The following is a 57,671-nucleotide window of genomic DNA, read 5'->3' as shown; positions in this document are numbered from 1 at the left end:
ACGCGGTGATGTCGCGGCGTGTTCAGCACATATTCGAGTGGACCGAGATGCGGCGCGAGCTCGGTATGGATGAAGAACTGGTAGAGCAGATTGACGCCGAGCATGCCGATGATGGCGAGCGGATGGAAGCCGAGCAGCGCCAGCGGCAGATAGAACAGGACATGACCGGAGACCTCGCTCGTCCAGCCGAGACGAATGGCGGCGGTCAGGTTCAGATGCGTCGAAGAGTGGTGCACGGCATGCGTGGCCCACAGCCAGCGAACCCGATGCGAGGCGCGATGGTGCCAGTAGTAGACGAACTCGCTGGCGAGAAACAATGCGAGCAGGGCGAGCGGCCGGCTCGCGTCGAAATCGAAGATCCTGTGGCGATAGGCGATGGTGAAGGGAAAGGCCGCGACGAGCGCGACCATTGCGCGGATCAGATGCTGTCCGATCGCGATGGCGAACGAGGCTGCGGTCTCGCGCAGGTCGTGAGTCTCGCGGCCTGCTAGCCGGCCGAGCCCATATTCCAGCGTCATGAAGCCGAGCGCCGTCAGCAGCACGATCATGCGCGTCGACGGCGGTAGGGAAGAGAAGATGGGCATGGCGCGCATCCGGCCTCATCGAATGGAGGCGGCGCGCCGGTCCGCCCCGGAGAGGCAGGCGGACCGGCGACATCGATGCTTCAGGGAGGCCGCGAGCAGCAACGCTACGGCGTCCGTTCAGCGCGTGACGGTGCGGCTGTAACTGTAGGAGTTGCCGCGCGGTCCCGTGCCCTGGCCCTGCCGGGTGCAGCTGCCGTCACTGCAGCTCGCGGAGCCGGAGCGCGACCAGCTGCGGCCGGCGGGACCTGTGCCGCCACCCTGCCAGGCGCAGGCGCCGCCGGAGCAGCTGCCGGAGCCGCCAAATGAGGTGGTGCCGCGCGGTCCGGCGACCGAGCCGCTGCGGGTCCAGGCATTCGCGTCGACCGCGGCTGCCGCCGAAAGGACTGCCACGAGCAAAAAGGTCGCGATGGATGTCTTCACGTCAGTCTCCCAATTCGTTCGCGCCGGCGATCGCGTCGCCTGCAGAGGGATACTGTGCGTTGGATGTCGCGGGCGGATGCACCGCCGGTGTCGTTTGGTCGCGGTGATTGGCCGGATTGTAACGGCTTGTCACGCGATCGCCGTCCGATACCGCAACATCGAGCGGCGCGGCGGGCTCTGGTCCAGCCGCACCCTCGACGTTCCGGCGCCTGTTCAGGCCGCTACCGGCCCGTCGGTGTGCTTCACCACCTGGTCTTCGTCGCCGTGTTGACGTTGATCACCGCCGTGGCCGTGTTGGACGTGGTTGTCGCCGTGTTGTTGATCAGGGTCAGCAGCTTGTAGTAATCGACGACCTTGGCGTTGGCGACGTACATCACGTCCTTGCTGCGCATCTGGAAGCCCGAGGCCAGCAGCATGCCGGAGGGGTCGCGCAGGTTGACGTGGTAGATGGTCGGAATGCGGTCGTAGATGAAACGGCTGGTATCGATGCCGAGCTTCTGCAGCAGCGGGCGTTCCTCGTAGCGATAGAGGAAGACCTCGGCTGGATCCGATTGCTGATCGTTCAGGCCGCCCGCCTTGCCGATCGCCTGGGCCAGCGTCAGCGTCTCTGTATCGAACGAAATCTCGGAATTGAAGCCGAAGACGTTCTGATTGAGGGCGCCGAGGGCCGTGAAGGTGGGGGATTCCCGCGTGATGTAGACGACGTCGTTCGGGCGGATGAAGATGTTCTCGCGCGGATCCTGCACCACGCGGCTGAGCAGCACGCGCACACGTTTGCCGTCCCGCTGCAGGGTCACGTAGCTTTCGATGGCCTCGTGCTTCGGGCCGCCCGCACGTGCAATCACCGCCAGCAGGCGTTCGCCCACGCTGTTGAGGGCCAGCACGCCCGGCGTATTGACGTCGCCGAGCACGCTGACCACGCTGGAATGCTGCTGGTTCAGGCTGACGACGACCTGCGGCTCGAGGGCGCGCTTCTGGAGCCGGAAGACGATGTCCTGCTCGATCTGCGGCAGAGTCCGGCCGGCGGCGGCGATCTCGCCCGCATAGGGAACGCGGATATTGCCTTGCTGGTCTACCGCCTGCGCCGGCAGATCCACGAAGTTGCCCGGGCGGGCGCCGGCGGCCGTGGGCGGCGTGAACAGTCCGCCTGGGGCGGCTTCGAAAATGGAAACGTTCAGCACGTCGCCGATGCCGGCGACCTGCACCGGCTTCGGCCGCTTGTCCGGAAACACGCCCTGGAACGTGACCATGTTGGGCTGCGACAGGAAGCCGATCGTCTCGGGGCTGATGTCGACCAGCGCATAGGGAAGCGCCGTGTTCGACCGCACGCTGGCCGTGGCGTTGTCGTTCACTGCGTCGCTGGTCGGTCCTGTTCCGGGGAGCAAGGAACAAGCTGGCAGAAGCGCCAAGATCACCAGAGTTAGGAGCGCGCGCGAGCCACGGCAAAGGCTATGAAAGCCGCTCGGGTCCGCTGCGCTGTTGCGCACAGGAGACCCCCCGCCGCCGGTCGACCCGCGCGGATTGATCAAGGCCTTCAAACCCATCCCCGAATACAGCAAAAATACGTTTCCCCACGCTGCTCCCTCCACCAAGAAGGGAGAACGTCCCACATATTTCAACCTACCCGGCGGCCATACTGGACGAAAGCGCACCGCCGTGCGGGGTGGTCCGCTTTTACCCGGCCGTGCCAATTAGGTCACAGTCTTACCTTACCATATTACCGCAACGAGCTGTCAACTCCGCCGGAGGTCCATGGTGGACGGATGATCCGTTCGACCTAACAGGAGCCCAGCAATTTTAAGCACAAAGCCGTTGCGCAACGGTTAGCCTGAGTCGCTTCGCTCAGGCAGGGGGCGACGACATCGCAGGCCGCGCAACGAGTCGGTGAGCCAAGGCCGTCGGACGGGGCGCCGGGACCGCAAGCGGGCGGCCGGCTGTCCAAGGCCGCCGATCAAGTCTATGCTGCTGCGCCAGCCCTTGAGGCTCTTTGCAACGGAGCACGCAATTGTCGAACGTGATCAGGATCGCCGCAGCTGCTTTCGCGATCGCCTTCACGGGCCTATCCGATCCCGCGTCCGCGCGCGGCCTCTATCCGCTGACGGAGTGCGGGCCGGATCTCAGCAGACTCTGCCGGCTGCACGGGGCATTCGAGGCCACTCCGTTTCATTACAATCTCGCGATTCATCCCGGGTGCATTCGGCGTGTCGCCGTCCAGACGCCCCGGGGCGTGCTGTACCGCCGCGCGCTGGTGTGCGGAGCGCCGGAACGGCCCATGGTGTGGTAACCCCGGCCCCTTCCTCGGCGTCTCCGAAGGGCGCCGGACGCTCCGCTCGGCCGCTTCATGGTCAAGCTTGGCGCAAGATGGCGGCCGCGATGGCTGATGCGGGCCGTGCTCGTTTCGACGGCTGGCGCCCGCCCCAGCCGTGTTCGGGAGTGTCGATCATCGCGCGGACGATTAAATGGGCAGTTCCGCACCGTGTTTTTTACGTGATCTGAAATTAAATTAATCGTGTCCAGACGATTCCGCGCGGTCGGAGACATAAAACGGTAGACTGAACAAACTAAAGCTTCAATTGTACCGGACCAAAGGTGCTTAATAAGTCCTTTCTGGCAATGCGGTAGCATTTTACTGCAAACCGTAGCGAGTGCCAGAAGTATTTAATGTCTTGCTGTCAGATGGTAAATTAACTTGTCGCGAGTGGTTAATTTAATTTCTAAAATCGAATCCGTGCATCGTCGCGATGACGGTTTGCCGGAACTCGAGAAAAATCCCTCAAAACTCGCCAATGAGTGGGGTCCGTCCTTGTGTGACGAGCTTGGTACCGCGTTGATCGAGGATATTGAGACGGATGGCGGCGGTGGCGCTCTGAATGCTGTCCTGAAATCGCTGAATAAGATGCGCCTTGCGAAATCACGTTTCGGCCGGCCATCGTCGGGCCGTTCGCCGCAATCCGCGCTGCGGTCTCAGATCGAGCTTTGTGATGCCCTGCTCGAGGAGATCCAATCCATCAGCAGCAGCCTGGGCAAGCGCGCGAAGAAGTCCGCGGCTCCCAGGCGTCGCCCGATGGCCACGCGGCGCCGCCGCGGGACGGCTCATTTGATCGCGCCCCAGCCGGCGGTGCCGGGTCGGACCAGGCAGCAGAAATAATCGCATCGGAAATTGATCGGCGCGGCGGCCGGCCGTCATGGTCGCGCCGGTTGCCGGCGCGAGGCGACGGCCGCTCAGCATCGACCCCGACGGCGCATCAGATCGCCCAGTGCTGCTGTCGCTGGCAGCGACGGCCGGACGTCATCCGGGCGTTCTTCAGCCGTCGTATCGCGCAAAGACGGCGCCCCGAGACGGTGCCGGCCGGAACCCATGTCACCGGTGGGCGGAGGATCGGGCCGCCGGGTGATCGCAGCCGTCCTCCACGCCACAGCCGATCGCGCGGCAGTCAGTTTCCGCTGCCGGTGGTGTGCCTGTCTCACGCCGCGCGACCCCGGATGCCGTCGGCGCGACGTGTTTGAGTCTGATTCGCATGAGCGCGCCTGAAGGATCCCGTGTTTGGCGAAGGCGCTTGATTCGCCGAATCGATGTCGGCGGCTTTGCGGCATGTTCACGATGCGGGCTCAATTAAACCAGCTCGCGACATTTTGTGCGCATGCAAAAATATCTCGATCCGGGTTATCGGGGTGCTCGCCCAAATAGGTTGTAAGCCCTCGCGGCAGCTTTGAAAAACATGGCGCGGTGAAAATGTTCAGCGACCGAATTCGGCACCGTTTGATCATCAAACCTACGTCACTTTGACGCGATCTTGCCTCAATAAGCAGCGAATCCGTTGCAAATCGTGTTGATTCGGCGACTTCTTCCAGCGTGCAGACGAATGTTGCCACAATCTGGGGGCGGTGCGACATAATTTCGGAAAAGGGGGTTGCGGGTTGATAATTGTTTGAGTTACAACCATTAGGTCTAGCCGGATTGGTATAAACTCAAATATTCAGTTTTTCCGAGCGTGAGCCACTTGCGGAACGAAATACCGAATTATATGACGTTAATTCGGCAGGATAGAGATCACAGACAAAGGTCGCTGCATGTCCACCAAGAAGATCGATTTCGAGGCGATGTCTTTCGATGACCTCTGGTCTCTCCATGAGCAGATCAGTCAGATCCTCGCTGTGAGGATCACGTCGGAGAAGCGCGAACTCGAACGTCGTCTGGCGGTTCTCAACCGCAGCCGCGGTGCCATCGAAGGCGCCGGCAGCGAGGGTGGGCAGTCCTACACCACCAGCGGCAAGGCGCGGCGGAAATATCCCCGGGTCCTGCCGAAGTATCGCAACCCACAGACCTCCGAGACCTGGTCCGGCCGAGGCAAGCAGCCGCGTTGGCTGGTGGCGGCGATCAAGACCGGGCATCGGATCGAGGAATTTGCGATCAATGGGGCTGGCGCTTCGAAAAGTCGCCGTCAGCGCGCCTGATCGGGGTAGCTTCAATCAAGCTCGCCGAGCCGATAGTTGAGCGACGCTGCGCGTCGATACTGGGCCTGATTCGCCCTCTCAGCATCCACGAACGACATGTGAGCGGTTTGACGCCGCAACGTCGCGATCCGCCGATCAAGACCTGACCGAAGTGGGCCCGTCCGATCTGCCCCGCACGGCTCCGCCGATTGGCTCGCGATCATCATCTGTTGCGAATGCGCCTAATAGGCATTGTTGCCGCGGATCAGCTCGATCGGCGTCCTCAGCAGGATCGCGACGTCGAGCGACAGGCTCCAATTGTCGATGTACCAGAGGTCGAATTCGACGCGCTGTTCGATCGACGCACGCGTGGGCGTGGGGCCGCGGCAGCCATGCACCTGCGCCCAGCCGGTCAGTCCGGGCTTGACACGGCGACGGAACGCGTAGTTGCGCACGAGCTTGTCGAATTCGTTGTCGTGCGCCAATGCGTGGGGGCGGGGGCCGACCAGGGACATGCTGCCGTCCAGGACGTTGAGCAACTGCGGCAGCTCATCGATGCTGGTCCGGCGCAGCCAGGTCCCGAGCCGGGTGAACCGGCTGTCGCCGATCTGGGCCTGGACGATCGAAGGCCCGTCCTCGAGAACGGACATCGTGCGAAACTTGTAGATCTGAAAAGATCGGCCGTTGAATCCGCAGCGTTGCTGCCGGAACAGCACCGGCCCGGCCGAGTCGAGCTTGATGGCGATCGCCACCAGCAGGAGCAGCGGCGACATCAATGCCAGCGCGATGCCCGCCAGCATGACGTCCATGAGCCGCTTGGTGGCGTGTTCGAGCGGGCTCAGCAGGCCGCGCTGCAGCTCGATGCAGACCGCATTGCCGAGTTCGCGGCACGGCCGCTTGAAGATGTCCGAAGCCGTTCCGACCGGCACGAAACTCACTGGAAACGGCAGGACTCTCAGCTCCGCGCCGAGCGTTCGCAGATCGGACCAGGGTTCGGGATTGGCGCCAACGACGATCTCTTCGATATCGGAGCCGCGCACATAATCGATCACGCTCGAAACGATCCGCTGCCGCTGATCCGGATCCGCGTCGGGCTCAGGAAGCAGGAAGTGTCGCTGGACGCGAAAGCCGGTGTCGGTGAGCACCTGGGTCAGCCCGGCGTTGTCCTTGCTTGCTTCATCGGTGATCAGAACGATGTTTCGGCCGGAAAATCGTCTCTCCGCCAGCCCCTTTGCCAGCAGATATGCGGTGGTGCGGCGATGCAGGATCAGCGCCGCGAGCCCGAACATCGCGAATACGATGCTGGTGCCGCGCGAGAATTCGCTCCCGATCTTGAGCGCGAACAGCGCGCCGGCCAGCACGAGGAACGCCGTGACCCAGGTCAGGCAGGCCGCGCGGATCTGGCGCGGCAGGATCAGGAGCTCGGCCGGCCGGTACATCCCGCGGATCTTCATCAGCGAGACGAACAGCGCCGACACGAGGATCGCCAATCCGAGCGATTTACTGACGTCGTTGGCTCCCGCCGGATCCTGCAGATGATACAGAAACCCGGACAGGACGCTCGACATGGTAATCGTTGCAATGTCCGCCGCGATCGCGAAGGGCTCCACCGAGTCGTAGTGGACGGGCCATTTCCGCCCTTGGAATTGTCGTTCCAAGAGGACGGCCGGCATGCCATTTCGATCGAGAGTCTTGGGCTGATCCACGTAATGCATGGGATGTCGGTGTTCGAAACTCGGTTAAATAGCGATTAGCCGTCATTATATGTTTTGGCATTTAATTTAAACAATTAAAAACTGCCATTGGGATTTATTCGCGCCGTCGGACATCTCCCGATACCGCGGCGAGGCCGGTGACGCCGGAATGCCGGTTCTGGAGGACGGAAACGAGGCCGCTCGCCCCCTCCAAGTCGGTCCTGGCAATGCCCGCGTGACGATTTAATGTTCGTGAAACGGATATTTCAATGCGGGCGGCCAAGAATGGCATTTAAAAAGAGATATAATTGGATTATTAATCCGGTGCCGGGCGCCCGCGACGCGGGTGACGCGTCCGCAGCCGACCGAATGCAGGGGGAGGTTTTCCTCGTGCAGCCGGGAGGGCGAAGCGAGGGCGCGGCGAGCTGTCTTCGAGGCCGGCCGGCGAGATTGGAAGATTATGATGCTCATTTCAAAGATTGAGAACCCGAAGGACGTCGCGCCATGAAGGTCGTATTGTTCTGTGGAGGGCTCGGGACGCGGATCCGGGAATATTCCGAGAGCATTCCGAAGCCGATGATTCCGATCGGCCACCAGCCGATCCTCTGGCACGTCATGCAGTATTACAGCCAGTACGGGCACCGGGATTTCGTTCTGTGCCTGGGCTACAAGGCCAATGTGGTGAAGGACTATTTCCTGAACTACAATCAGGCGTCCACCACCGACTGCACGATCTCGCAGTTCGGCAAGAAGGTCGAGCTGCTGGGCGATCGCCCCCCGGATTGGCGGGTTTCGTTGGTCGACACCGGCATCTGGCGCAACATCGGCCAGCGACTGCGGGCGGTCCGGCACATGGTCGAGGGCGAGGAGATCTTTCTCGCCAACTACAGCGACGGCCTGACGGACGCGCCGCTGCCGGAGATGATCGATCGTTTCAAGCGCAGCGGGAAGATCGGCTGCTTCATCGCCATCCACCCGCCGATCAGCTTTCACCTCGCCGAATTCGACGCCGACGGCACCGTGGGCCGCATGGCAGCGAGCAACGATTCCAACATCTGGATCAACGGCGGCTACTTCATCTTCCGCAAGGAGATATTCGACTATATCGACGAGGGTGATGAGCTCGTCGTGCAGCCGTTCAAGCGGCTGATCGACCGCGGCGAGCTGATGGCCTATCGCTACGAAGGGTTCTGGCGCGCCATGGACACGCTCCGTGACCGCCAGGTGCTCGAGGAGATGATCGAGCGCGGCGACACGCCCTGGCAGCTCGGCGCCAACCTTCCGGCGGTGGTGAACGGATGAGGGCCCTGCAGCTCGCCGGTCGCGGCGACCGGCTGTCGGTCCTGTGTCTCGGCGCGCACTCCGACGACATCGAGATCGGGGCCGGAGGCACGCTGCTGTCCTGGCTCGACCAGGGCGTCCGCCTGGATGTTCATTGGTGCGTGCTCAGCGGCAATGGCGAGCGCGGCGTCGAGGCGCGGGCGTCTGCCGACGACTTCCTTGCCGAAGCCGCCGGCCGCAATCTCGAGATCATGCAGTTCCGCGACGGCTTCTTCCCCGAGCAGGGGGAGGAGATCAAGGCCTGGTTCGAGCAGCTCAAGGGCCGGATCAACCCGGACGTCATTCTCGCTCACCGCCGCGACGACGCCCATCAGGATCATCGGCAGGTCAACCGCCTGGTCTGGAACACGTTCCGCGATCATCTCGTGCTGGAGTACGAGATTCCGAAATGGGACGGCGATCTCGGACGGCCAAATGTCTACATGCCCGTCTCCGAGCGGATCATGAAGCGGAAGGTCGCGCTGCTGATGGCGCATTTCGGCAGCCAGCGCTCCAAGCAATGGTTCGACCCGGAAACGTTCATGGGACTGGCGCGACTGCGGGGCATGGAATGCCGCGCCGCCGAGCGCTATGCCGAGGCATTCGTCGTGCGCAAGCTGTCCTTGGGGTGAACGGCGGCCGAATCCGTTCGCCGTGAGGTCCTCGCGGCGGACGCATCAATGTCCGATCGGCAATGTCCGATCTGCGAGGAGATGATCGGCGCTTGGCCGCGATGCGTGGCTGCGGCCGGCAGTCAGCCGGCCGCCCGTCGGGGACGTTCGACGATCTCCTCTGCCGGCGGACGCTCGATTGCGGTGGCCGGCACCTTCTCCAGCCAGACCTCGCGCCACCACGCATAGATGCCGCGCGGGCAGAATAATCGGTTCTCGCTGTAGCGCGACTGGCAATAGACGCCGTCGAGAATGACGGCCGGTGTCTTCATCCGCCGGATGTAGCCGGTGCGCTCGTCGATGAACTTCTCGACGCGCGTTCGCACCCGGAACACCTTTCCGCAATAGGGCACCATCTCGGCGTCGAAGCCCATGCCGCGGTTGTTGGTCTGCTTGTCGATGGTGGCCAGGATGTCCTTGTGCGGGCGGACGCGGACGAGATCGCCGGGCTGCAGCCCGAGATCGGCGATCGGCGCGTCCTTGTCCGTCAGGAGATCTCCGCGCTTGCGCGGAAACGGGACGCCGTCCCACAGCGACTGGATGCGGTCGTAGATCCAGCGCGCGGGCCGGCCGAGCCGCGGACGGCGCGCCATGGTGGCGCCGACATAGGCGAAGTAGAGAAAGCCCTTCAACATCTTCGCGAGCGAGACATTGCCGGACGCGACATCCTCAGCGTATTGCCGGGCGTCCCACCATTTGAGCGGCTGGGTGTAGGTCGGCAGCTCGGTTGCCTGGCAGGCGTAGCGCGGGCCTTTTCCCGGCTGCTGATCCGGCGACTTCGTCGCGTCCCACACCGCGCGCACCGTGCATCCGCCGGACGGCTGAGGCGCAGCCGCGCGGTCCGGGCCGGCCGGCGCGGGTTTGGTCGCATCCACCGGGGAGAGCCACGCCTCCTTCCAGAAGATCAGGCAGGCCGCCTGGCAGCCGCCATAAGCCTCGCCGTCACAGCGGTGCTCCAGATGCACCGCGTTGGGAAGGCGCCGGCCGAGCCATTCTCCGGTGTTGTATCCGGTGACCGTGTCGCAGGTCTTGTGGGCGCGCTTGTAGACCTGGAAGCGTTGACCGCACCATTTGAACATCTGCGGCATGAACGGCAGCCCTTCCAGGCGCCCGTTTGCGTCGAGAGTGGCCAGGATCTCTTCCTTGCTGCGCACTTCGACCCAGTCGCCGGCGGATAGTGTCATGCTCTGTCTTTCAATGCTTAAATCAATGCGTCATCGAGGCGGGCGGGGCATCCCGCGCGGGACGCCTCATTTGCCAGTGATCGAATTAAAGCTGCCGAGATCTGCGGTCAACATTTGTCCCTTTTGTGGCGTTATTTAATTTGAGCCAATTAATTAAATCAAGAGGGCGCCTGATGTCCCGCCGGCCGGATGGTCGCGACATCAGGCGGATCGGGGTAAATACACGGGTTTTCACGGAGTTTTATGTGCCGCGCCGGAGAAAACGGCTGCCGACGTCGCTTGCTGACGGATTCACTGGACGCTGGCTAGAAAATTAAATTATAATCTATTGGAGGGTGATTTAAATTCTCGTTTTGGTTGGTGACATAGAGGGTGCGATTTTGAAGGTACTGATCACCGGAAACATGGGCTATGTGGGTCCGGTCGTCGCGCGGCATCTGCGGGCGCAGCGCCCGGATGCGACGCTACACGGCTTCGACAACGCCTATTTCGCGCACTGCCTGACCGGAGCGCCGGTTGTTCCGGAGCGATGTCTCGACGAGCAGATCCATGGCGACGTCCGCGACATGTCGCTTGACCTCCGTGGCTATGACGCCGTGGTCCAGCTGGCGGCGATCTCCAACGATCCGATGGGCAATCGCTTCCAGGAGGTGACGCTCGACGTCAACCAGAACGCCACCGTATCGCTCGCCAGGAGGGCTGCGGCGGCTGGTGTGAAGAATTTCGTGTTCGCGTCGAGCTGCAGCGTCTACGGCATCGCCGACGGACCGCCGCGCAAGGAGAGCGATCCGCTCAATCCCATCACGGCCTACGCCAAGTCGAAGATCGGATCGGAGCAGGAGCTCGCCGCCATCGACACCGGCATGACCATCACCTGTCTGCGCTTTGCGACGGCCTGCGGCATGTCGGATCGGCTGCGGCTCGACCTCGTCCTCAACGATTTCGTGGCCTGCGCGCTCACCCGTCGCCAGATCAGCGTGCTCTCCGACGGCACCCCCTGGCGCCCTCTGATCGACGTCGCCGACATGGCGCGGGCGATCGACTGGGCGATTGACCGGCCGGCGGCGACGGGCGGCCGCTTCCTCACCATCAATGCCGGCTCCGACGACCGCAACTACCAGGTCAAGGATCTCGCCAATGCGGTGGCTGCGCGAGTGCCCGGGACCAGCGTATCGATCAACACCTCCGCGCCCGTGGACAGCCGCTCCTACAAGGTCGATTTCGGCCTGTACCGCTCCCTCGCACCCGATCATCAACCGCAGGTCACCCTGGACCAGTCGATCCAGAACCTGGTCGAGGGTCTCAAGAGAATGCAGTTCAAGGATGCCGAGTTTCGCTCGTCCGATCTGATCCGTCTCAAGGTTCTGCAGGACCACATGGAGACGGCCAGGATCAACGACAGGCTGCAATGGACGTGATCGCGCCGGGCAGACGTTCGCCTCGGCCGGCAAAGACAGTGACGGAGACACCATGGAACTGACCCTTCCCACCGCCGTCGGCGTCGCGCCCAAGTGCCGGCACTGCGGCGACGACCTGACCCTCAAGCTGATCGACCTCGGCGCCTCGCCGGTCGCGAACGACTACATCGATCCCGCCAACTACATGCGCGCGGAGCCGTTCTATCCGCTGGAGACCTTCGTCTGCCGCGAGTGCCGTCTGGCGCAGACACGCGACCTCCTGGCCGCGTCCGAGATCTTCCGCGCCGACTATGCCTATTTCTCCTCGCACTCCACCTCATGGCTCCAGCACGCGCAGCGCTACGTCGAAGCCATGGCCGATCGCTTCAAGCTCGGTCCGGCCTCGCGGCATGTCGAGATCGCGTCGAATGACGGGTATCTGCTGCAATACTCCCTCCAGAAGGGGATCGACTGCCTTGGCGTCGAACCCTGCGAAAGCGTTGCGCTGGCTGCACGTACCAAGGGCATCGAGACCCGCATCGAGTTCTTTGGCCGCAACTATGCGACCCGCCTCCGGGAGGAGGGCTGGTCGGCCGATCTCCTCACGGCCAACAACGTGCTCGCGCACGTTCCTGATATCAATGACTTCGTCGGTGGCGTCAAAATTCTGCTGGCGCCGGAGGGCGTCGCGACCTTCGAGGTCCAGCACCTGCTGACCCTGATGCAGCGGCATCAGTTCGACACCATCTATCACGAGCATTTCTCCTATCTGTCGCTGATCGCGGGCCTGCGCATCTTCGCACGGGCGGGCTTGCGCGTTTTCGACGTCGAGCTCCCGGAAACGCATGGCGGCTCGATCAGGTTCTTCGTCTGTCACGAGGGCGCCGCTCATGCGGAGAGCCCGAACGTCGCCGACGTCCTGGCACGAGAGCGGGCCTATGGGTTGCATGACGACGCGATCTACATGGCCTGGAACGAGCAGGTCAAAGAGACGAAGCGGGCTCTGCTCGAGCTGCTGACGGCACTGAAGCGCGACAACAAGAAGATCGTCGGCTACGGTGCCCCGGCGAAGGGCGTGACGCTGCTCAATTATTGCGGGATCCGCACCGATTTCCTCGACTTCACGGTCGATCGCGCCCCGTCCAAGCAGGGCCGCTACATGCCGGGCGTTCGCATTCCGATCCTGCCGCCGGAAGCGATCTTCGAAGCCAAGCCCGACTACGTCCTGATCCTGCCGTGGAACATCAAGAGCGAGATCAAGGCGCAGATGGCGGCCATCCGCGACTGGGGCGGCCGGTTCATCGTGCCGGTCCCCAAGGCGACCATCGAGGAGTAGAGCAGGGCATTGCCGCACGATTGCGCGAAGAGTTTTGAGCCATGAGGTTTGTCCAGCTGGGACGGTCGGATGCGCGGCTGATCGAGCTTACCGTTCGCTCCGACGAGCGCGGCAGCTTCACGCGGACTTGGTGCGCGAAGACCTTTGCGGAGCAGGGCGTCGCGTTTATCCCGGTGCAGGGCAACAGCTCGGTGACCCGTCTCCGCGGCACCGTCCGCGGCATGCATTTCCAGCGCGCGCCGAAGCCCGACGCCAAGATCGTCCGCTGCAGCGCCGGCTTGATCCATGACGTCATCGTCGACATCAGACCGGATTCTGCGACGCGCGGCGAGGTCTATGCCTGTGAGCTCGGTCCCTCGACGGCGCGGATGCTCTACGTCCCCGCGGGCTTTGCCCATGGCTTCCAGACGCTGACCGACGACGTGACGGTCGAGTATCTGATGGGTGAGGACTATGTCGAGGAGCTCTCGGACGGTTTCCGGCACGACGATCCGATGATCGGCATCCGATGGCCGCAGCCGGTGACGGTGTTGTCGGCCAAGGATGCCGCCTGGCCCTCGCTTGCTGAGCGGGAGCTGTGGTGAAGCAGCATGACGGCAGCTCGGTGTCTTGGGGGAGGAATCTGGCGGCCCCGGAGCGGCCCGATCGCCTCGAAGGTTCTGACTATTTGTCGAGGAGGATCACGGAATGACGAACATTTTCGTTGATGCCATCATGTCCGATGACGAGCGGCGCCAGAAACTGTACGAGGGTGCGCTGTTCCTGTACTCGCCGACGCCCTCGCTCGATGCGCTGGTCGCGTTTGCCAGGGAGCTGATCGAGGAGGCGTTTCATCCTTACGATCCGCGGACGGCGCAGTTCGAGCTTCCTGTCGAGCGCTACGTCGAGATTCTCGTCAGGCTGAAGCCATTCTTCATTCATCACGCCCGGTCGAAGGAGCTGGTGCAGGGAGCGCTCCGCGAGCTTGGCTGCGATCCCGAGCTGACCTATTTCGACGTGCCGCGGCTGCGGTCGGCAACGAGCGACGACTACCTCACCACCGGGATCGCATTCGCATTCCACCCTCATCGCGACACCTGGTACTCGGCGCCGCCGTGCCAGCTCAATTGGTGGCTGCCGGTGTATGACATCGCGCCAGACAATGGCCTTGCATTTCACCCGCGCTATTTCGACGAAGCGATCAAGAACGGCTCCAGGAACTATAACTATTACGAGTGGAACCGGACCTCGCGCGCATCGGCGGCGCAGCACATCAAGACCGATACACGGGTGCAGCCGAAGCCGGAGCAGGAGATTGCACTGGATCCACAGATCCGGGTGATCGCGCCGAGCGGCGGCGTCACGATCTTCTCCGGAGCTCATCTGCATTCGTCGGTGCCGAATACCTCGGGCGTGACGCGGTTCAGCATCGATTTCCGCACCGTGCATTTTGCCGACGTCAGCGGCAGGCACGGCGCCGTCAACGTCGACTCGGAGTCCACGGGCACGAACCTGCGCGACTTCCTGCGGGTGACCGACCTCGCGCGGCTGCCTGAGGAGGTCGTCGCGCCGTATGATCAGGACGGGGCGCCCCGCGATCATCTGATCTATCGGCCGACGATCGTGCCGCTGGCGACCGGCGGTCTCGCAGCCGATGCCGCGCAGGCATCGGCCTGACGGATGATGCAAGGTTCGCAGGTCATGCTGGACATCCTCACATCATCGATTGGGCCGCGGGCGCCGGCGATCGATCTCCATGATCTGATTACGGAGCTGTTTCCAATCAACCGTAGCCTCACGGGAGCTGGGGTCCGTCAGACGCTCGAGATCGTCTCACGCTATGTCGACCTCGTGATTCACGAAGTGCCGTCCGGAACGCCCGTCCTCGACTGGCATGTGCCGGCGGAGTGGAACATTCGTCGCGCGACGATCTCGACCCTGGCGGGCCGCCCTCTCGTCGACTTCGCCGACAATAATCTGCATGTGATGGGCTACAGCAAGCCGGTCCAGGCGGTGCTCAGCCGCGCTGAGCTTGCGAAGCACGTTCATACCTTGCCGGAGCAGCCTGATCTGATTCCGTACCGGACCGGCTATTATGCCGACGATTGGGGGTTTTGCCTGCCGGATCGTCTCTGGCGGGAGATGACGGACGACAGCTACCACGTCGAGATCGATAGCGAGCTCTCGCAGGGATCGTTGACCTACGGCGAATTCTTCGTCCCCGGACAGACGGACAAGGAAGTCCTGATCACCTGCCACGTCTGCCATCCGAGCCTCGCCAACGACAATCTCTCAGGGATTGCCGTTATGACGGCGCTGGCGATGCGGCAAGCGCAACGGCCCCGCCGGCTCGGGTACCGATTTCTATTCCTGCCGGCAACGATCGGCGCGCTTGCATGGCTCGATCGCAACGAGCGGGATCTCGACCGTGTCGAACACGGCCTCGTCCTCACCTGTCTCGGCGACCCCAGTGGATTTCACTACAAGCAAAGCCGGCGGGGCGCGACCATCGATCGCGTCGTCGCGCATGTCCTGAAGCAATCAGGGCATCCTCACGAGATTCTGCCATTCAGTCCCTATGGATATGACGAGCGGCAGTTCTGCTCACCGGGATTCGATCTCCCGGTCGGGTGCCTGATGCGCGGCGTGCACGGCACATTCCCCGAATATCACACCTCGGCCGACAATCTGAATTTCGTCAAGCCGGACTGTCTCGACCAATCCTACGCCGTCATCGAGGAGGTGCTGGATCTGCTCGATCGTGACTGCATCTACGAGCGCGTCGATGGGCGAGGGGAGCCGCAACTGGGACGGCGTGGTCTGTATCGCGCGATTGCCGGTCAGCGCGAGGCAGGTGGCGCGACGCAGATGGACCTCCTCTGGGTCCTCAATCTGGCGGATGGCAGGCACAGCCTGCTCGACATGGCGATCCGGGCCGACGTTCCGTTCGCGCGAATCGAGGCCGCCGCACGGATCGCGCTGGACGCCGGCCTCGTTATCGTAACGTCATCGCCTTCTCCGTCAGCACCGGAGCATGTGAGCCGACAAGACCAGAGTGAGGCGTCATGAGTTCGCAACCGGGCAAGCCCCGCATCGCCGTCTTTTCACTCCGAAACATCTTCGGTAAGGCGCTCAATCGCGGCCCCCACGTCGAGTTCGAGGACATCATCTGCGAGGTCGATTCCGCCGAGCTGTTCGCGCCCGAGCTCGATCCGTCGCGCAGACGGGCGAGCTTCGCCACCCGTCTGGGCTACCACGCTCCGGTGCTGTTGAATCCTGGGATCGCGCGGATCCAGCCGCGGCAGCAATACGACGTTCTGTTCGCGATCTGTGGATTCCCGCAGGATCTGATCATGTTCGATGCGATCGAGGATCTGAGAGGGACGTGCAGGACCTCGGTGTGCCTGCTGGACGAGCTCTGGGTGAAGGAGATCGCCAAGCATCGGCATTTCCTGAAGATCCTCGCCAAGTTCGACGTCGTGATGCCGTTCCAGATCAGTACGGTGCAGCCGCTCAGCGAGGAGATCGGCCAGGCTTGCGTGCATCTTCCGCTCGCCATCGACGCGATCCGCTTTTGTCCCTATCCCGATCCCCCCGAAAGGGTCATCGACGTCTTCAGCATGGGGCGCCGCTCCCGTGTCACGCACCAAACGCTGCTCGCGATGGCGCGGGACAGCGGCCTGTTCTATCTCCACGACACGATCGGCGGCAGCCAGGCCATCGACCTCCGGGAGCACCGGGCCCAGATGGCAAACCTCGCCAAGAGGAGCAGGTATTTTCTGGTCAATCCCGGCAAGTTCGACGAGCCGCAGGAGACCGGGCGGCAGGTCGAGTTCGGCTACCGGTATTTCGAGGGCGCGGCATCGGGAGCCATCATGCTCGGTGAGCGTCCCGACAACGAACTCTTTCCGCGGTTGTTCGACTGGCCCGAGGCGATGGTCGACGTGCCGCACACGTCGCCCGACATCGACCGCGTCATCAGGGAGCTGGACGGTGACCCGGTCCGGCAGGACCGGATGCGGCGAAGCGGCATGGCCCAGACCTTGATGCGGCACGACTGGGTATATCGGTGGGAGACGATCCTGGAGGCCACGGGTCTGCAACCGATGCCGGGCGTCGCTGCACGCAAGGATCGGCTGAAGAGGCTGGCCGAGATGGCGGCCGGTCCGGGGGTGGCGCGCGAGCATGAATTAGATCGCGAGCCGGCATTGTTGGCGCAGTGATGTTTCAATCCTTCTCTCCGCCACAAAGTGGCGTCATCGCGCCCCGGCGGCCCATGTTTCGGCTGCAGACGATTTTATACCGGCTGCATTTCGACGATTGGATGTTTCATTGCCCTGTACGGATCTGTTTGGCCGTGACTGGGAATAGGAAAGTTGGTTGCAATGTTTGAAAGCGATTGAACGGAGATGTCGGAAGCCGTCGCCGCCTATTTCGAGGAACATCGGGAGTCGAACGATCTCGGACGCCGCGCGTTGCGCGGAGGTCTGATTTCCATCGTCATCCAATACGGCAATGCCGTGCTCCAGATCGGAGCGGCCATCGTCCTGGCCCGGCTGCTCGCGCCGGAGGATTTCGGGCTCGTCGCCATCATCACCGTGCTGACGAGCTTCGCGCCGCTCCTGATCGACTTCGGCCTGCTCGACGCCACCGCCCAGCGCAGCAGGATCACACCGGCCCAGGTCAGCGGCCTGTTCTGGGTCAGCACCGGCATCGGCGCGGCGGTGGCGATCGTCGTCGCTGCATCCAGTCCGCTGATTGCCTGGGTCTACGGTGATCCGCGACTGGAGCCGATTGCGCTCTGCGTCGCGATCACCTTCGTGCTGTCCGGGCTGACCAATCAGCACATGGCGCTGCTCCGGCGCACGTTGCAATTTGGCCGCATCGGTCGGATCCAGCTGTTCGGCACGCTGGCGGGGACGGTTGCCGCCGTCGCCATGGCGTTCGAGGGCTACGGCTATTGGGCGCTGGTCATTCGCCCCGTCGTGACATCGATCTGCGTCGTGGTCGCCGCGTGGTCGGCCTGCCGTTGGCGGCCCAGCGCGCCGGTGTTCGACGCCGAGGTGCGATCGATGGTGCGTTTTGGCCTCCACGTGGTCGGATTCACCGTGGCCTATACGTTGTCACGGGCGGTGGACCGGATCGCGCTCGGTCTGCTCTACCGGCCCGATCAGGTCGGGTACTACCAGAATGCGATGAACCTGTACGACAACTCGATCTATGCGGCGCTCAATCAGACGCATGCGGTGGGAAGCTCGGCGCTCAGCAAGCTGCAGTCGAATCCGGCTGCGCTGCGGCAGAAGTACGAGGCGGCGCTGTCGATCCTGGCGTTCTTCCTGATGCCGGCGGCGGCGATCCTCTCCGTCACGGCGGAGGACCTGACCGTCGTCCTGCTCGGGCAGAAATGGCAGGCTGCGGGAGCGCTGCTCAGCATCATCGCGCTGCGCGGCATTTCGCACGTCGTCGAGGGCTCGCAGGGCTGGCTGCATCTGTCGCTCGGACGGGCGGACCGGTGGCAGACCTGGGGCATCATCTCGCTCGTCGCGCAGGTCGTTGCGGTACTGGTGGGGCTGCCCTTTGGGCCGGTCGGCGTGGCCTGGGGCGTCGTGGTCGGATACTCGCTGATCGCTGTGCCGTCGGTCATGTATGCTGGACGTCCGATCGGCATCGGTGCGGAGGTCGTGATCCGGGCCGTCGGACCGCAGACCATCGGCGCCGTCGCGACCGCAGCTGCCGGCTGGTGGCTGCAAGCGATGCTTCTCGGGGCCTATCCCGTGCTCGTGCGCATGATCCTGTCCGGCTGCTTCTGCGGCTGTCTCTATCTCGCGATCGTCGTCGGCGTGTTCCGGGTCCGCGAGCCGCTCAGGATCGCAGGTACGATCGTCCGGGATTTCGCCGGCAAGCGCTGAGTGGGAGCGAAAGGAGCCTCGGACAGCACCGCACGTCGCGATTAACTATCGCAATCATTGAATACCCCATATAGAACATCCCGTGATTTAAATGCTTTAAATGGTCATGGCCAGCGACAACCACCCGGACTTGGATGTGATGGAGGCGGCTCCTGCGCCGTCGGCGCAGCGCGAACCCGAATGGTCCACAGCCGGTTTCGCCGACCGACGGCGGCTCAGCATCCTCAGCGTCTCGCACATGCCGGCGAGCCCACCGCGGTTCGGGGCACAGGCGCGCATGCACGGGCTGATGACCCAGCTCGCGCGCCGCCACGACCTCACGGCGGTGATGCTGGTCGATGACGCCTTCGACATCGACGAGTGTCGGCGGGCCATGCAGGCCTATTGCCGCGACGTGGTGCTGGTGCCGAACCCCTACGGCCGTGACGGTCTGGCGAAGCGGCTGCTGCAGCTGCGCTCGCTGGTCTCGTTGCGCAGTTTCGATCGGCTGCGCGTGGCCCTGCCGGAGCTGCAGCGGGCGCTGGATCGGGTGCTGCGGACGACACCGTTCGACATCGTCAATCTCGAATTTCCCTATCTCGGCCACTGCATGTTCCGTCAGGCGCCGGCCGGCGCGCCGCGGCCGCGGCTGATCGTGGACTCGCATGAGATCGCCTATGATCTGGCGCGGCAGTTCGCCGCCACGGGCGCGAGTCTGGGCCGCCGGCTCTACGCCGGTGCGAACTGGCGCAAGCTGCGCCGCGAGGAGATCGCGGCCTATCGCGAAGCCGATGGCGTTTATCTCTGCAGCGCGGACGACGAGAAGCGTCTGCATGACGACATTCCGAACGCCCGCACGGCGGTCATTCCCAACGCCGCCGATATCGACTTCTATCAGCCGCGCAGCACCGACCCCGCGCCCGACGGCCGGACGCTGGTCTATTTCGGACTGCTGTCGACGGTGCCGAACATCGATGCGGTCACGCATTTCGTGCGGGACATCTGGCCTCGTATCGCCGCGCGGCATCCCGATGCGCGCTGCAAGATCATCGGCGGCCGGCCGCCGCCGGCATTGACGGCGCTGGCCGGGCCGCGGATCGAACTGACCGGCTTCGTACCGGACCTGCGGCCGCACCTCGCCGCGGCAGCGGCCGTGATCGTCCCGCTGCGGCTCGGTGGCGGCACGCGGCTGAAGATCGTCGAGGCCATGGCGATGGGCAAGGCGATCGTCTCGACCAGCCTGGGAGCCGAGGGCATCGAGGCCATGCCCGGGCGCGACATCCTCATCGCAGACGAGCCCGACGCCTTTGCGGGCGCGGTCGATCGGTTGCTGGCCGAGCCCGATCTCGCGGCGCGGATCGGCGGCGCGGCGCGGCAGGTGGCGGTCGAGAAGTATGCCTGGAGCTCGGCGGCTCAGGCGCTTGAAGATTTCTACTGCGAGATCCTGGAGACAAGATCGTGATGAAGGCCGCGCTCATCGGGGCAGGGCAGATCGCCCGCCAGCATCTGGCCTGTCTCAACAGTTTGCCGGGCGTTCAACTGGCCGGCATCTGTGATCTGTCGCCGGCGACGGCGGAGGCCGCAGCCGAGCGTTACGCCATCCCGTCCTGGTTCACCGATCATCGTGCGATGCTGCAGACCGTCCGGCCCGATGTGGTGCATGTGACGACGCCGCCGACCTCGCATTTCCGGCTGGCGATGGATGCGCTCGAGGCCGGCGCGCATGTGATCGTGGAGAAGCCCGCGACCTCGACCTTCGACGAGCTGCAGACCCTGACGTTGCGCGCCAAGCAGACCGGCCGCCATGTCGTCGAGGACTACAACTACGTCTTCAACCGGGCACCGCAGGAGATACTCCGTCGCATCGAGACCGGCGAGTTCGGCGCCGTCACCCATGTCGACGTGCAGATCTGCCTCGACATCCTCGGTCCCGACGGTTTTGCCGATCCGAACTCGCCGCATCCGGCGCTCAGCCTTGCGGGCGGTGCGATCGCCGACTTCCTGCCGCATCTCGCCTCGCTGTCACATGCATTCGTCGGCCCGCATCGCAACGCGCATACCGTCTGGAGCAAGCGCAAGCCGTCGCCGCTGCCGTTCGACGAGTTTCGCAGCGTCGTCGAGGCCGAGCGTGGCACGGCGACGCTCGGCTTCAGCGCGAGCGCTCAGCCCGACGCGTTCTGGCTGCGGGTCTATGGCGAGCGGATGCAGGCGACCGCCAATCTGTTCGAGACGCGGCTGACGTTCGACGGCCCCCGCAACGTGCCGAAGCCGCTGCGCCCATTCTTCAGCGGACTGGACGAGGGCCGCGACATCCGCCGCGCGGCGCTGTCGACCCTGCTGCGCAAGTTCAAGGGCCCAGGCGCCTATGAGGGGCTGTGGGAGTGCCTGGCACGCACCTATCAGGCGCTAGGCTCGGGAACGGCCTTGCCGATCACGATGGAGGACGTCCTGGCCGTCAATCGGATGGTCGAAGCGATGAAGCCGGCGGAGCAGGCGGACATGAGGAAGCTGGCGATATGAAAGCCCTGGTCACTGGCGCCAACGGGTTTCTCGGCCGGCATGTCGTCGATGCGCTGCTGGCCCGCGGCATTGAGGTTCGCGCCATGGTGCGTCCGGCGACCCGCGTTGACGCGCTTGGCTGGCCGTCGTCGATCGACATCGTCAGGGCCGACCTGCGCACCTCGCGCGACCTTGTTCGCGCGTTCGAGAATGTGGATGTGCTGATCCATCTGGCGGCCGTGGTCGCCGGCGGCGAGGACGCGCAATTCGCCGGCACGGTAGGCGGCACCGAGCGGCTGCTCGAGGCGATGGCGGGGAGCGCCTGCCGCCGGCTCGTGCTGTGCAGCAGCTTCTCGGTCTACGACTACACGGCGACGCGCGATATCCTCGACGAAAGCGCACCGCTCCAGCAGACACCTGATGTCTACACCCGCGGCGGCTACACCGTCGCCAAATGGTGGCAGGAGCGGGTGACACGCCGTTACGTCGAGAAGCACGGCTGGGACCTCACCGTCCTACGTCCCGGCTTCATCTGGGGACGCGGTCACGGCTATCTTGCGGCGCTCGGCCAGCAGATCGGGCGCCACCACGTCGTGATCGGGCCGCTGACCCGCATCCCCATGACCCATGTCGAGAACTGCGCCGATGTCTTCGCGCTGGCGGCCACGGATTCGCGGGCGATCGGCCAGACGCTGAACGTCGTCGACGGTCCCGGCGAGCGGGTCTGGACTTATCTGTCGGACTACATGCGCGGCACCGGCGAGCGCGGCCTCCGGTTGCCCATCCCGCATTGGCTCGCCAGCAGCATCATACGGCTGGCGTTTGCGACCGTGTTCAGGCGGGCGACCAAAGTGCCGGCGATCCTGACGCCCAAGAAATTCGACGCGATGCTCAAGCCGCTGCGCTTCGACAATCGCAAGCTGAGGGACACGCTCGGCTGGACGCCGCCGCTCGACTACGAACAGTGTCTGGCGCGGACCTACGGTCCGTTGCCGGCTTCGGCGGCAGCGCCGGCGTCCTGGTCGTCTGGAACGGCTGCTTCCATTTGAGGGCCGCGTCCGCCATTTTGACGTCGCGCGTCTCAAGCGGATTGTTCTGATGTGTGGCATCGCTGGGATCATCGGACGGGTGGACGACGACAACCGCGCAGCGCTGCAGCGGATGAACGACGCCATGCTCCATCGCGGTCCGGATGCCGGGGGAATTTGGGCCTCGGCCGCGGACGAGCGTGGCTGGGGCGCGCTGCTGGCGCACCGCCGGCTCGCGATCCTCGATCTGTCGCCCGCCGGTGTGCAGCCCATGATCGATCCGGTCACCGGGCACGTCATCGTCTTCAACGGCGAGATCTATAATTTTGCCGATCTGCGGCAGCGTCTGGTCAACGACGGCCAGCAGTTCAGCTCGACGGGCGATACCGCGGTGATGCTGCGCGCGCTCGGCCTGCATGGGCCAAAGGCGGTGGCCTGGTTGCGCGGCATGTTTGCGTTCGCCTGCTGGGACCCGAAGGAGCGCCGGCTGCTGCTGGCGCGCGATCCCCTCGGCATCAAGCCGCTGTATGTCGCCCGCGCGTCGAAGCCCGATGCGGGCTGGTCGGTGGCCTTCGCATCCGAGCTGCGCGCTCTCCTGGCGTCCGGTCTTCTGGGCAGGCCCCAGCTCGATCCGCAGGCCGTCGCCAGCGGCGTCTGGAACGGCTTCGTGGTCGGCCCCGGCACGGCGGTCAAGGGGGTCGAGCTGCTGTCTCCCGGCCATCTCACCGCGTTCGACGGTGTCGGCAACACCATCCGCGACGAGGATTTCTGGTCGATCCCCGAGCGCGCCCCGGACCCGACGATGGATGAGGATCAGCTTGCCGCGATCGTGGAGGAGGGGCTGAGGCTGCATCTCGCCAGCGACGTGCCGCTTGCGGTGTTTCTCTCGGGCGGCGTCGATTCCTCGGTCATGGCCAATCTGGCGCAGCGTGCGGCCAAGAGCCGGATCCACACCTTCACGCTGGCGTTCGAGGAGCAGGAGCTGAACGAGGGGCCGATCGCGCGGCAGATCGCCGCCGCGATCGGGACCGAGCATCACGAGGTGGTGCTGACCGAGCAGCACTTCGTCGACAACCTCGAAGCGGCGCTCGACAGCCTGGACCAGCCGACCTTCGACGGCCTGAACTCCTACTACATGTCGCATGCCATCCGCGGCGCAGGCTTCACGGTGGCGCTGTCGGGGACCGGCGGTGACGAGCTGTTCGGCGGCTACACGTCGTTTCGCGACCTGCCGGTCCTGCAGCGATGGTCGGAGCGCACGGCCTGGGTGCCGGCCGGCCTGAAGGTTGCTGCGGCGAAGCTGGCTGCCAATATGCTGTCACCCTCGGGCGGGACGGTCGCGCCGCAGACGCGCTGGGCCAAGCTCCCGGAGATGGTTCGACGCGGCGATGATCTTCTGGCGCTCTACCAGATGGCCTATGCGCTGTTCCTGCCCGGCTTTCAGCGCGAGCTGCTCGCGCCGGACCTCGTCGATACGCTGAGCGATGGGCTTCCGGCCGCGATGAGAGCGAAGATCACCGCGGAGACCCGCGCACGCACCCCGCTGTCGGCGATCAGCGTCATGGAGCAGCGCCTGTTTCTGGGCGAGCGCCTGCTGCGCGACAATGACGTGGCGAGCATGGCGGCCTCGCTGGAGCAGCGGGTGCCGCTGGTCGATCAGGTGCTGTTCGAAAGCGTCGACCGGCTGCCCGATGCGACGCGCTATCAGCCGCTGCGAAGCAAGGCGATGCTCAGGCGGATCGGCCTGCGTGGCCTCGATCCGTCGCTGTTCGACCGGCCGAAGAGCGGGTTCGTGCTGCCGCTCGATCGCTGGATCCGGCGCGGCCTGCAGGATGCAATGGACCGGACCCTGCGGGATCCGCAGGCCGTTGCGCCGGTGGGGCTGGACCCCACGGCCGTGGAGCGCCTCTGGCGCGCCTTCCTCGATGGCGCGCCGGGGATCTATTGGTCGCGCGTATGGTCGATCTATGTGTTCGTGCGCTGGTGCCACCGTCACCGCGTCTTCCGCTGACGTCCGACATCAGAAGAGCCGGCGCCAGATGCGCGTGCTCAGGCCTCCGGCATGACGCTTCCGCCGCACACCGGCACGCGAACGCCGGTCACGAAGCCTGCGAGGTCCGAAGCCAGAAACGCGATCATGTTGGCGACGTCCTGATCGTAGCCGCGCCGTCCGAGCGGCACGGACCGCTCGTAGAGCGGCTGCACCTCGTCACGGTCACGACGGTCCTTGTCGGAGATGACCCAGCCCGGGGCGACCTGATTGACCGTGATGCCATGCGGTCCGAGCTCCCGAGCCAGGGACCGCAGCATGCCGTCCGTGGCGCATTTGGCTGCCGTGTAGGGCGCTCGGTTGGGCAGAGCCAGGCTCGTCATCTCCGTGCCGAGAGAGATCAGGCGTCCCCATTTTCGCTCGATCATGGGGCCGGAAAACACCCGCGCGGTGGCCCAGGCCTGCAGGACCGAGGAGCGAAACACCTTGTCGAACTGGTCGGGTGTCTGCTCGACGACGGGACGTTCGTCGAACCATGTCACTGCATTGTTCACGACGATGTCGACGGGGCCGAGCGTGCTCTCGGCGATGCGGCGCATCGCCTGGACATCTTCAAGCACGGCAACGTCACCCGACATCGTACACGCGTGCTGCGGCTGAAGCTCGTTCAGCTCATCGCAGAGTCGTTCGGCAGCAGCGCGTGCCGTCAGATAGTGGATGGCGACCTTGGCACCACAGGCTGCCAGCGTCCGGGCGATCGGACGGCCGAGTTCTCCGGCTGCTCCCGTGACCAGCGCGACCTTGCCCGACAGATCGATCTGGAGCGGTGACCTCAACGGTCTCAGCGCCGGATCGTCCGGCAGGGGACCGAGCGTATTTCGTCGAATTCGTCGTGCAACTGCGCTCGCGATCCGCATCCACCCGTCCCCCGAAAGTATTCGTTGGCTCGGGTCGAGTATTAAATGTGCGATTAAATAAATTGAATTGCACAATTTGCCGCATTTGTTCGGGTGGGTGCACCGATCGGTTCATAAGGGTGCCGTGCACGCGCTTTTGGTGCCGGCTGCAGCAGCCGGTGAGCGTTGACGAGGGCCGAGCGCTCAGGATGCGCGTGTCGTCGGACTCTCGACGAGACGGTCGCCAAGCGGCCAGTCTGCGCCAGACGTATCCTGCGCTCGGCCTACGGCAGGCACCGGCCTGAACTTGTGCCGGAGCTGCCTGAAATACGGCTCGATGAAGCGCTCGATGGCCGCCGCGTAGAGGACCGAGATCAGGAGCGCGAGCGGAAACAGGATGTAGGGTTTGGCGGCGATGGCGGGCAAGTTCTTGTCGATCGTTCGGATCACGACGTTGTGGATCAGATAGATCGCGTAGGAATAGGTGCCGAGCGTCATCACCCAGGCGTGATTGAGATGACGAAACAGCGGCGCGTCGGCGAAGCGGACCGCGAAGTAGAACAGCGGCATCAGCGCCAGTCCCTGAAGGCTGTAGCGGGCGGTCTCCCGGAACACCGGATCACGGTAGATCAGGGAGACCAGCAGCGCCGCCGCGGCGCCGGCGAGCAGTGCCCATTGAGCCACCGACATCCGTCCTGAGGAAGAGCGCTGCCGCACCGGGGTCATGACCAGCGCCAGGATGCAGCCATAGGCGATCGAGTCGATGCGGGTGTCCGAGGCGTAATAGGTGCGGTCGGAGAAGAATTCCGGGGCATGCACCAGATGGATGCGCCAGGCGAGGACGCCGAGGCAGACGAGCCCGAGCAGCGCGCCGATGGTGCGCGGCCGCAGCACCGATCCGAGCAGCAGGGTCATCAGCAAGGGATAGACGATGTAGAAGTGCTCTTCGACCGCCAGGGACCACAGAATGCCGGTGCCGTCAGGAACCGTATTGCCTGGATCGAAGAACAGGCCGTAGTAGTTGGCGAAATACAGGACCTGGGCCGCCAGCCCCTTGGCGGTCATTCCGCCGTCCAGCAGGCCGGCGGCGGTGAGACCGTAGGCGATCGCCAAGGACAGCAGCAAAGGCGGCATCAGCCGGAACACGCGCCGCGCATAGAAGCTGGGAACGTCGAGCGCGCCGGTGCGCTCATGCTCGGCGAGCATGAGCGTGGAGATCAGGAAGCCGCTCAGGAAGAAGAAGATGGTCACGCCGAAGCCGCCGGGTACCATGGCCTGAAGTCCGGAATGGCCCAGGACCACGATCAGCACCGACAGCGCGCGGATGCCGTCGAGTGATGGAATGAGCAGGGATGCGCTGCCATGAGCGTTCATCCCGTGTGACGCTATCGGCGCGGTCCCACCGCCGTCGACAGACGTCATCGGCGGCACGGCGGAAGCATCACGAAGGCGGCTGAACTCGAGAATGTTGGCCATGCTGTCCAAATGGAGTCGGAGAAACACCTAGCTTCGCAATTCTCGCGTCAGTACCGCGGCGATCTGTCCGCCGAGCGTCATCGCGTATCGGCTGCGGCGTGGCTGGCCCGCCAGAGCTGAGCCCGCTCCGCATCGATCCGGGCCGTCGCGGCGCGCTTGCCCAGGCGCAGGCAGGCGTGCTGATAGGCGCGGAGGAAGCGCCGGAACTCGAGATCGTCGTAGCGCGGCAGGCCCGCCAGCCAGCTCCGGAAATAGCCCCACAGCATCGCTGTGCTGCCGATCAAGGCCGGATAGGCCGGCAGGTGATAGACCGCCACCGCGAACTGGTACAGCGGCGACGTTCCCATGAAGTACTGGCCGAAGCCCTTCCGCAGGCGTCCAGTCCAAATGCCCTTGTGACTGGCGCCCTGCGGCCGCAGATGGATGAAGCGCAGTGCTTCGGTGTCGATGCTCTCGGCGATCCAGCCGAGCATGCGGCAGCGGTGGCAGTCGATACCGTCCCACATGACCTGGCGCACGAAGCCGCCGATCTCTTGGAAGCAGGCGACGCGGTAGAACTTGGTCATCCCGACCGACATCTCGTCGCCGCAGACCTCAGGCTCCAGGGCGCCGGTCTGCGGGTGGACGAACCACGGCTTGCCTGAGGTGGTCCCGACCCGCGGATCGCTCTCCATTCGTTCCATCAGCAGCTCGAAGTAGCGCCCGGGCAGATCGAGGTCCATGTCGAGCTTGCAGAGATAGTCGAAATCCTCCAGCCGCACGCTATCCAGGCCGGAATAGAACGCCTCGATCACGCCAGGACCGACCTTGCGTCCGCCGCGATCGGCGCGGCGGATCACGCGCAGATAGGGCAGGCGCTGGGCGTACTCCTCGAGAATGGCGGGGGTGTCGTCGGTCGATCCGTCGTCCACCACGATCCATAGCGCCGGCGGCACCGATTGCGCAGCGACGCTGTCGAGAGTCCGGCGGAGGTACTGGCCCTCATCCCGGCAGGGCGAGACGAGCAGGTAGCGGCGCGATGGCGTCACGTATCAAATCCCTTGCGGAAGACGGAAGGACCGATGCAAACCTGCCGCGAGCAGGGGAGTCACCGGTCGCCTTTCAATAAATTAAATCGTGATTTAATATTATGTCATGGCGCGTGTCAAAGTCATGGTGTTTTTAGTCGGCGCGCCATTTCAATGTGTGGTCGGTCCTGCGAGAAGGTCCCATGGATAGCGTCCGCCTCGTGATCCCCGGTTGCACTCAGGCTCAGTCCCGGTCGTCTGCACGGGTGTCGCGCCGGATCGATGCCGTGGGCATCCGGGCGCTTTGCACGGCAGCGCTTGCCCTGCTGATCCTCAGCGGAGCTGCCGAGGCCGCCGAGCCGGCCGCGTCCACCCGGCCGGCATTGGCCGGCAGTCTCCTGCCGGCGGAGCGCCTGGCCGCCTGGAATCCGGGGTTGATGTCAGCCGGCGGTATTCCGAGCCGCACCATCATTTATCGCACGCTGTCTCCGAGCGGGAGAGATGACAGCGGCGCGATCCAGGCCGCCTTGAACGCTGCGCCCGCCGGCCGGGTCGTGATGCTCAACCCCGGTACGTTCATCGTCAACGAGCCGCTCTTGATCAGTCGCCCGGTCACGCTGCGCGGCGCGGGCGCAGGTGCGACCAGGCTGGTGAAAACCAACGGCGCACGCGCACGAACGTCGGCCGTGATTGCCGGCACGAAGGGAATCCTCACGCCGGTCGACCCGAGCTCGTACAGTTATGATCCCAAGCCTGTCATCATCGTCGGACCTTCGCGCTGGAACAATGGCCCCGACAGCAGCGCGTCGCAGAACCTGCTGGCCGACGGCGAACAGGGAACGTCGACCGTCACCCTCGCCAGCGCCGCGAATATGAAGCCGGGCGATTTCGTCCTGCTCGACGAAGTCTCAGGCGCATCGTGGCAGGCGACGCCTGCCGGTTTTCCGGCGGGAGCGAAGGTCTGGCAAGGCGATCGCGTCGCCTGGAACATGCACGATCCGGTTCAGCCGGGCGATGACAATGCCGGCGCGAATGCGGGAGGCCCCTATGACCAGGCCCCCGGCGTCTTGCCGAAGCCGATGTCGTGGTTCGCCCGCGCCGACCGGGCGACCGCCGAGATCAAGGAGATCGCCTCGGTGACCGGGAGCACGGTGACATTCACCTCGCCGCTCACGATCAGCTATCGCAGGGATCACCAGGCGCAGCTCACGCCCTACAGCACCGACCCGAACAGCGGTCGCCACGCCGCCAATCATCGCGACATCCACGTTGCCAATGTGGGCGTCGAGGATCTGAGCATCGTAGGTGGAGCGGACGGCGCGTTGCGGTTCGAAGCCGCCGCTTACTCCTGGGCCAGATCCGTCGAGGTGACGCAGTGGCTCGGCGAGGGCGTGGCGATCAATAATTCGTTCCGGGTCGAGCTCCGCGATTCCTACATTCATACCGGCTCGTGGCCGCAGCCGGGCGGCGCCGGATACGCGATCAGCCTGGCGGCGGGCTCCTCGGAGGTCCTGATCGAGAACAACATCCTCGTCGACGTCTGCAAGAACATGGTGTTCCGGTCGTCCGGCGCCGGCAGCGTCGTCGGCTATAACTATGTCGACGACTCGTTCGATTTCGACAACCCCGGCTGGGTCGAGGTCGGCATCAACGCATCGCACATGGCCGGCGCCCATCACGTCCTGTTCGAAGGCAATCTGTCCCACAATGCCGACAGCGACTACACCCATGGCAACGCGATCTATCTGACCTTTTTCCGCAACCATCTCACGGGGCAACGCCAGCGCTTCGTCGATCGTTCAGGCATTCGAGCCGTGGGTCTCGCATATGGCTCGTGGTGGGATTCGTTCGCCGGCAACGTGCTGGGTCGGCCGGGACGCATGAGCGGTTGGACCTACGACGATCCTTCGATGCAGGCCGGCACGGCGGTTTGGGGGCAGGGCGGTGTCGGCAACGTCTGGATGCTTGGCTACGATCCGGAGCGATGGACCATGGCGCCAGACCCGAAGACGCTGACCACAGTGATCCGCGGTGGCAATTTCGACTATCTCACCAGCAAGGTGGTCTGGACCGACGGCCTCGCGGCGCAGCCGCTCCCGGCGTCGCTGTATCTGAGCGCCAAGCCGGGCTTTTTCGGCAATCATCCGTGGCCCTGGGTGGATCCGACCGGCGATACGAAGCTGCATACGTTGCCGGCCAAAGCGAGATTCGATGCGGGCACGCCGTTCGCGGCGACGCCGGGAACAACGCAATAGAGCTGGCGTGAGGCTCCAACGGGTTTCCGTCAGGTGCGGACACCGAGTCGCGGCCGCCATGCCGGTCGTGTGCGGCTCCAACGAGCCGGTCGCCTGCTCACGGGCTGAGGAGAGGCGGGCATGCTCTGTTGCGACCTCCGCCAGTATCGCGCGGCCTCGACCGTGACGAGCACGAACACGACCCAGGACACGTCGAAAGCGCGCAGCCACAAGGTCTCGAGAAAATCATACAACATGACGAACAAGGCGACGGACAGCAGGATCCACGCTCGCTTGTAGTCGTAGCGCGCCACGCGGCCGATGACGTGAACGGTGGCCGCCAGAAAGACGAGGAGAAAGGCAAGACCCACATAGCCCAGCTCGAGCATCGCATCATAATAGCCGTTGTGGGAGTTCGGCATGGCCTTCACCCAGCCAGGTGCCTCGGTGATGCTCGGTGCGTCTGCCCCGACCAGCCAGAAGCTCTGATAGCCCCATCCCAGGAGCGGCCTCTTCGCGATCTCCATCTCCGAAAAGGCCCATATGGTCGTCCGGCCGGTGAAGCTGGAATCGCCCGTCAGCAGATAGGCGATGCGGCCGGTCGTGAAGCCCGCGAGCTCGCCGAACATGAAGTAGCCAAGGATCATCGCGGTGAGAATCAGAATCGGCGCAAGCCGCAGCGTTCTCGCGATCACGAGCGTCAGGATGGCCAGGACGGGAGCGACCAGAGCGAGACCGAGCGCGGTCTTCGAGCTCGAGAAGAAGATCAGGACGATGGCAGCGACGGCAACGACGATCCCGAGCGCGCGTCGGGTTCCGGGATAGAGCAACTCGTGAACCGAGAGCAGGAACGCAATGGCGGCAAACTCGCCCAGCAGGTTCTTTCCTGAGAAATAGCCCTGGTAGCCGATGTCGACCAGCGTGTTGCCGTATAGCGCGTAGGTCGCATAGCCGCCGGGAAGCAACAGTATGTTGAGGATCACGCCGACCGCGAAGCAGAGGAACACCCCGCGCATGATGTTGGCGTTCGGGTTCGACAACAAGGCGGGCAGCACGACGGCGGTCAGAACCATCGCTTCCTGGAGGAAGCGGACGAAGGCGAACTCGGGTTTGAATGCCCATCCGATGCTGGCGCCTGCCAATCCGAAGTAAGCGCAGAGAGCGATGATGTTGGGCGGAAGGGCAAGCCGGTCGCCGCGGGCCAGGCGTTGCATCGCAACGACGATGGCGACGGCTGCGAGGACCGGCCAGAAGACCCGATTCTCAATCCGGCTCTCGAGCAGGCCCTGGAGCCCGGCCGACGGTGGGAAGCTGAAATAGATCAGCGGCTGAATGAGGGACGAGTAGGCGAAGGCCAGCACCGGTATCAGCGCGCAGACGTCGAACGTCCCCGCAGAGGCCCGCGGCCCGGCCGACATCGACGTCGTCGCTGAAATTCTCGGCATCACAATCTGGCTCAGACATTCGAACGGGGCGGCCGGGCCGGCAGCCGCCAGGAATATTGTCGAGCGATATTATCCAGAGATGCAATTAAATAAAAGCGCCTCGTTGTGTGCCTGGGGGACATTGCTGCGACTGCGCCGCAAATCTGCTCTGGTATTCACAAATAAATCGTATTAAATGCGCCGTGTGATTTAAAATTAAATAGTGATATTTTGGTCACCCGCCTCCGTCAGGGAGGTGCGGCCGGGGTCCGCAACCCGGCATCTTCGTGCGGCGGGGCAGATTGAGGGAGAGCGGCTGATGCTGACCACGCATGAATTGCAGGAGCCGGGATCCGCCCTGTATCGCGTAGGGCGCTCCGGGACGGGTCGCGGTCGGCCGGAGGCCGATGCCGCAGCCATGTCCGACCCCGCAGTTCCCGACGACCTCGCGCGCGACGTCTATTGCGTCCTCGGGATACCGGTCGATGCCATCGGCATGCGCGGCGTGCTGCGCCGCATCCGCGACGCTGCCCGACGCAGAACGCGGCTTCTCATCTCGACTCCCAATCTCAACTTCCTGGTCGCCAGCCAGTCGAACAGGAGCTTCAGGGAGTCGCTGATCCTGAGCGATCTCTGTACGGTGGACGGCATGCCGGTGGTCTGGATCGCCCGGCTGCTTGGGATTCCGATCAAGAGCCGGACGGCCGGCGCGGACATCTTCGACGCGCTGAAGTCGGAGGCCGGAGCAGCGAACGCGCTGAAGCTCTTTCTTTTCGGCGGCCCGGAGGGAGCCGCCGAACGGGCCGCCCGGACGCTGAACGGCCAGTCGGCGGGATTGCAGTGCGTCGGTTGGTCGAACCCCGGCTACTTGTCGGCCGAGGAGTTGAGCCGGGATCACATCATCGACGAGATCAATGCCAGTGGGGCCGACTTCCTGGTTGCCTCTCTGAGCAGCGTGAAGGGACAATCATGGTTGCAGCGCAATCATGAGCGTCTCGAGATTCCGGTCCGCGCCCACCTCGGTGCCGCGCTCAACTTCCAGGCCGGGACGGTGAAGCGTGCACCTGCAATCCTGCGTCGATCAGGCTTCGAGTGGCTGTGGCGCATCAAGGAGGAGCCCTATCTCTGGCGTCGCTACTGGAACGATGGGACGGCGATGCTCGGCCTCATGCTCACCCACGTGCTGCCGTTCGTGGTCTGGACCTGGTGGATGCGGCGCACGCATGAGCGGGGTGAGGCGCTGACCATCACGCAGGACTATGGAGCGCGAGCGGTCACGCTCAGCCTGTCGGGGCCCGCCGATGCGCGCCACGTGGACAGAGCCATCCCGGTTTTCCGTGCCGCTGCTGCGTCCCGCAAGCCGGTCACGCTCGATTTCTCGAACGTCTGCGCCATCGATGCGCGCTTCCTTGGATTGCTGCTGATGCTGAGGAAGCAACTGGAAGCCCATGGCTGCATAGCGACGTTCGTGGGCGTTTCGCCGCTGATGGCCCGCATCTTCCGCTTCGGCGGACTGGACCGGCAATGACAGGGGGAGGCTCGTCACCGATCGCATCACAGCTCCCGCAATCGGTGGTTCGATGATCGCCGCCGCGGCGCTCGCCGGCGTTGCGAAGGATTGCCTGAGCCGTGAGTCCGACCAGCGCCCCTCGGCTGATCGCCGCCCATGGAGTGACTCGTGTTCGGAGATTGAGCGTTGAGCGCTGCAGGTCCAAAAGGACGCGAGCTTCTGATCGACTTCTATCGAAGCTGCGCGATGCTGTTCGTATTCTATCATCACACAGCCAACGTCTTTCCGGACTCCGTCGATCTGTTCACGAAATTCAACCCCTTCGCCGAACTGTTCGTCGTGATCTCGGGGTTCATGGTCGGGTACGTCTATCTGCACAAGGAGAGACACGGAGAGCTCGTTGTCCGCGGGGTGAAGGTGCTCGCCGCCTATTTCGTCATCTCGGTGCCGGTCGCGATGGGCATGGCTGTCCTGGGGAAGAAGCGAGAACCGGTGGGGCAGGCGATTTTCGACGTTCTGACGTTCCAGTCCGAGCCGACCTGCATCACGATCCTCAAATTCTACGGGTTGATGTTCCTGCTGCTTCCGTTGATTCTGCTGGTGTTCAAGCGCCGCAGGCTCCTGGTGCTGGCGTTGTCGGCTGCGATCTTCGTGGCCTGCACCTGGTTCAGCAATACGACCACGGCAACCGAGTTCGAGAATCCAGCCGTCATTCTGTTGCTGTTCTCGCTCCAGGCGCAGATGTTCTTCATGATTGGCATCTGGCTCGGAGATCTCCATCGGTCCAACCGCTTGATCGGACCCGCGTTCTACACGGCGCTGGCGGGGATCTTCATCTTCGGGCTGCTGCTCGACTACGGACTCGGCTTTCCCAGCAATGGCGAAAAATACCCCTATCGGTTCGACAAGCTCCTCAACCTGCTTTGGACATTGCCGCTGCTGTTGGCGCTGTTGTGGGCGGTGTTCGCGCGCACCCGGCGATCGCCGGCGGTCGCGCTCATCCTCAACGTCGGCCAGAACTCGCTGATCGCGTTCCTGGGGTCGGAGGTGGTGCGGCAAGCGGTCAAACTCGCGCTCCTCCTGGGGGGCGTTCACCCGCAGGTCTACGGCCAGACAATGATGGGCCTGTTCGATGTGGTCCTGGTGACCGCGGTGCTTTGGCTCTACCGGGCACGCTGGCAGAACCGCCAGACAGTGCTGCACCCGCTCAGCGGGCCGTAGCGGCGTCTTTCGCCTGGAAGTGTTGCTCCAGTGCGCTTGCTCGAATCCTCCCGGGCGGCTTAGCTCATCGCTAACCATTGGCCGCTAGCCTCTCGAGACGCCCGAGGAGGCATGAACTGATGTGGGTGATAGCGCTTCATTTTGCAGCCGGGGTCGTTGCCGGGACGATGTTCACGGTTCGCACGCTGCTGGCGCTCGCCGCGATCGTCTTCATGGAGTCTATCGCGGCTTCGATCATCAGCGGGCTGTCGGCCGCGCTGTATGCCGGTGCCGGTCTGATTGCAGTCCAGGTGGGCTATCTCTCAGGCGTCTATGTCCGCAGCGCTCTGGAGCGTGCCGGCATCGCCCATCCCTCCATTCGCCCCGAGCACCAGCGCTGACGGCCGATCTCTTCTCTGTCAGCGGCTCATTCGATGGCGCGCGCTGACAGACCTACTCGGCCATCACGCTCCCGTAACGAGCGTAATATTTGTGGTTGTAGTAGTCGCCGAAGTGATTGGCGTAGCGCTTCAGCGCCTTCATGTTCGTCTTGTTGAGCACGACGCCGAACAGGGCATCGTAGACGTTGGGAGCCGTGTTCAGCGCGTGCTCGACCACCTCGGCCGGCGTGCGTCCCCATTCCACGACGAGGACGAAGCTGTCGAGCAGCGCGGAGACGGCGCGCGCGTCGACAACGGGCGCGAGCGGCGGAAGATCGACGATGACGTAGTCATAGGCTGCCCGCAGTTGCTCGAACAGCTTGCGCATCTGCTCGTTGCCGAGGATATCGCTGGTGTCGCGCTGTGCGGCGCCCGTTCCCGGCAGAAAATCCAGGCGCGTCACCGGGTCGGTCCAGACTGCGTCTGCGAGCTGGCATCCTCCCAGGACGATGTCGGCGATCCCGGTGCCGGCATCGGGGGCCAGCATGGCGGAAAGCGACGGATTCCTGAGGTCGCAATCGACCACGATCACCCGCTTGCCTGAATTTGCGATGAGCTGAGCCAGCGACGCGGCGATGATCGACTTGCCTTCGTTGGGCAGGGCGGACGTCAGTCCGAAGACCTTCCGTGACGTCCGGCTCGGATCCTGGTCGATGGCGACTTTCAACGAGCGGATGGATTCGGCAAAGCGCGAGGTGGGCATGGCGGATGCGGCCCAACAGGTCCCGGGGCCTCTCGAGACCATGCGCTGGCTGCTGTCGGGTTCGGCCTTGTCGGGGTCGGCCTTGGCAACGGCGTTGACCGTCGCCTTCTTGGTGAACCTGTCGACTTCGCCTCGTTTGAGCAGAGGGACGACTGAGAGGCAGGGCAGGCGCAGGCGATCCTCGACCTGGTCGGTCGTCCGAAAGCTGCGGTCCTTGACTTCTGCGAGCAGGCCCAGGCCGCCGCCGAGCGCCAGGCCGCCGAACAGGCCGATCGCCATCAGCACGATGGACTTCGGCTTGATCTTCTTCTTCGGCGGCGTGGCCGTTGAGATCACCCGCGCCTTCGCAATCGGGAAGGAGCCCTGCTGGACTGAGCCCATGTAGCGCTGAAGGAAGGTGTCGTAGAGGGAACGATAGCTCTTGGCGCTGGTCTCCAGCTCGCGGAGGCTGAGCTCGGCCGCCCTGGTATCCTGCGACCGGACAACGGCCTGCGCCAGCTGCTTCTCGATCTCCTGCTGCTGCTGCTTGGACTCCTCGTAATCGTGCTTGGCGACGTCGGCAAGGCGCCGCACCTCGTCGACGATGGCCTGGCGGATGCTCTTCATCGTCGCGCGGATATTGACGACCGCGATATGATCCTTGCCATATTTGGCGGAATACTCGTACTCGCGCTTGGCGCTATCGAGATATTGCTGACGCAAGCTGTTGATGATGAGCGTGCTGTTCGAATTGCTCAAGGAGAGACCGTCGGGCGGATTGACGTTGCCGCTGAGCTCTGCCGGGGAGAAGTCGGAGACCGCGGCTACGCGGTCGATCGTCATATCGGCATTGCTCGTCGCGAGCATGTCGTCGAACCGATTGAGCCGGGTCATCAGCGAGGCGGTACGCGTGCGCACCGCCACCAGACGGTTGGTGAGCTCGGTGACCTGTTGCTGGTCCATGAACCTGCCGTCGGCCGAGACGATGTTGTACCGGCTTTTCAGCTCGTTCACGGAGCGTTCGGCGGCGGTCGCGTCGTTGCCGAGATCCTGCAGGCGGTCGTGAAGCCAGGCGGTGATTGTGCGGTGCTCGTTCGCCTCCGCCTTCAACTGCTGATCGAAATACTCCTTGACGATGGCGTTGGCGATCATCGCCGCCCGATTGGGGTCGCTGGCGCTGAAATCGACCTCGACGACCGTGCTCGTGCCAATTCTGAAGGCGTTCATCCTGCGCTGGAATTCGTCGAGGAGATCGTCCATCGAGGGCCCGTTCGGCTGCGGCGCCGAACTCACGAGGCGGCGAACCGCATCAACCGCACCATGCAGCGGGCTGGCTTTGCCGTTGAAGTCGGGATCGTCCGCCAGGTTGAGCTTGTCGATGACCGCTGTCGCGATCGACTTCGATTTAAGGATCTCGATCTGCGATTCCATATCGAGCGGCGGCTCGTCCTGAACCGGCGGTTGCGGCTGCACAACTGCGGCTTTCGAGGTGCCGAGCATGATCTTGACGTCCGCCGAATAGGTGGGCGGTAGGATTTTCAGCAGGGCGAAGCTGGCCACGAGCGAAAGCACGGTGGTGATCGCGATCACCAGATAGTGCCGGCGCAGGAATCCCAGCGCCATGTCGAACGGTCCGGGTCCGCTACGTTCCCAACCTTGCTCCTGTGGAGAGGGGGAGGCAACCGTGCTCGCGTTAGGATTGTGCAGCATTTTTGTGAGGCTTTTCAGTTGCGCTTCGGACGTCGGAGCCGCCCGGTTGCCTGCGAGAACGAGGATCTTGTTTTATAACCATTAAATGATATTGGAGTGCCGCGCGATTTAATTTATATTAAATCTGATTTTGCTCAGCAAGTGGCTCTGCAAAATTAAATGTCGCCTGCGTGGAGGGCGTGCCTTGCGCCTGCGGCGGCCTTCTCGGCCGGCCGGATGGCGGCGTCCTGGTCGTCCGCATCCCGGTATTTGGCTGCCGCGTAACGGCTTGTAACAGTCGCTCCCGGCCCATTGCCAAGCCGCGGGTTTTGGGCATCAGTCCTGGCGATGAGCATGCCTGCGGCCACGCTTTTGATGGTGGAGGACGACCCGGAGATCAGCCGGCTCGTCAGCGATTTCATGCGCCGGGAAGGGTTCGAGATCGAGGTCGCCGCCACGGCGCCGGCGATGGATGCCGTGCTGCGAAGGCTGCGGCCTGATCTCATCATTCTCGACCTGATGCTGCCGGGAGAGGACGGGCTTTCGATCTGCCGCCGGCTGCGGCAGAGCGACGACATTCCCATCCTGATGCTGTCGGCCAAGAGCGACGAGATCGATCGCGTGGTCGGGCTGGAGCTCGGCGCCGATGATTACATGGTCAAGCCTTTCGGACCGCGCGAGCTTCTGGCCCGCGTTCGCGCGCTGCTGCGGCGCTCCCAGGCGAGCCCACCGCGTGACGCGAGCCGGCGTTTCGGTTTCGACCGGTTCGTGGTCGATGTCGATGCCCGCAGCATCGAGATCGTGGATGCCCAGGCCGCGCCGATCCAGCTGACCTCGGCGGAATTCGACCTGCTCGCCTGCTTCGTGCAGCGGCCACGGCGGGTGTTGAGCCGCGACCAGATCCTGGACTGGACGCGCGGCCGCTCCGCCGACCCATTCGACCGCACCGTCGACATGCTGATCTCGCGGCTGCGGCGCAAGCTCGATGCCGCAAGCCCGGGAACGAACCTGATCACCACCGTCCGCAACGGCGGATACCTGTTCACGGCGACGGTGAGGCCGGTGGCGTGATGATGCGGCTAACGCTTGCGATGCGTATCGGCCTCATCGTCATCATCGGCCTGCTGGCGATCTGGATCGTCACCTTGGCGCGGTTCTACCGCTCCCGTACCGCCGAGCTCGAAGGCGCGGCGCCGCCGCCGACGCGGCTGGCCGCGCTCGCCGAGCTGATCGAACGAACGCCCGGGACGGAGCGGGGCCGGGTCGTCGATGCCGTGTCCTCCGACCGCTTCGAGGTCCGGCTGGTCGGGGCCGACGCGGCGGTCCGGCCTCCGCGGACAGAGCCCGCGCCGGTCCGCTCCGGATTGCGCGACGCCTATGCCCGCGCGCTGGGTGCGCGCCCGCTGACCATCACCTCCGTGCCCGAGCCGGAGGGTCGGTGGTTGCCCCGGCTCGCGCGGGCGCCGCAGAATGCCCTGGAGTTTCGCATTGGCCTGAACGGCGGCGATGTTCTCGTCGTGGACTCGCGCTCGTCGCTGGTGCTGACCCAACAGGGGCTGCCGATCGGCTTCGGCGCAGGCCTGTTCGGAACGGTGGTCGCGCTGCTCGCGCTCCTGATCATGCAGCGTGAGACGCGGCCGCTGGTGCGCCTTGCGGCCGCCGTCGACCGGGTCGACCCCGGCGGGGCGGCGGTACCGCTGCCCGACGTCCGCCGCAATGCGCCAGAGGTTCGCGCCGTGGTCACGGCGTTCGGGCGGCTGCAGGACCGGCTCGCCGATCTGATGCAGGCGCGCATGGCGCTGGTCGGCGGCATTGCTCACGACGTTCGCACCTTTGCCACGCGGCTGCGGCTGCGTGCCGACCTGATTCCGGATGACGCCGAGCGGCAGCGCGCCGTGGTCGATATCTCCGACATGATCCGTCTACTCGACGACGCGCTGCTCGCGAGCAGGGCGGGTGCCGGCGAGCTGCCGCAAGAGCTTATCGCCTTCGACGAGCTGGTGCGCGCCGAGGTTGAGGATCGCCGCGCGCATCGGGCGCGGGTGCGCTTCGACAATGCAGGCGACGGGCGCGAGCTGCTGATGCTGGGCGACCGCGTCGCGCTGCGCCGTATCGTCGCCAACATCATCGACAACGCGCTCAAATATGGCGAGGCGGCGCACGTCTCGCTGCAACGCCAGCCGGAGCACGCCGTGCTGACGGTCGATGACGAGGGGCCTGGGATTCCCCGGGACCAGCGCAAGGCCATGCTGGAGCCGTTCACGCGCCTGGACACGTCGCGCAATCGCGGCACCGGTGGAGCCGGGCTCGGGCTGGCGGTGGTGCGGACGCTGGTGGAGGCCCATCGCGGCAGCATCGAGATCACCGACGCGCCGCGCGGCGCCCGCATCGTCGTGCGGCTGCCGCTGTTTCTCGACGGACCCGGCGACGTGCATTCCGATCCGGCGTGATCGACGGCGGCGTGATCGGGGCGCTGTCTTTGAGTGGTGGCAATCCGCCATTCTTCTCGTAAAAGTTGAGGATCACGACGTAGCCGGCGGGAAGGATGCCATGGCCTCCGTCGTCGCCTCACGTGAGGTCGACGATGCGCCTTGCGCCGCTTGATGATCGCGTGGAGATTGTGATAGGTATTCGATGCATCCTCATTGCATCGCCACGCGGATTGAACTGGGCGCGGCGCCGATTTTGTAAACCCATAGTACCGAATGTCATTCAACCGCACGGTCCGCGCGGACCGCGGAGCCGTGCGCCGATGGACGATGTCGTACCGGCTCGCCCGGGCACGAACGTCCGAGGTCAGGGCAGGATCATCGACATGGCAGCAAGAAAAACCCGCGTGGCGATATTGGGCGGCGGCATCGGCGCGTTGAGCGCAGCCTTTGCCTTGAGCGAGATCGATCCGCGCGGCGAGCGCTACGAGATCACCCTGTATCAGCTCGGTTGGCGCCTCGGGGGCAAGACCGCCAGCGGACGCAATGCCAAGCTGGGCCAGCGCATCGAGGAGCACGGACTGCATATCTGGGCCGGCTTCTACGAGAATGCCTTCACCATCCTGCGTGCAGCGCTGAAGGCGCTCGATGCGCCGCCGAGCGATCCGATCAGGACGATCGATGATGCGTTCAAGCGGCAGAACGAGATCTTCTACGCCGAGGACATTGATGGCCAATGGTTGCCCTGGCCGTTCTGGTTCCAGCCGGATGTCGATGAATCGGTCTATCCTGGCCGGGACAGCCTGTGGGCACCCGCCGACAACATCGTGCCGCCGCTCTCGACCCTGCTGCTGCGGACCATCGCCAGCATCATCTTCAACCTGAACTACTACCTCGACGACTGGCCGGGCGACCAGAATGCCGAGCTGGCGAAGGCGATCGCCGCCATGCCCGCCGAGCGGCAGGCCCGGCTGGCGGCCGTTGCGCCTGATGGCAAGGGCCATCCGCTGCTGCTGCTGGCCCACCGCGTCGGCGAGAAGCTGCACAGTGACGTCGAAGCGATCCGCCGAGATGCCCAGGGCGACATGGCGGCGCTGCTCCATGCGTTCCGCGGCATCGTCAAGGAGCACCAGACGATCGACGGCCTCGAGGAAGGCCTGCGCCGGCTGTTGATCCTCGCCAATCTCGGCATCTGCATGCTGCTCGGCATCATCGAGAACGACTGCCTGACGGACGGGCTGGAGGTTCTCGACCGGTACGAATTCCGTAGCTTTCTGGCGCAGCAGGATGCAGAGGCCGCCAACAACGCCATCGTGACCGCCCTCTATGAATACATCTTCGCCTTTCGCAACGGCTCCCGCGAGCCGTCGCAGCAGCAGGTGTCGGCCTGCTCGGCCGTTCAGGGACTGCTGCGGCTGTTCTTCACCTACAAGGGCGCGTTCTTCTATAAATCCGTCGTTGGCATGGGGGATACGATCTGCACGCCGATCTACCAGGTGCTGGCGCGGCGCGGCGTGAGCTTCAAGTTCTTTCACAAGGTCACGAGTCTCGAGCCGACCGAGGACGGCAGCAACATCGCGACCATCCACATCGACAAGCAGGTCGAGTTCGTCGATGGCAAATATGATCCCCTGGTCCTGGTGAAGGATTACTGGTGCTGGCCGTCCGAGCCCAAATGGAAGGAGATCGAGAACGGCGAGTACTACGCGCTGAAAGGCTACAATTTCGAGAACGCCTATGGTCCTCCCAACCCGCCGCAGCCGCCCCCGGCGGCGCGGCTCAGCCTGCAGCTCGGCGAGGATTTCGACAAGGTGGTCCTCGGCATCTCGGTCGGCGCGCTCAATGAGATCTGCCAGTCTCTGGTGCAGCAGAAGCCGGCCTGGGCCGACATGGTCGACAATCTCCCAACCGTGCGCACCATGGCGCTGCAGCTCTGGCTCGACTGCGCGGTCGCAGATCTCGGCGGTCCCTACGTGGCGCCTGGGCCGTCGCTCGAGACGATGGGGCCGATCGTCACCACCTGCAAGCCGCCGCTCGACACCTATTCCGACATGTCGCAATTGCTGCCGGCCGAGGACTGGCCGGCGCCGGGGCCGCGCTCGGTCGCCTATTATTGCGCCATCATGAGCGACGAGAGCGCGCCGAACAATGAAGAGCTGGCTGCTGATTATGTGAAGAGCGCATCCAACGACTGGATGACCTCGTGGCTCGACACGCTGTGGACCAACATCGGCAGCGGCAGCACGTTCCGCTGGGATCTCCTGCACGCGCCGAGCGATATCAGCGGATCGGCGCGGCTCGACTTTCAGTTCTGGCGCGCCAACATCAATCCGAGCGAGCGCTATGTGCTGAGCCTGCCGGGCACGCTGCGGCATCGGATGGAGCCCGGCAAGTCCGGCTACGACAATCTCTTCCTCGCCGGCGACTGGACCCGCGTGCCCGAGATCAACGCCGGGTGCGTGGAGGTCGCGGCGATGTCTGGCCTTGCCGCCGCCTCGGCGCTGTCGGGCGTCTACATTCCGATCGTCTCGACCAGTCCCGAACCCTACATCACCAACGCCTACGTCAACTACGCCGGATGGATCACGCTTCCGCCGGCTCCCTACCTCTGCAACGACTCGACCCTCTACGGCTTCGCCGTGCCGGCCGACCTCGGCGCCTGCCAGCGATTTCTCGATCGCTCCTTCAACCGCGTCGCCGGCCGCGACCAGTTCCGCGTGATGCTGGACATGGCCTTCGTCAACGTCATCCAGGTGCGCAAGAGCCAGGCCGCCACGCCGCCGTTCGCGGAGCAGGGGACGATGTCCGAGACCGATATCGGGCTGTGGCTCTTGGTGGGCAGCTACGAGCGGGGCGCTTTGCTGCCGAAATCGATCGGTTTCGTGCCGGCCTATCTGTTCGTGGACAATGCCTGGTCGGTGGTTGCGGGGCAGGAGCTCTGGGGCTTTCCCAAATATCACGCGACCATCGCCCAGCCGACCAGCGCACCATCGAACGATCCGTTCGACGTCTCGGGGCTGGCGATTGCCAGCTACGGGCCGGAGGCCCACGCCTCCCAGCAGCGCATCATCCGAATCGAAGGCACGGCGGGATCGCTCCCGACGGCAGCGGCCTCTCCGGCGGATGCGTTCCGGCAGCTCTGTGCGGGGGCCGACCAAGAGCGAATGAAGCAGCTCACGAGCGGGCCGGGCATGGCGTCGTTCCTGGGCGGCGTCTGGGGCCTGCCGATCCCCGTGTTCTATCTCAAGCAGGCGCGGTCGGCGGACAGCCTCACCGCGGCGAGCTACAAGACGCTGTTGAACGGCGCGCTCGACCTGACGGGGCTGCGCAGTTGGCAATTGCAGTCGGGCAGCTGGTCGATCGAGATGAGCGCTCTCGACAGCCTGCCGTTCATACGCGACCTCGGGCTCGGCACGCCCGTCGACGGCAAGCTCGTGCTGACCGCGACCACGCGCATCTGGGCCGAGATCGATTTCACCGTCGCCGTGGCCAGCCCCATGGCCTGAGCAGGTCGTCACGCCGATTGTCGCCTCGGCGCGTCATCGTCGATGGCGGCGAGCCGCGCCGCTGCCCGGCGCAGGAACGCCGACGCGCCTTGCGCCTCGGCGACCGCGACGGCCTCGCGTAGCGCGGCCGTCACCTGCCCCGGTGCGGTGTCGGGGAGGGCGGCCAGGATCTCGGCGCGCCGCCGATGCAGCGGCGACAGGAAATAGCCGTCGCCATAGCGCCGCGCGGCGTCGATCGCCGCGTCGATCGTCTGCATCGCCTCGGCCGTCTTGCCGACGATCAGTTGCAGGCCGGCGACCTCGCCGAGATAGAAGCAGGAGAAATGCATCATGCCGAGCGTCTGGAACGCCGGCAGTGCCTCGCACGCAGCCGCGAGCGCCTCGTCTGGATTCTTGCCGAGATGGCCGCGGGCGTGCGCCTCCAGGCTGCCCGCCACCAGCTGATAGAGCGGATAGCCATGGTCGCGGCAGATGCTCAGGGCCTCCTCGGTCGCGAGGAGGACATCCTCATAGTCGCCGCGTGCGAGCTGATAGAAGGCTAGCCACGACAGCGCCCAGGCGAGGTCGAACGGACGTCCGAGCCGGCGCGCATGCGCGATGAGATCGCTGGCGATCGCGGCCGCGCCGGCATCGTCTCCCATCGCATGCAGCACCTGCAGCAGCGAGGCCTGGCCGGCGACCAGCGGATCCTGCGAGGACAGTTGCGGCAGCCGCGCGCCGTCCGACACCTGATAGAGCTGCACCGCGGCGGCCAGGAGCCGGCGCGCGGCGGGGAGGTCGCCTCTGGCGAAGAGAATGTAGCCCAAGGCAATGCCGCTCTCGATCCGGTGCTCGGGGAGGCCGGTCTGCTCGCCGATTCCCAGGCACAGATGCGCCATCTCCTCGGCACCGTCGAGATCGCCCGCGATGATCAGGAAACTGCAGATGCCGCGCAGCACGGCGAACAGACCGGCGGTGTTGCCGAGCGCGTCGCAGATCGCCCTTGCCTCGGAAAGCGCCTTGCCGACCTCGGGCACGGTGTAGCCGCGCGAGGCGGCGAGGCTGACGGCAAGCCCGATCAGGAGCTCGAGCTCCAGTCCGGCGCGCTCGCCCTCGGCGGATTGATGACGCAGCAGGTCGAGCGCCGTTTGCAGATGTCGTGCCGCTTCGACATGCGCGGCGCGCGAGGCGGCACGCCGACCCGCGGCCGCCCATAATGGGATGGCCTCGGCGATCGCGCCACTCTCGGTGAAATGGTAGGCCAGCAACTCCGGCTCGGTGTCCCGCGTCTCGGGAAAGCGATCGCGCAGCACGGCCGCGATCCGGCCGTGCAATGTCTGGCGTTCGCGCCGGAGCAGGGACTCGTAGGCGGCGTCGCGGATCAGCGCGTGCTTGAACGTGTAGAGGCTGTCGGGCGGCGCGCCGCTGCTCTCCACGAGGCCGGACTTGACGAGCTGATCCAGGCTCTCGCCGAGCCTGGCTTCGGGCTCCGCCACGATGGCCGACAACAGATCGTAGCTGAAGCGGCGGCCGATGGCGGCGCCGAGATTGGCGATCCGTCGCGCCGGTCCCAATCGGTCGAGCCGCGCCACAAGGGAATCCTGCACCGAGGCGGGGATGGCCACGCTCGCATGACCGTCCCAAGCCGGCGCCGCCGAGGCTTCGATGACGTACTTCGCGAGCTCTTCCAGGAACAGCGGGATGCCCTCGCCGCGGCTCACGATCTGGTGCAGCGTCGTCGCGGGCAGCGCGGCCGAAGCGGCCACATGGGCGCAGATCCGCTCGGCGTCGCCGTGACTCAATCGTCCGAGCTGGAGCCGCGTGACCTGCGGGCTCGCGGCCCAGGGCGGCTCATATTCGAGCCGCGCCGTGACCACGATCAGCCAGCGGCGTTGTCCGGCGCGCCGGATCGCCCGATCGAGCAGCTCCAGCGTGGTCGTGTCGCTCCAATGCGCGTCTTCCAGCACCAGCAGCGCGGGCCCGGTCGGCACCATCAGGTCGATCAGCCGGAGCAGCGTCTCCCGCGTGACCTCCGAGCGCTTCTCGACGGTCATCGTCTGCAGGGGACCGTCCGGCTCGGGAGCGACGCCCAGGACATCGGCGAGCACGGCGCGCGCCGTGGCGTCGCCGACGCCGTGCTCGTTCATGAAGCGATCAAGCTTGTCGCGACGCGTCGCAGCGCCGTCGGAGCGGTCGAAGCCGGCGATGAGCGCGAGCTGTTCCGAGATCGGATACAGCACGCTGTCACAGCGGGTGGGGCTGCAGTACCAGATCATCTGCAGTTGGGAGACGTCGGCTACGCGCCGGCGCAGCTCCTCGACCAGCCGCGACTTGCCGATGCCCGGCTCGCCATGGAGCAGCACCACCTGTCCGCTGCCGAACCGCGCCGCCGCCCAGCAATCGAACAGACGCGCCAGCTCCTGGTCGCGTCCGACCAGAGGGGAGCTTTCGCCGCGAATGCGGGCGTGGAAACGGCTCGCGACGGCGGCTTCTTCCAGCACCTCGAACGCCTCGACCGGTGCGGCGAATCCCTTCAGCGCGAACGTGCCGAGATCGCGGAAGTCGAACATGCCGCGCGCGATGCGCTCGGTCGTCCGGGCCACGACGATGCTGTCGGGGGCGGCGATCGATTGCAGCCGCGCCGCGAGATTCGGCGTCTCGCCGACGATGTCGACCGGGCGACCGTCGGCGCGGGGTAGCAGGTCGCTGACCACGACGAGGCCGGTGGCGATGCCGATGCGCAGACGCAGCGCCTGTCCGTGCGGCGCCTCGAGCCGGCCGACGGCGTCGCGCAGGGCGATGGCGGCGCGGATCGCGGTGGCCGCATCGTCTTCCCCGGCACGCGGATAGCCGAAATACGCGAGCACGCCGTCGCCGGCATATTGCGTGATGGCGCCGCCATGGCGGCCGATGACGTTTTCGCAGGTCGTCAGGAAGGCGTCGATGACGCTGGTCATATCCTCCGGATCGAGCCTGACGGTGAGCGAGACGGAGCCGACGAGATCGCAGATCAGCGCCGTGACCTGCCGCCGCTCGGCGCGATGCATGCCGAGCAGGCGCGAACTCGTCGTCGTATCGGATGACGGCTGCCGCAACGCCCCGCCGCACCCGCCGCATACGTCCGAGCCCGGTGGATTGGGGCGACCACAGGTTTCACAATCCATCTGCGTTCGGGCTCCCGGACACGGCTACGGAATGCGAATGAGCGCGAAGCGCGGAGCTGGCGATGCGGGCGCGGTCACGGCGTCCGTATCGACCGACGTCGCGCGCCGAGCGCGATGCATCGGTTTGCGGTACTGGCATTTTGAGCGCGACCAGGACCGGCTGATCATGTCCAACTCATAGCGCATTCGTGGCAAGGTAGCAACGGTGCCGCAATACTCGCGATCGCTCCGGGGAGCGGGAACGATGTCGGACGGCTCCCTCGGGAGTCCTCGATGCTGGCGGGACCGTTCAAGGCTGCGACGATTTGCCTTCGATGTGGGCACAACAGGTCGCCTCTCCTGCGGAGAGAGTCGCGCATGATCTCGCGATCCCGCGGCGGATGGCCCGTCCGGGTGATACATCGTGAGGCCCCCGGGAAAGCGTGAGGGCGCAGGGAAGGCCGGACCTCGACTGAGGCCCGTGGCCCGCCTGCGAAAAAAATGCAGGCGGCAGGTACCACAGGTCAGCCGGAAATCCGGCCCTCCCTGCGCGATGGTTGAACGGCTGCTTCGCTTTCTCCCTGGTGCGCCGGGCTTTCTGGCCACCATCCCCACGCGAAGCAAAGCCTCGACGTGAGTTGATATCAGCATCGGGATATCAGGACCGCGCGACTTGACCGTGCGTGGCGGATTGTTCGTCGGCGCGAGCAACCCGCGCTGCAATCCACCACGCCCACCGCTCCCCGCCTCGCATGTCGTGACGACCGCGATACGCCCCTCAGCTCGAGACGGGATGTGGGGATAGAACCATGATTTCCGGAAAAACGAAAGCAAAATATTTTCGGCGCGGGGACTGGACAGGCCAAATCAGCTTGATCGCGCAGCGGAAATCAGTTTCTCGGCGCATTGAGCATCCAGCGGTTGCGCCGCCCGTCCGAACCCGGGATTTGCGCACCTGTATACTTGACAAAAGCAGGTGAGTCCCGTCAACCACCGACATTCGACGGGACTTCATTTCGCACGAGGGCGCCCATCAGTTTCCTGGTTTTTCAAGCGACTTGGACATGTCGAAACCTGCCGGAAAATGCGTGTTTTGCGGTGGCGCGGGCCTATCGAAAGGGCACGTCTGGCCCGATTGGATGAATAGGATATTGCCAAACACGGCCACTCACCACGAGCAAGAAATCGGCAAATTCAGCACTTTTGAACCGACCGTTCCCGGCCCTGCCTATAGCATCAGAGTGGCCCAAGGGCACGCCAGAACACGTAAACCGCGCAATACCTGTCTCGCCTGCAACGGAGGATGGATGAGCGCTATAGAGGGCTTGGCCCGCCAAAGCGGAGCGCGGCTGCTTCTAGGACAGCCGCAACTTTTGGATTTGGTCGGTCAAGACGCAATCGCCAGCTTGCTAACGCTTATAGCTATGAGGCTGGAGTTTTTGGGTGACATGCGAGCAATCCCAGACCAGGAACGCAACCGGCTGCGAGTTACTCACATTCCAAGCGATGATTGGAAAATCTGGATAGCCGAGTTTCACGGCAATGATAGTGACCAGCATTGGTCGCGGACCTACGCGGCTCAGATGGATTCAAAGCCAACGGATAAAGTCGGACCCGAATACTGCAATGTGCGCGTTACGACGTTGGTCCTCGGTAAGCTTTGCGCGCACTTGTTTTATTCCCCTATCATCGATTTTCAGGGGTACGAGGGCGTCGAGCTCACGCAAATCTGGCCGCGCCGAAATGGTTACATCGATACGTCCTATTTGCCGCTCAGAACGGGCAAAGAGGTTTTGTTTCTACATGAGGCCTTCGCCAGAGAATCCCGCCCAATGCCACAAGCATAGAGCGGATAAGCTCTGGTCAACCCCTGTATGCGCTGGCGCGTCGCTGTTATTCAGAATCAAGCCACTTCAAGTATATAGGTGCGGGGATTTGCTGGTCCGACGCTGACATGTCGTCCTGGACTGACAAAGAGGACGACCGAGGCGCCTGGCTGCGCCGCGCCGTCACGGCCAGTCGGCGAAGTTGAGCATGGTCCGTGACTGGCCTTTGGTCCGCTGCGACGAAACACCTTTGCGCCACGCGCCCGGTGATTGACCGGTGTGCCTGACGAAGAAGCGGTTGAAATAGGCGCTGTCCTTGAAGCCGAGCGCGAAGGCGATCTGCTTGATCGTCGCGGTGGTGGTTTCGAGCCGGGTCGCCGCCTCCTGAATGACGCGTTGCTGAATCAGCGCGCTCGGTGACCGCTGCAGCATGCGGGTGCACAGCGCGTGCAGGCGATCCGGCGTGACGCCGAGCAGCGCAGCGTAGTCGGCGACACGCAGTTGCTGATGAAAGCGTTCCTCGACGAGCCGGCGAAAGCGGCTCAAGATCTCGGCGCTGGAGCCTTGCGCCTCGCCGGCGCTCTCGTCGGCAAACAGCCGCCAGAAGCGCAGCACGCACAGGGTCAGCTCCGATGACATGATCGAGGCCGCGCCGCGCCGTGAGGGATTTTCGATCTCGGCTGCGATCGCCGCCATCGAGCGCGCGATGATCGCCGCGAACTCGGCCGTGACGGAGAAGGCCAGGACGGCCTCCGTGCCTGCGAGGTCGAGATAGGCGGGCTCGGCCGAGGAGGGCAGGTGGCGGTGCCAGAGCCCGGAGCGCAGCCGCAGGAGATGGCCGGCGGAACCGGCCGCGACGTCGAGATGCTCGGCCCCTCCCGCCGGTACCCAGACCAGCGCCGCACCGGCCCAGATCTGGATTTCGTCTTCGGCGAAGCGCACCGAGGCCGTTCCGGCGGTCAGGCAGAGCAGGTGGACGAACGGCCGCGCGGCATCCGAGCGCAGGGCCCAGCGCCGTGCCTCGAAATGCGAGGGAATGGCTTCGGCCCCGAGCGCCGCCGGGGTGCCACGGGCCGCCGGCGGTAGCGACCGAGGCGCGGCATTACGCGCAATCGCCACCCCAGAAAAGTGCACTCTTTTACCGGAACTGTCCATTGCGCCACCCAAGCCTGCGGTGTTTCCCTCGTCAAGTCCCGACGACCGCAAAAAAAAACCGCGGACGACGTCGGGGCAGAGGAACGTCACCGATTCACCCGCGCGGTCCGCGCGCGTGAACATGGGAGGAGGACAGACAGATGACTTCGACCAACCGTCGTCAGGTGTTGCGGATCGCGGGAGCGGCGGCGATCGCAGCCGGCTTTGCCGTATCGGCCGCCCAGGCACAGTCGCAGGACAAGATCCGCATCGGCTATGCGATCTCGAAGACCGGCCCCTATGCCGGCGGCGCCGGCATCACCACGCTGCCCAACTATCAGCTCTGGGTGAAGGACGTGAACGCGGCCGGCGGCATCAAGCTCGGCGACAAGCGCCTGCCGGTCGAGATCGTCGAATATGACGACCGCAGCTCGTCGGAAGAAGCGGTGAAGGCGATCGAACGCCTCGCCAATCAGGACAAGGTCGACTTCATCCTGTCGCCCTGGGGCACCGGTCTCAACCTCGCGGTCGGTCCGACTCTCAACCGGCTCGGCTATCCGCATCTCGCGGTGACGTCGGTGACCGACAAGGCGCCGGAGCTCGCCAAGCGCTGGGCCAATGCCACCTTCTGGCTCGGCACGTCGGCGCAGATCTCCAATGCGCTCGCCGAGCTGCTCGGCAAGCTCAAGAGCGAGGGCAAGATCGGCGGCACCGTCGCGATGGTCAGCGTCGCCGACCAGTTCGGCATCGAGCTCGCCGCCGCCGGGCGCGAGGCCTTCAAGAAGGCCGGACTGACCGTTGCCTACGACAAGACCTATCCGATGGGGTCGCAGGATCTGCAGCCGCTGCTCAAGGATGCGATCGCGAGCAACGCCGATGCCTTCGTCGCCTTCAGCTATCCGCCGGATACGATCGGGCTGACCGAGCAGGCGCAACTGCTCAAGTACAATCCGAAGATCTTCTATGTCGGCGTCGGCACGGCGTTCCCGCTGTTCAAGGGCAAGTTCGGCGCGGGCAGCGACGGCGTCATGGGCATTGGCGGCTGGAATGCCGACGCGCCCGCGCTCAAGGACTATCTCGCCCGCCACAAGGCGGCGACCGGGCAGGAGCCGGATCGCTGGGCGAGCCCGATCACCTATGCGAGCCTGCAGGTGCTGCAGCAGGCGATCGAAAAGGTCGGCAAGGTCGATCGTGCCGCGATCGCCAAGGAGATCCGCGAAGGCACCTTCGACACGATCATCGGCAAGGTGAAGCTGAAGGACGGCCTGCTGCAGGAGGTGTGGGGCGTCGGCCAGTGGCAGAACGGCGAGTTCTATGCGCTGGCGCCGGCCTCGCTGCCGGGCGCACGCGCCGCTGTCGTGCCGAAGCCGGAATGGAAATAGCCGGAACGAGGTCGTGAGCTCGCGGGCGCGCGTGATCCGGCGCGCGTCCGCGGGCCTCACGTAAGAGGCACGCGCCCCATGCTGATGTTCGACATCCTGCTGCCCGGCCTGGTGCTGGGGGGCATGTATGCCCTGATCGCGCTCGGACTCACGCTGCAATATGGCGTGGCGCGCATCATGAACCTGTCCTATGGCGAGTCGCTGGTCGCGGCCGCCTTCGGCACGCTGTCGCTCTATTCCGGCCTGCAGCTGAGCCCGCTGCTGGCGCTGCTGCTCGCGATTCCCGTGGCGGGGCTGCTGAATTGGCTGCTCTATCGTCTGCTGCTGCAGCGTCTGATCCGCCGGAGCAAGGACGCCGGCGCGCAAGAGGTTGACAGCATCCTCGTCACCTTCGGCGTGCTGTTCGTGATCCAGGGCGTCATGCTGGTGGCCTTCGGCGGGCAGTATTACAGCTATAGCTATCTCTCCATTCCCGTCACCGTGCTCGGCTCGACGCTCGCGGTGAACCGGCTGGTCGCGCTCGGTTTCGCCGCGCTGATCGGCACCGGCGTCTATCTCGCGCTGACGCGGACAAGGATCGGCACAGCCGTGCGTGCCGTCGCGGTCGATGCCAATGCCGCGCGGCTGGTCGGCATCGATGTCGCTTGGCTCGCAGGCCTGGCGTTTGCGTTCGGCGGTGGACTGGTCGCGGCCGGCGGCGTGCTGGTCAGCATGTTCCTCACCTTCAATGCCTCGATGGGCGTCGTGTTCACGATGAAGGCGCTGGTGGTGGTGATCATGGGCGGCGTCGGCAACGTCATGGGCGCGCTGGCCGCAGGGCTGCTGCTCGGCGTCGTCGAGACCGCGGTGGCGCGGCTGGTCGATCCCGGGCTGACCTTGGCGGCGACGTTTGCGATGTTTCTCGCCGTGCTGCTGATCCGGCCGACCGGACTGTTCGGAAAGGCGGCGTCGTGATCAGCCCCGGCAAGATTCTCGCCTGGTGCATCGGGCTCGTCGGCGTTGCCGCGGCAGCTGCGCTGCCGCTCTACGCCAACGGCTACTATCTCGCGCTCGGCATCAGCATTCTCTATTTCACCGTGCTGGCAACCGCCTGGGCAATGTTCTCCGGGCCGACCCGCTACGTCTCGCTGGCGACGGCTGCGTTCTTCGGCATCGGCGCCTATACGGCGGCGGTGACGGGCGAGACGCTGAGCTGGCCGCTGCAACTGATGACCGCTGCGGGTGTCGGCGCTGTCGTCGCGGCCATCACCGGCCTGTCGACGCTGCGGCTGTCCGGCATCTACTTCATCATCTTCTCGTTCGGCCTGGCCGAGCTGATCCGCCAGCTCGTGATCTGGTACGAGGTCAACATTCACAAATCGGTCGGCCGCTATCTGTTCAGCGACATCACCCAGGAGATGCTGTACTGGCAGCTCTGCGCGCTGACGGCGCTGGTCTTCCTCGCCGGCTTTCTGCTGACGCGCTCGCGCTATGGCCTCGCGCTGCGCGCGATCGGCGCCGACGAGACCGCCGCGCGCCATTCCGGCATCGATGCGACCGTGGTGAAGCTCGGGGTCTTCATCGTCAGCGCGGTGTTCATGTCGGTGACCGGCGCGATCATGGCGCCGCGCTGGACCTATATCGATCCGGCGATCGCGTTCAACCCGATGATCTCGTTCCAGGTCGTGATTATGGCGCTGCTCGGCGGCGCGGGATCGCTGATCGGCCCGGTGCTCGGCGTCATCCCGCTGGTGCTGCTGTTTGAGGTGCTGACCGCGGCGCTGCCCAATCATTTCAGCATCGTGCTCGGCCTCATCTTCATCGGCATCGTGATGGCGCTGCCGCGCGGTGTGATCGGCCTCGTCGACAGCACCTGGCGGCGGGAGCGCCGGGTCGTGCCCGCGAAGCCCGAGCAGGACGGTCGGCCGCTGCTCGTTGCGGAGGCCGTCGGCAAATCCTTCGGCGGCCTGCGCGCCGTCGACAGCGTGAGCCTTGACGTCCGCGCGGGCGAGATCCTCGGCGTCATTGGTCCCAACGGCTCCGGCAAGACGACGCTGCTCAACATGCTCTCGGGCGCGCTCGTGCCCTCGGCCGGCACGATCCGCTTCGGCGGCATCGTCATCAGCGGTCTCGCGGCACACCGGATTGCGCGGCTTGGTCTCGCCCGCACCTTCCAGTTGGTGCGGGTGATGCCGGACCTGATGGTCGCCGAGAATGTCGCGGCGGCGGCGTTGTTCCGCACGCGCCAGACCGGTGCGGCCGCAGAATCGATCCATGAGCTGCTCGCCCTGGTCGGCCTCGATGGCATGGCGGAGATGCCGGCGGGCGACCTCACTTACATCGACCAGAAGCGGCTGGAGCTGGCCCGCGCGCTGGCGCTGCATCCGCGTCTTGTGCTGCTCGACGAATGGCTGGCTGGGCTCAATCCGACCGAGCTGGAGACCGGCATCGAGCTGATCGCCTCCTTGCGCGACCGCGGCATCACCATCGTGATGGTCGAGCATGTGATGGATGCGATCCGCGCGCTGTGCGACCGCTGCGTCGTGATGAGCGCGGGCGTCGTGATCGCGCGCGGCACACCGGACGAGGTGCTCGCCGATCCCGCCGTGATCACAGCCTATCTCGGAGAGCCCGATGCTTGAGATCAAGCGGCTGTCGCACGCCTATGGCAAGCACCAGGCGCTCACCGCTGTCGGGCTCGAGGTCGAGCGCGGCGAGATCGTCGCCATCCTCGGCGCCAATGGCGCCGGCAAGTCGACGCTGCTGAAGGCGATCGCGGGACTGATCCGGCCATCGGCTGGGTCCGTGATCCGCCTCGGCGGGACGGACATCGGCTCGCTCGCGCCGCATCTGATCGTCGAGCGCGGCATCGCGCTGGTGCCGGAGGGCCGCGGCGTGTTCGGCGATCTCACCGTCGCCGAGAACCTCCAGCTCGGCGCTTATCCTTCGCGCGCCCGCGACGGCGAGGCCGCTCGGCTGGCGCACGTGCTGGCGCTGTTTCCGCGCCTCACCGAGCGCATGGGGCAGGCGGTGCGCACCATGAGTGGCGGCGAGCAGCAGATGGTCGCGATCGGCCGCGCACTGATGTCGCGGCCCGATTTGCTGCTGCTCGACGAGCCGTCGCTCGGCCTGTCGCCGCTCTTGAGCCGCGAGGTGTTCCGGGCGCTGAGGACGATCCGCGGCGACGGCGTCGGCATCCTGATGGTCGAGCAGAACGCCCGCGCCAGCCTCGACATCGCCGACCGCGTCTACCTGATCGAGCAGGGACGCAACGCCGGCCGGGGGCCGGCGTCCGAGATGAAGAACAATCCCGACATCCAGCGCGCCTATCTCGGTCAGTCGCGCGCGCCGGCTTCCGCAACCGTAACAACCCGATCGACCTAGGAGCGCCCCATGAACGCGATCAATCTCCTGATTGGCGGCAAGGACCAGTCCGCCACCAACCAGCGCACCTTCCAGCGGCTCAATCCGATCAGCGGCGAGATCGCAACCATCGTTGCGGCGGCGTCGATCGATGACGCGCTGCGCGCCGCCGATGCCGCCGCGGCGGCATTTCCGGCGTGGTCCCGGCTCGGCCCGGGCGAGCGCCGCAAGCGGCTCAATGCGGCTGCGGATGCGCTGGCGCGCAACGCCCCGGAGTTCATTGCGCTGATGATGGCCGAGACCGGCGCCACGGCGGGCTGGGCCGGCTTCAACGTGCATCTCGCCGAGGGCATGCTGCGCGAGGCCGCGGCGATGACGACGCAGATCGCGGGCGAGGTGATCCCGACCGACGTGCCCGACAACATTGCGCTGGCGCATCGCCAGCCGGTCGGCGTCGTGCTCGGCATCGCCCCGTGGAATGCGCCGGTCATCCTCGGTGTCCGCTCGGTGGCGATGCCGCTCGCCTGCGGCAACACCGTGGTGCTGAAGGCCTCGGAGATGAGCCCGGGCGTGCACCGGCTGATCGGCGCGTGCCTGGCCGAAGGCGGTCTCGGCGACGGCGTCGTCAACGTCGTCACCAATGCGCCCGAGGATGCGCAGGCGGTGGTCGAGGCGCTGATCGCCCATCCCGCGATCCGCCGCGTCAACTTCACCGGCTCGACGCGCGTCGGCCGTCTCATCGCCATGGCCTGTGCCAAGCAATTGAAGCGCGCGCTGCTCGAGCTCGGCGGCAAGGCGCCGCTGGTCATTCTCGACGATGCCGATCTCGACGCCGCGGTGAACGCCGCCGCGTTCGGCGCCTTCATGAACCAGGGCCAGATCTGCATGTCGACCGAGCGCATCGTGGTCGACGACAAGGTGGCGGATGAATTCGTCGCAAAGTTCGCCGCCAAGGCCAACAGCCTGCCTTACGGAGATCCGCGCAAGGGCAATGTGGTGCTGGGCTCGCTGGTCAGCGCCGCCGCCTGCGACCGTGTCGGCGGCCTGATCGAGGACGCGGTGGCCAAGGGTGCCGTGTTGGCCGCCGGCGGCCGCGGCAGCGGCACGATCATGCCCGCGACCATCGTCGATCACGTCACGCCGGCGATGCGCATCTACGGCGAGGAGAGCTTTGGCCCGGTGGTGACGATCGTGCGCGTCGGCGGCGTCGACGAGGCCGTGCGCGTCGCTAACGACACCGAATATGGTCTGTCGTCGGCGGTGTTCGGCCGCGACATCGCCCGCGCGATCGGCGTCGCCAAGCGCATCGAGTCCGGCATCTGCCACGTCAACGCGCCGACGGTGCATGACGAGCCGCAGATGCCGTTCGGCGGCGTCAAGGCCTCCGGCTATGGCCGCTTCGGCGGCAAGGCCGCGATCGACGAGTTCACCGAGCTGCGCTGGATCACGGTGCAGACCGGCGAACGGCACTATCCATTCTGAGACGGCGTTTGCGGCCCGGCCCTGGCGCATCGTCGGATGCAGCCAGAGCCGGTTGCATTCCGCGCGGCCATGCGCGGCAGCTTTTCGATATGTGTCGATGGTGCGAGGCGCGATCGAAATTCACGTTGTAGCTCCGCTGGTTGCGGCAGACAGGCGCGCTACTTTAAAGAAATTCCAACGGTTTTAGATCGATTCAGTTTGCTGCGGCCCTTCTCTTGCCGGACGTTCGGATCATCACGTGCAACGTCGATGAAGAAGGGTGGGTTCGAGCGCATGCGGCTGTGGGTTCAGGTCCATACGTGGACGTCGCTGATCAGCATGATCTTTCTGCTGATGCTGTGCCTGACCGGGCTTCCGCTGATCTTCCATGACGAGATCGATCATCTCTTCGAGGACGAGATCGCCGCGCCGGCGATGCCGGCCGACACGCCGCTGCTGCCGCTCGACCGCCTGATCTCGGCGGCCAAGCAGCAATTGCCGGAGCAGCATGCGCTGTTCGTGAGCCTGAGGCAGGCGGAGCCGCTGATTGTGGTCGCGATGTCGCCGACCGCCATTCCGGTGCCCGGGCAGTTTCATCGCCTCACCGTGGATGCGCGCACCGGCGTCGTTCTCGGCGAGGAGGCGCCGCATCAGGACGTCATGGACGTGATCCTGCGCATCCACCGCGACATGTTCACCGGCCTGCCGGGCGAGCTCTTTCTCGGACTGATGGGACTGGTGTTCGCCGCCTCCATCGTCTCTGGCGTCGTCGTCTACTGGCCGTTCATGCGGCGCTTGCAGTTCGGCACCGTGCGGGATCGCTCGGCCCGGCTGAAATGGCTCGACCTGCACAATCTGCTCGGCATCGTCACGGTGAGCTGGGCGCTCGCGGTCGGCTTGACCGGCACCATCAACACGCTTGCCGTGCCGCTGTTCGATCTCTGGCGCGCAAAGACCATGCCGGCACTGCTCGCGCCCTATCGGGGCAAGCCGCTGGCGGAAGCAAAATCGATCGAGGCCGCCGTTGGCGCCGTCCGCACCGCGTTTCCTGACCGGCTGGTGACGTCCATCACCCTGCCGACGACGACGCGGTTCGGCAGCCCGCAGCATCTGATGATCTGGACCAAGGGCCGCACGCCATTTACCGCGCGCATGTTCAAGCCGGTTCTGGTCGACGCCCAGGACAGCAGCAAGATGGTCGCGCCCGAGCTCGCCTGGTATCTCACCGCGCTGCAGGTGTCGCGGCCGCTGCACTTCGGTGATTACGGCGGACTGCCGCTGAAGATCATCTGGGCCGTTCTCGATGTCATCACGATCATCGTGCTGTGCAGCGGACTCTATCTGTGGGCCGCCAAGCGCTGGGGCTTCCGCAGGAAGGTGTCCGGCGTCGTTAGGTCGGCAGCGCCTGCGGTGGTGTCGCCATGAGCTCCTCGGCCGCATCGGCGACGCCGTCTGCCCGCGTCGCGCAACTCTCGACCTGGCAGGTGTTTCGTGCGCCGCTGCTGATCGGCCTGGTCGCCGCAGCCGGGCTCGCCTTCGGACTGTTCGGCGACGGGCTCTGGGACGGCCTGTGCTGGCTCGGGCTGTCGATTCCGATTCTGCTGTCGCTCGCATACGGCACGAAACTAAGCCGCGGCGCGAAGGCCGGAGCGCAAGGTGCTCAGGCCGGGACGCAGGATCTGCCGCTCTGAGCGCTGACGTCCGCCGTCGGTCGGCGGAAGATACCCCGCATCATTGATCTCGATCCGCGCTGCTGGACGACGCGCCCGGCGCGATGACCCTGATGCGCTCGGCCGGCCAACGATCCCACGCATCTCTTCTCTCACGCGTCCTCTCGCGCGCGGCGCCTCATTGCGATGGCAGCGCGCTGCGTCGGCGGCGCGTGATCGGTCTCGCGCAGCGAGCGCCGACGCGAGCGGCGTCGCTCCGGCCTGGAAACAAGCAGATACAAATGTCTCGATGCCTTCTCCGATCTGCGCGCGGCGCGGCGGAGATGTGGCGCATTTGAAAGCAAAGATTGATTCAAAAGTGGCAATGTGATTAGTTATCATCGTATGATTGATCGAAATTATTTCGATGAGTTCGAGACGATCGGTGTCGTGAGCTGTATCAGCCGACGCGATCGCATCGCTCTTCCCCGCGACATGCGCTTCTTTTGAAGGCTTCAAAGAAGCGGAGTGAAAAGAATCTCGTAGTAGCGACAATCTGTTGAGCCGATCGATTCGGCGAAGCTGTCGCTCGTTAGACGAGTTCTACGTCGCGCGACGCCATCCTCAAATACCTGTGTGTTAGGACCACCGACGAGCCGAGTTGGAACTTGGAATGATCGGGGTGTCAGGATGGTCTGTCGCATTTGGGATAAAGACGTTGGATTGACGATGTCGTTGGGACTTGTGAGCTCATTGGCGCTCTCGCTGAATGTCGGAGGCGTTCAATCGGCCTTCGCGCAGACCAAGCTCCCCGATGTGACCGTCGACGCGCCGAAGC

Annotated in this window: 44 protein-coding genes (2 of these 44 only partly in view); 32 read left to right on the top strand and 12 right to left on the bottom strand. The window is 64.9% G+C overall.

Annotated features, from left to right (window positions below; all coding sequences use genetic code 11):
• The 3 genes from QX132_RS15915 to QX132_RS15905 form a co-directional block, all read right to left on the bottom strand.
• A protein-coding gene (locus tag QX132_RS15915) for a sterol desaturase family protein (protein WP_316161865.1) crosses the window boundary here: on the bottom strand, positions 1-584 show its 5' portion. It extends 298 nt beyond the left edge of the window; only the first 584 of its 882 coding nucleotides appear in the window; the start codon lies at positions 582-584; its stop codon lies off the left edge, out of view.
• Between the two features lie 117 nt (positions 585-701).
• Positions 702-1,004: a hypothetical protein gene (locus QX132_RS15910; RefSeq protein ID WP_315758308.1), complete on the bottom strand. Its 303-nt coding sequence runs from the start codon at positions 1,002-1,004 to the stop codon at positions 702-704.
• 242 nt (positions 1,005-1,246) lie between these two features.
• A complete protein-coding gene (locus QX132_RS15905) occupies positions 1,247-2,614 on the bottom strand; it encodes a polysaccharide biosynthesis/export family protein (RefSeq protein ID WP_316161876.1) in 1,368 nt (455 codons plus the stop codon).
• A gap of 404 nt (positions 2,615-3,018) precedes the next feature.
• Between QX132_RS15905 and QX132_RS15900 the strand changes: the two genes are divergently transcribed.
• From QX132_RS15900 to QX132_RS15890, 3 genes are all read left to right on the top strand, one after another.
• Entirely contained in the window at positions 3,019-3,288 is a 270-nt protein-coding gene (locus QX132_RS15900; RefSeq protein ID WP_409997705.1) for a hypothetical protein, read from the top strand.
• Between the two features lie 405 nt (positions 3,289-3,693).
• Complete coding sequence (locus tag QX132_RS15895) at positions 3,694-4,152, top strand: hypothetical protein (RefSeq protein WP_315797546.1); 459 nt, start codon at positions 3,694-3,696, stop codon at positions 4,150-4,152.
• A 923-nt stretch (positions 4,153-5,075) separates the two neighbouring features.
• The gene (locus QX132_RS15890) at positions 5,076-5,459 is read left to right on the top strand and encodes an H-NS histone family protein (RefSeq protein ID WP_315739468.1); all 384 of its coding nucleotides are present in this window, start codon (positions 5,076-5,078) and stop codon (positions 5,457-5,459) included.
• 221 nt (positions 5,460-5,680) lie between these two features.
• Here QX132_RS15890 and QX132_RS15885 read toward each other — a convergent pair whose 3' ends face one another.
• A complete protein-coding gene (locus tag QX132_RS15885; RefSeq protein ID WP_315758304.1) occupies positions 5,681-7,153 on the bottom strand; it encodes an undecaprenyl-phosphate glucose phosphotransferase in 1,473 nt (490 codons plus the stop codon).
• Between the two features lie 483 nt (positions 7,154-7,636).
• On the opposite strand from QX132_RS15885, the gene QX132_RS15880 reads away from it, so the two are divergent.
• A complete protein-coding gene (locus tag QX132_RS15880) occupies positions 7,637-8,434 on the top strand; it encodes a glucose-1-phosphate cytidylyltransferase (protein ID WP_315739470.1) in 798 nt (265 codons plus the stop codon).
• A complete protein-coding gene (locus tag QX132_RS15875) occupies positions 8,431-9,084 on the top strand; it encodes a PIG-L deacetylase family protein (protein WP_315739471.1) in 654 nt (217 codons plus the stop codon). Before QX132_RS15880 ends, QX132_RS15875 begins: the two co-directional genes overlap by 4 nt.
• Before the next feature lie 122 nt (positions 9,085-9,206).
• On the opposite strand, the gene QX132_RS15870 is transcribed toward QX132_RS15875, so the two are convergent.
• Positions 9,207-10,307 carry a hypothetical protein gene (locus QX132_RS15870; RefSeq protein WP_316161863.1) on the bottom strand — a complete coding sequence of 367 codons (1,101 nt, stop codon included), beginning with the start codon at positions 10,305-10,307 and terminating at the stop codon, positions 9,207-9,209.
• A 380-nt stretch (positions 10,308-10,687) separates the two neighbouring features.
• Here QX132_RS15870 and QX132_RS15865 point away from each other — a divergent pair, with 380 nt between their 5' ends.
• The 11 genes from QX132_RS15865 to asnB all read left to right on the top strand — a co-directional run bounded on the left by QX132_RS15865 (position 10,688) and on the right by asnB (position 24,445).
• On the top strand, positions 10,688-11,725 hold the full coding sequence (locus tag QX132_RS15865) for an SDR family oxidoreductase (protein WP_315739475.1): 1,038 nt from the start codon (positions 10,688-10,690) through the stop codon (positions 11,723-11,725).
• A gap of 52 nt (positions 11,726-11,777) precedes the next feature.
• Positions 11,778-13,040 (top strand): class I SAM-dependent methyltransferase, encoded by a 1,263-nt coding sequence (locus QX132_RS15860; protein WP_316161862.1) that lies wholly within the window; start codon positions 11,778-11,780, stop codon positions 13,038-13,040.
• 41 nt (positions 13,041-13,081) lie between these two features.
• Positions 13,082-13,624, top strand: a complete 543-nt coding sequence (locus QX132_RS15855; RefSeq protein WP_315739478.1) for a dTDP-4-dehydrorhamnose 3,5-epimerase — start codon at positions 13,082-13,084, stop codon at positions 13,622-13,624.
• A gap of 103 nt (positions 13,625-13,727) precedes the next feature.
• Positions 13,728-14,696, top strand: a complete 969-nt coding sequence (locus QX132_RS15850; protein WP_316161860.1) for a phytanoyl-CoA dioxygenase family protein — start codon at positions 13,728-13,730, stop codon at positions 14,694-14,696.
• Between the two features lie 24 nt (positions 14,697-14,720).
• Positions 14,721-16,088, top strand: a complete 1,368-nt coding sequence (locus tag QX132_RS15845; protein WP_316161858.1) for a DUF4910 domain-containing protein — start codon at positions 14,721-14,723, stop codon at positions 16,086-16,088.
• Positions 16,085-17,242 (top strand): glycosyltransferase, encoded by a 1,158-nt coding sequence (locus tag QX132_RS15840; protein ID WP_316161857.1) that lies wholly within the window; start codon positions 16,085-16,087, stop codon positions 17,240-17,242. The genes QX132_RS15845 and QX132_RS15840 overlap by 4 nt, the downstream gene beginning before the upstream one ends.
• A gap of 186 nt (positions 17,243-17,428) precedes the next feature.
• The gene (locus tag QX132_RS15835) at positions 17,429-18,928 is read left to right on the top strand and encodes a lipopolysaccharide biosynthesis protein (RefSeq protein ID WP_316161856.1); all 1,500 of its coding nucleotides are present in this window, start codon (positions 17,429-17,431) and stop codon (positions 18,926-18,928) included.
• A gap of 100 nt (positions 18,929-19,028) precedes the next feature.
• Positions 19,029-20,369 (top strand): glycosyltransferase family 4 protein, encoded by a 1,341-nt coding sequence (locus tag QX132_RS15830; RefSeq protein ID WP_410052866.1) that lies wholly within the window; start codon positions 19,029-19,031, stop codon positions 20,367-20,369.
• A complete protein-coding gene (locus QX132_RS15825) occupies positions 20,369-21,427 on the top strand; it encodes a Gfo/Idh/MocA family oxidoreductase (RefSeq protein ID WP_316161855.1) in 1,059 nt (352 codons plus the stop codon). The genes QX132_RS15830 and QX132_RS15825 overlap by 1 nt, the downstream gene beginning before the upstream one ends.
• A complete protein-coding gene (locus QX132_RS15820; RefSeq protein ID WP_316161853.1) occupies positions 21,424-22,455 on the top strand; it encodes an NAD(P)-dependent oxidoreductase in 1,032 nt (343 codons plus the stop codon). Before QX132_RS15825 ends, QX132_RS15820 begins: the two co-directional genes overlap by 4 nt.
• A gap of 49 nt (positions 22,456-22,504) precedes the next feature.
• Positions 22,505-24,445, top strand: a complete 1,941-nt coding sequence (gene asnB / locus QX132_RS15815; RefSeq protein WP_316161851.1) for an asparagine synthase (glutamine-hydrolyzing) — start codon at positions 22,505-22,507, stop codon at positions 24,443-24,445.
• Between the two features lie 38 nt (positions 24,446-24,483).
• On the opposite strand, the gene QX132_RS15810 is transcribed toward asnB, so the two are convergent.
• From QX132_RS15810 to QX132_RS15800, 3 genes are all read right to left on the bottom strand, one after another.
• Positions 24,484-25,260: an SDR family NAD(P)-dependent oxidoreductase gene (locus QX132_RS15810; protein WP_315739490.1), complete on the bottom strand. Its 777-nt coding sequence runs from the start codon at positions 25,258-25,260 to the stop codon at positions 24,484-24,486.
• Positions 25,261-25,524: 264 nt separating this feature from the next.
• Positions 25,525-26,694 (bottom strand): acyltransferase, encoded by a 1,170-nt coding sequence (locus tag QX132_RS15805; RefSeq protein WP_315739491.1) that lies wholly within the window; start codon positions 26,692-26,694, stop codon positions 25,525-25,527.
• Positions 26,695-26,873: 179 nt separating this feature from the next.
• Complete coding sequence (locus QX132_RS15800; RefSeq protein ID WP_315772809.1) at positions 26,874-27,824, bottom strand: glycosyltransferase; 951 nt, start codon at positions 27,822-27,824, stop codon at positions 26,874-26,876.
• A gap of 182 nt (positions 27,825-28,006) precedes the next feature.
• Between QX132_RS15800 and QX132_RS15795 the strand changes: the two genes are divergently transcribed.
• Positions 28,007-30,058 carry a glycosyl hydrolase family 28-related protein gene (locus QX132_RS15795; RefSeq protein ID WP_315739493.1) on the top strand — a complete coding sequence of 684 codons (2,052 nt, stop codon included), beginning with the start codon at positions 28,007-28,009 and terminating at the stop codon, positions 30,056-30,058.
• Between the two features lie 29 nt (positions 30,059-30,087).
• Here QX132_RS15795 and QX132_RS15790 read toward each other — a convergent pair whose 3' ends face one another.
• Positions 30,088-31,482, bottom strand: coding sequence for an O-antigen ligase family protein (locus QX132_RS15790; protein ID WP_316161849.1), 1,395 nt, complete (start codon positions 31,480-31,482; stop codon positions 30,088-30,090).
• Positions 31,483-31,957: 475 nt separating this feature from the next.
• On the opposite strand from QX132_RS15790, the gene QX132_RS15785 reads away from it, so the two are divergent.
• The 3 genes from QX132_RS15785 to QX132_RS15775 all read left to right on the top strand — a co-directional run bounded on the left by QX132_RS15785 (position 31,958) and on the right by QX132_RS15775 (position 34,572).
• Positions 31,958-32,989, top strand: coding sequence for a WecB/TagA/CpsF family glycosyltransferase (locus tag QX132_RS15785; protein WP_316161848.1), 1,032 nt, complete (start codon positions 31,958-31,960; stop codon positions 32,987-32,989).
• Between the two features lie 168 nt (positions 32,990-33,157).
• On the top strand, positions 33,158-34,192 hold the full coding sequence (opgC, locus tag QX132_RS15780) for an OpgC domain-containing protein (protein WP_316161847.1): 1,035 nt from the start codon (positions 33,158-33,160) through the stop codon (positions 34,190-34,192).
• Between the two features lie 119 nt (positions 34,193-34,311).
• Positions 34,312-34,572, top strand: coding sequence for a hypothetical protein (locus QX132_RS15775; protein ID WP_316161846.1), 261 nt, complete (start codon positions 34,312-34,314; stop codon positions 34,570-34,572).
• 52 nt (positions 34,573-34,624) lie between these two features.
• On the opposite strand, the gene QX132_RS15770 is transcribed toward QX132_RS15775, so the two are convergent.
• Positions 34,625-36,916, bottom strand: a complete 2,292-nt coding sequence (locus QX132_RS15770; RefSeq protein ID WP_316161845.1) for a polysaccharide biosynthesis tyrosine autokinase — start codon at positions 36,914-36,916, stop codon at positions 34,625-34,627.
• Positions 36,917-37,330: 414 nt separating this feature from the next.
• Between QX132_RS15770 and QX132_RS15765 the strand changes: the two genes are divergently transcribed.
• The 3 genes from QX132_RS15765 to QX132_RS15755 all read left to right on the top strand — a co-directional run bounded on the left by QX132_RS15765 (position 37,331) and on the right by QX132_RS15755 (position 42,917).
• Positions 37,331-38,053, top strand: a complete 723-nt coding sequence (locus tag QX132_RS15765) for a response regulator transcription factor (protein ID WP_316161843.1) — start codon at positions 37,331-37,333, stop codon at positions 38,051-38,053.
• A complete protein-coding gene (locus QX132_RS15760; RefSeq protein WP_316161842.1) occupies positions 38,053-39,432 on the top strand; it encodes an ATP-binding protein in 1,380 nt (459 codons plus the stop codon). Before QX132_RS15765 ends, QX132_RS15760 begins: the two co-directional genes overlap by 1 nt.
• 365 nt (positions 39,433-39,797) lie before the next feature.
• Positions 39,798-42,917, top strand: a complete 3,120-nt coding sequence (locus tag QX132_RS15755) for an NAD(P)-binding protein (protein ID WP_316161840.1) — start codon at positions 39,798-39,800, stop codon at positions 42,915-42,917.
• An 8-nt stretch (positions 42,918-42,925) separates the two neighbouring features.
• On the opposite strand, the gene QX132_RS15750 is transcribed toward QX132_RS15755, so the two are convergent.
• The gene (locus QX132_RS15750; protein WP_316161838.1) at positions 42,926-45,991 is read right to left on the bottom strand and encodes an ATP-binding protein; all 3,066 of its coding nucleotides are present in this window, start codon (positions 45,989-45,991) and stop codon (positions 42,926-42,928) included.
• A gap of 1,112 nt (positions 45,992-47,103) precedes the next feature.
• Here QX132_RS15750 and QX132_RS15745 point away from each other — a divergent pair.
• Positions 47,104-47,886: a hypothetical protein gene (locus QX132_RS15745; protein ID WP_316161836.1), complete on the top strand. Its 783-nt coding sequence runs from the start codon at positions 47,104-47,106 to the stop codon at positions 47,884-47,886.
• A gap of 162 nt (positions 47,887-48,048) precedes the next feature.
• Here QX132_RS15745 and QX132_RS15740 read toward each other — a convergent pair whose 3' ends face one another.
• Complete coding sequence (locus tag QX132_RS15740) at positions 48,049-49,143, bottom strand: helix-turn-helix domain-containing protein (RefSeq protein ID WP_316161835.1); 1,095 nt, start codon at positions 49,141-49,143, stop codon at positions 48,049-48,051.
• A 17-nt stretch (positions 49,144-49,160) separates the two neighbouring features.
• Between QX132_RS15740 and QX132_RS15735 the strand changes: the two genes are divergently transcribed.
• The 8 genes from QX132_RS15735 to QX132_RS15700 all read left to right on the top strand — a co-directional run.
• A complete protein-coding gene (locus QX132_RS15735) occupies positions 49,161-50,381 on the top strand; it encodes an amino acid ABC transporter substrate-binding protein (protein ID WP_316161833.1) in 1,221 nt (406 codons plus the stop codon).
• A gap of 78 nt (positions 50,382-50,459) precedes the next feature.
• Positions 50,460-51,335: a branched-chain amino acid ABC transporter permease gene (locus QX132_RS15730; protein WP_315739507.1), complete on the top strand. Its 876-nt coding sequence runs from the start codon at positions 50,460-50,462 to the stop codon at positions 51,333-51,335.
• The gene (locus tag QX132_RS15725; RefSeq protein ID WP_316161831.1) at positions 51,332-53,002 is read left to right on the top strand and encodes a branched-chain amino acid ABC transporter ATP-binding protein/permease; all 1,671 of its coding nucleotides are present in this window, start codon (positions 51,332-51,334) and stop codon (positions 53,000-53,002) included. The genes QX132_RS15730 and QX132_RS15725 overlap by 4 nt, the downstream gene beginning before the upstream one ends.
• Complete coding sequence (locus tag QX132_RS15720; protein ID WP_316161830.1) at positions 52,995-53,744, top strand: ABC transporter ATP-binding protein; 750 nt, start codon at positions 52,995-52,997, stop codon at positions 53,742-53,744. The genes QX132_RS15725 and QX132_RS15720 overlap by 8 nt, the downstream gene beginning before the upstream one ends.
• Before the next feature lie 9 nt (positions 53,745-53,753).
• A complete protein-coding gene (locus QX132_RS15715) occupies positions 53,754-55,205 on the top strand; it encodes an aldehyde dehydrogenase (protein ID WP_316161828.1) in 1,452 nt (483 codons plus the stop codon).
• A 273-nt stretch (positions 55,206-55,478) separates the two neighbouring features.
• A complete protein-coding gene (locus QX132_RS15710; RefSeq protein WP_315781268.1) occupies positions 55,479-56,609 on the top strand; it encodes a PepSY-associated TM helix domain-containing protein in 1,131 nt (376 codons plus the stop codon).
• Positions 56,606-56,875 (top strand): hypothetical protein, encoded by a 270-nt coding sequence (locus QX132_RS15705; protein ID WP_315781231.1) that lies wholly within the window; start codon positions 56,606-56,608, stop codon positions 56,873-56,875. The genes QX132_RS15710 and QX132_RS15705 overlap by 4 nt, the downstream gene beginning before the upstream one ends.
• A 687-nt stretch (positions 56,876-57,562) precedes the next feature.
• A protein-coding gene (locus tag QX132_RS15700; protein ID WP_315781228.1) for a TonB-dependent receptor crosses the window boundary here: on the top strand, positions 57,563-57,671 show its 5' end (the start). Its footprint extends 2,171 nt past the window's final position; the window shows 109 of its 2,280 coding nt (coding positions 1-109); the start codon lies at positions 57,563-57,565; its stop codon lies off the right edge, out of view.

It is taken from the genome of Bradyrhizobium sp. SZCCHNRI20481, from assembly GCF_032485055.1.
Classification (GTDB): Bacteria; Pseudomonadota; Alphaproteobacteria; order Rhizobiales; family Xanthobacteraceae; genus Bradyrhizobium.
The sequence above is the reverse complement of the archived record's forward strand: the minus strand, read 5'-3'. Positions and strand labels throughout refer to the sequence as shown.

Coding starts and splice junctions, on each gene's coding strand:
- QX132_RS15890 (WP_315739468.1), top strand. CDS start 5,076: ATGTCCACCAAGAAGATCGATTTCGAGGCGATGTCTTTCGATGACCTC.
- QX132_RS15885 (WP_315758304.1), bottom strand. CDS start 7,153: ATGCATTACGTGGATCAGCCCAAGACTCTCGATCGAAATGGCATGCCG.
- QX132_RS15880 (WP_315739470.1), top strand. CDS start 7,637: ATGAAGGTCGTATTGTTCTGTGGAGGGCTCGGGACGCGGATCCGGGAA.
- QX132_RS15875 (WP_315739471.1), top strand. CDS start 8,431: ATGAGGGCCCTGCAGCTCGCCGGTCGCGGCGACCGGCTGTCGGTCCTG.
- QX132_RS15870 (WP_316161863.1), bottom strand. CDS start 10,307: ATGACACTATCCGCCGGCGACTGGGTCGAAGTGCGCAGCAAGGAAGAG.
- QX132_RS15860 (WP_316161862.1), top strand. CDS start 11,778: ATGGAACTGACCCTTCCCACCGCCGTCGGCGTCGCGCCCAAGTGCCGG.
- QX132_RS15855 (WP_315739478.1), top strand. CDS start 13,082: ATGAGGTTTGTCCAGCTGGGACGGTCGGATGCGCGGCTGATCGAGCTT.
- QX132_RS15850 (WP_316161860.1), top strand. CDS start 13,728: ATGACGAACATTTTCGTTGATGCCATCATGTCCGATGACGAGCGGCGC.
- QX132_RS15845 (WP_316161858.1), top strand. CDS start 14,721: ATGCTGGACATCCTCACATCATCGATTGGGCCGCGGGCGCCGGCGATC.
- QX132_RS15840 (WP_316161857.1), top strand. CDS start 16,085: ATGAGTTCGCAACCGGGCAAGCCCCGCATCGCCGTCTTTTCACTCCGA.
- QX132_RS15835 (WP_316161856.1), top strand. CDS start 17,429: ATGTCGGAAGCCGTCGCCGCCTATTTCGAGGAACATCGGGAGTCGAAC.
- QX132_RS15830 (WP_410052866.1), top strand. CDS start 19,029: ATGGTCATGGCCAGCGACAACCACCCGGACTTGGATGTGATGGAGGCG.
- QX132_RS15825 (WP_316161855.1), top strand. CDS start 20,369: ATGAAGGCCGCGCTCATCGGGGCAGGGCAGATCGCCCGCCAGCATCTG.
- QX132_RS15820 (WP_316161853.1), top strand. CDS start 21,424: ATGAAAGCCCTGGTCACTGGCGCCAACGGGTTTCTCGGCCGGCATGTC.
- asnB (WP_316161851.1), top strand. CDS start 22,505: ATGTGTGGCATCGCTGGGATCATCGGACGGGTGGACGACGACAACCGC.
- QX132_RS15805 (WP_315739491.1), bottom strand. CDS start 26,694: ATGAACGCTCATGGCAGCGCATCCCTGCTCATTCCATCACTCGACGGC.
- QX132_RS15795 (WP_315739493.1), top strand. CDS start 28,007: ATGGATAGCGTCCGCCTCGTGATCCCCGGTTGCACTCAGGCTCAGTCC.
- QX132_RS15790 (WP_316161849.1), bottom strand. CDS start 31,482: ATGCCGAGAATTTCAGCGACGACGTCGATGTCGGCCGGGCCGCGGGCC.
- QX132_RS15785 (WP_316161848.1), top strand. CDS start 31,958: ATGCGCGGCGTGCTGCGCCGCATCCGCGACGCTGCCCGACGCAGAACG.
- QX132_RS15775 (WP_316161846.1), top strand. CDS start 34,312: ATGTGGGTGATAGCGCTTCATTTTGCAGCCGGGGTCGTTGCCGGGACG.
- QX132_RS15770 (WP_316161845.1), bottom strand. CDS start 36,916: ATGGCGCTGGGATTCCTGCGCCGGCACTATCTGGTGATCGCGATCACC.
- QX132_RS15765 (WP_316161843.1), top strand. CDS start 37,331: ATGAGCATGCCTGCGGCCACGCTTTTGATGGTGGAGGACGACCCGGAG.
- QX132_RS15760 (WP_316161842.1), top strand. CDS start 38,053: ATGATGCGGCTAACGCTTGCGATGCGTATCGGCCTCATCGTCATCATC.
- QX132_RS15755 (WP_316161840.1), top strand. CDS start 39,798: ATGGCAGCAAGAAAAACCCGCGTGGCGATATTGGGCGGCGGCATCGGC.
- QX132_RS15745 (WP_316161836.1), top strand. CDS start 47,104: ATGTCGAAACCTGCCGGAAAATGCGTGTTTTGCGGTGGCGCGGGCCTA.
- QX132_RS15740 (WP_316161835.1), bottom strand. CDS start 49,143: ATGTTCACGCGCGCGGACCGCGCGGGTGAATCGGTGACGTTCCTCTGC.
- QX132_RS15735 (WP_316161833.1), top strand. CDS start 49,161: ATGACTTCGACCAACCGTCGTCAGGTGTTGCGGATCGCGGGAGCGGCG.
- QX132_RS15730 (WP_315739507.1), top strand. CDS start 50,460: ATGCTGATGTTCGACATCCTGCTGCCCGGCCTGGTGCTGGGGGGCATG.
- QX132_RS15720 (WP_316161830.1), top strand. CDS start 52,995: ATGCTTGAGATCAAGCGGCTGTCGCACGCCTATGGCAAGCACCAGGCG.
- QX132_RS15715 (WP_316161828.1), top strand. CDS start 53,754: ATGAACGCGATCAATCTCCTGATTGGCGGCAAGGACCAGTCCGCCACC.
- QX132_RS15710 (WP_315781268.1), top strand. CDS start 55,479: ATGCGGCTGTGGGTTCAGGTCCATACGTGGACGTCGCTGATCAGCATG.
- QX132_RS15705 (WP_315781231.1), top strand. CDS start 56,606: ATGAGCTCCTCGGCCGCATCGGCGACGCCGTCTGCCCGCGTCGCGCAA.